General features: G+C 70.6%; 52 protein-coding genes and 3 pseudogenes (1 of these 55 only partly in view). 32 read left to right on the top strand and 23 right to left on the bottom strand.

Going from position 1 to position 56777, the window contains the following annotated elements:
* From alc to BLW82_RS08910, 4 genes and pseudogenes are all read left to right on the top strand, one after another.
* Positions 1-898 carry the 3' portion of an allantoicase gene (gene alc / locus BLW82_RS08920; protein WP_093498281.1) on the top strand. The gene continues 215 nt to the left of window position 1, outside the view, so the window shows 898 of its 1113 coding nt (coding positions 216-1113); its start codon lies beyond the left edge, outside the window; it ends in the stop codon at positions 896-898.
* Between the two features lie 108 nt (positions 899-1006).
* On the top strand, positions 1007-1813 hold the full coding sequence (locus BLW82_RS08915; protein WP_093498280.1) for an AIM24 family protein: 807 nt from the start codon (positions 1007-1009) through the stop codon (positions 1811-1813).
* A gap of 25 nt (positions 1814-1838) precedes the next feature.
* Positions 1839-1922, top strand: a pseudogene (locus BLW82_RS43160) (IS5/IS1182 family transposase); the annotation flags it as partial.
* Positions 1923-1947: 25 nt separating this feature from the next.
* Positions 1948-2772 (top strand): hypothetical protein, encoded by an 825-nt coding sequence (locus BLW82_RS08910; protein ID WP_093498279.1) that lies wholly within the window; start codon positions 1948-1950, stop codon positions 2770-2772.
* Positions 2773-3388: 616 nt separating this feature from the next.
* On the opposite strand, the gene BLW82_RS08900 is transcribed toward BLW82_RS08910, so the two are convergent.
* The 4 genes from BLW82_RS08900 to BLW82_RS08885 all read right to left on the bottom strand — a co-directional run bounded on the left by BLW82_RS08900 (position 3389) and on the right by BLW82_RS08885 (position 6380).
* Positions 3389-3718 carry a hypothetical protein gene (locus tag BLW82_RS08900; RefSeq protein WP_093498278.1) on the bottom strand — a complete coding sequence of 110 codons (330 nt, stop codon included), beginning with the start codon at positions 3716-3718 and terminating at the stop codon, positions 3389-3391.
* Between the two features lie 83 nt (positions 3719-3801).
* On the bottom strand, positions 3802-4710 hold the full coding sequence (locus tag BLW82_RS08895; protein ID WP_093498277.1) for a DMT family transporter: 909 nt from the start codon (positions 4708-4710) through the stop codon (positions 3802-3804).
* Between the two features lie 217 nt (positions 4711-4927).
* The gene (locus tag BLW82_RS08890; RefSeq protein ID WP_093498276.1) at positions 4928-6028 is read right to left on the bottom strand and encodes an NADH:flavin oxidoreductase/NADH oxidase; all 1101 of its coding nucleotides are present in this window, start codon (positions 6026-6028) and stop codon (positions 4928-4930) included.
* Between the two features lie 145 nt (positions 6029-6173).
* Positions 6174-6380, bottom strand: a complete 207-nt coding sequence (locus tag BLW82_RS08885) for a hypothetical protein (RefSeq protein ID WP_093498275.1) — start codon at positions 6378-6380, stop codon at positions 6174-6176.
* Positions 6381-6550: 170 nt separating this feature from the next.
* Between BLW82_RS08885 and BLW82_RS08880 the strand changes: the two genes are divergently transcribed.
* From BLW82_RS08880 to BLW82_RS08870, 3 genes are all read left to right on the top strand, one after another.
* A complete protein-coding gene (locus tag BLW82_RS08880) occupies positions 6551-7822 on the top strand; it encodes a sensor histidine kinase (protein ID WP_093498274.1) in 1272 nt (423 codons plus the stop codon).
* 52 nt (positions 7823-7874) lie between these two features.
* Positions 7875-8537, top strand: coding sequence for a response regulator (locus tag BLW82_RS08875; protein WP_093498273.1), 663 nt, complete (start codon positions 7875-7877; stop codon positions 8535-8537).
* Positions 8538-8611: 74 nt separating this feature from the next.
* Complete coding sequence (locus BLW82_RS08870) at positions 8612-9793, top strand: cytochrome P450 family protein (RefSeq protein ID WP_177232888.1); 1182 nt, start codon at positions 8612-8614, stop codon at positions 9791-9793.
* A 25-nt stretch (positions 9794-9818) separates the two neighbouring features.
* Here the strand turns inward: BLW82_RS08870 and BLW82_RS08865 are convergent, their stop codons facing one another.
* On the bottom strand, positions 9819-10829 hold the full coding sequence (locus tag BLW82_RS08865) for a Gfo/Idh/MocA family protein (RefSeq protein WP_093498272.1): 1011 nt from the start codon (positions 10827-10829) through the stop codon (positions 9819-9821).
* A 130-nt stretch (positions 10830-10959) separates the two neighbouring features.
* Between BLW82_RS08865 and BLW82_RS08860 the strand changes: the two genes are divergently transcribed.
* From BLW82_RS08860 to BLW82_RS08840, 5 genes are all read left to right on the top strand, one after another.
* Entirely contained in the window at positions 10960-11697 is a 738-nt protein-coding gene (locus tag BLW82_RS08860) for a GntR family transcriptional regulator (protein WP_093507941.1), read from the top strand.
* A gap of 218 nt (positions 11698-11915) precedes the next feature.
* Positions 11916-13061, top strand: coding sequence for an ROK family glucokinase (locus BLW82_RS08855; protein ID WP_093498271.1), 1146 nt, complete (start codon positions 11916-11918; stop codon positions 13059-13061).
* Positions 13058-13639: a sugar kinase gene (locus tag BLW82_RS08850; RefSeq protein ID WP_093498270.1), complete on the top strand. Its 582-nt coding sequence runs from the start codon at positions 13058-13060 to the stop codon at positions 13637-13639. Before BLW82_RS08855 ends, BLW82_RS08850 begins: the two co-directional genes overlap by 4 nt.
* Positions 13640-13742: 103 nt before the next feature.
* Positions 13743-16553: a DEAD/DEAH box helicase gene (locus BLW82_RS08845; RefSeq protein ID WP_093498269.1), complete on the top strand. Its 2811-nt coding sequence runs from the start codon at positions 13743-13745 to the stop codon at positions 16551-16553.
* Positions 16550-18652 (top strand): SWIM zinc finger family protein, encoded by a 2103-nt coding sequence (locus tag BLW82_RS08840; RefSeq protein WP_093498268.1) that lies wholly within the window; start codon positions 16550-16552, stop codon positions 18650-18652. The genes BLW82_RS08845 and BLW82_RS08840 overlap by 4 nt, the downstream gene beginning before the upstream one ends.
* Before the next feature lie 65 nt (positions 18653-18717).
* On the opposite strand, the gene BLW82_RS08835 is transcribed toward BLW82_RS08840, so the two are convergent.
* Both BLW82_RS08835 and BLW82_RS08830 read right to left on the bottom strand, forming a co-directional pair.
* A complete protein-coding gene (locus tag BLW82_RS08835; RefSeq protein WP_093498267.1) occupies positions 18718-19146 on the bottom strand; it encodes an OsmC family protein in 429 nt (142 codons plus the stop codon).
* A gap of 33 nt (positions 19147-19179) precedes the next feature.
* Complete coding sequence (locus BLW82_RS08830; RefSeq protein WP_093498266.1) at positions 19180-19914, bottom strand: hypothetical protein; 735 nt, start codon at positions 19912-19914, stop codon at positions 19180-19182.
* Between the two features lie 403 nt (positions 19915-20317).
* On the opposite strand from BLW82_RS08830, the gene BLW82_RS08825 reads away from it, so the two are divergent.
* Positions 20318-22147: a hydroxysqualene dehydroxylase gene (locus BLW82_RS08825; protein ID WP_093498265.1), complete on the top strand. Its 1830-nt coding sequence runs from the start codon at positions 20318-20320 to the stop codon at positions 22145-22147.
* 43 nt (positions 22148-22190) lie between these two features.
* Positions 22191-22361, top strand: a pseudogene (locus BLW82_RS45280) (LysR family transcriptional regulator); the annotation flags it as partial.
* Between the two features lie 163 nt (positions 22362-22524).
* Here BLW82_RS45280 and BLW82_RS08815 read toward each other — a convergent pair.
* Both BLW82_RS08815 and BLW82_RS08810 read right to left on the bottom strand, forming a co-directional pair.
* Entirely contained in the window at positions 22525-22848 is a 324-nt protein-coding gene (locus BLW82_RS08815) for a DUF3040 domain-containing protein (protein WP_093498264.1), read from the bottom strand.
* A gap of 202 nt (positions 22849-23050) precedes the next feature.
* The gene (locus BLW82_RS08810; protein ID WP_177232887.1) at positions 23051-23293 is read right to left on the bottom strand and encodes a DUF5133 domain-containing protein; all 243 of its coding nucleotides are present in this window, start codon (positions 23291-23293) and stop codon (positions 23051-23053) included.
* Between the two features lie 180 nt (positions 23294-23473).
* Between BLW82_RS08810 and BLW82_RS08805 the strand changes: the two genes are divergently transcribed.
* On the top strand, positions 23474-23701 hold the full coding sequence (locus BLW82_RS08805; RefSeq protein WP_093498262.1) for a hypervirulence associated TUDOR domain-containing protein: 228 nt from the start codon (positions 23474-23476) through the stop codon (positions 23699-23701).
* Positions 23702-23748: 47 nt separating this feature from the next.
* Here BLW82_RS08805 and BLW82_RS08800 read toward each other — a convergent pair whose 3' ends face one another.
* Both BLW82_RS08800 and BLW82_RS08795 read right to left on the bottom strand, forming a co-directional pair.
* Positions 23749-24108 (bottom strand): STAS domain-containing protein, encoded by a 360-nt coding sequence (locus BLW82_RS08800; RefSeq protein ID WP_093507940.1) that lies wholly within the window; start codon positions 24106-24108, stop codon positions 23749-23751.
* Positions 24109-24153: 45 nt separating this feature from the next.
* Positions 24154-24468 (bottom strand): annotated as a pseudogene (locus BLW82_RS08795) (MarR family transcriptional regulator); the annotation flags it as partial.
* Positions 24469-24587: 119 nt separating this feature from the next.
* Between BLW82_RS08795 and BLW82_RS08790 the strand changes: the two are divergent.
* Positions 24588-25277 carry an STAS domain-containing protein gene (locus BLW82_RS08790; protein ID WP_093498261.1) on the top strand — a complete coding sequence of 230 codons (690 nt, stop codon included), beginning with the start codon at positions 24588-24590 and terminating at the stop codon, positions 25275-25277.
* A 22-nt stretch (positions 25278-25299) separates the two neighbouring features.
* Here the strand turns inward: BLW82_RS08790 and BLW82_RS44335 are convergent, their stop codons facing one another.
* Positions 25300-25467, bottom strand: coding sequence for a hypothetical protein (locus BLW82_RS44335; protein WP_177232886.1), 168 nt, complete (start codon positions 25465-25467; stop codon positions 25300-25302).
* Positions 25468-25958: 491 nt separating this feature from the next.
* On the opposite strand from BLW82_RS44335, the gene BLW82_RS08785 reads away from it, so the two are divergent.
* From BLW82_RS08785 to BLW82_RS08775, 3 genes are all read left to right on the top strand, one after another.
* The gene (locus BLW82_RS08785; protein WP_256215718.1) at positions 25959-27017 is read left to right on the top strand and encodes a PP2C family protein-serine/threonine phosphatase; all 1059 of its coding nucleotides are present in this window, start codon (positions 25959-25961) and stop codon (positions 27015-27017) included.
* Between the two features lie 98 nt (positions 27018-27115).
* Positions 27116-28711 carry an ATP-binding SpoIIE family protein phosphatase gene (locus tag BLW82_RS08780; RefSeq protein ID WP_256215716.1) on the top strand — a complete coding sequence of 532 codons (1596 nt, stop codon included), beginning with the start codon at positions 27116-27118 and terminating at the stop codon, positions 28709-28711.
* Positions 28674-29537, top strand: coding sequence for an AraC family transcriptional regulator (locus tag BLW82_RS08775; RefSeq protein WP_093498259.1), 864 nt, complete (start codon positions 28674-28676; stop codon positions 29535-29537). The genes BLW82_RS08780 and BLW82_RS08775 overlap by 38 nt, the downstream gene beginning before the upstream one ends.
* 62 nt (positions 29538-29599) lie before the next feature.
* On the opposite strand, the gene BLW82_RS08770 is transcribed toward BLW82_RS08775, so the two are convergent.
* Complete coding sequence (locus tag BLW82_RS08770) at positions 29600-30001, bottom strand: STAS domain-containing protein (protein ID WP_093498258.1); 402 nt, start codon at positions 29999-30001, stop codon at positions 29600-29602.
* A gap of 347 nt (positions 30002-30348) precedes the next feature.
* On the opposite strand from BLW82_RS08770, the gene BLW82_RS08765 reads away from it, so the two are divergent.
* Entirely contained in the window at positions 30349-30753 is a 405-nt protein-coding gene (locus BLW82_RS08765) for a response regulator (RefSeq protein WP_093498257.1), read from the top strand.
* Here the strand turns inward: BLW82_RS08765 and BLW82_RS08760 are convergent.
* On the bottom strand, positions 30731-31384 hold the full coding sequence (locus BLW82_RS08760) for a response regulator (protein WP_093507938.1): 654 nt from the start codon (positions 31382-31384) through the stop codon (positions 30731-30733). The two genes, BLW82_RS08765 and BLW82_RS08760, sit on opposite strands and share 23 nt — an antisense overlap.
* A gap of 144 nt (positions 31385-31528) precedes the next feature.
* Between BLW82_RS08760 and BLW82_RS08755 the strand changes: the two genes are divergently transcribed.
* Positions 31529-33001, top strand: coding sequence for a HAMP domain-containing sensor histidine kinase (locus BLW82_RS08755; protein ID WP_093498256.1), 1473 nt, complete (start codon positions 31529-31531; stop codon positions 32999-33001).
* A gap of 145 nt (positions 33002-33146) precedes the next feature.
* Here the strand turns inward: BLW82_RS08755 and BLW82_RS08750 are convergent, their stop codons facing one another.
* Positions 33147-34580, bottom strand: coding sequence for an endo-1,4-beta-xylanase (locus BLW82_RS08750; protein ID WP_093498255.1), 1434 nt, complete (start codon positions 34578-34580; stop codon positions 33147-33149).
* A 934-nt stretch (positions 34581-35514) separates the two neighbouring features.
* On the opposite strand from BLW82_RS08750, the gene BLW82_RS08740 reads away from it, so the two are divergent.
* A complete protein-coding gene (locus BLW82_RS08740; protein WP_093498254.1) occupies positions 35515-36942 on the top strand; it encodes a non-reducing end alpha-L-arabinofuranosidase family hydrolase in 1428 nt (475 codons plus the stop codon).
* A 247-nt stretch (positions 36943-37189) separates the two neighbouring features.
* On the opposite strand, the gene BLW82_RS08735 is transcribed toward BLW82_RS08740, so the two are convergent.
* Positions 37190-38395: a multicopper oxidase family protein gene (locus tag BLW82_RS08735; RefSeq protein ID WP_093498253.1), complete on the bottom strand. Its 1206-nt coding sequence runs from the start codon at positions 38393-38395 to the stop codon at positions 37190-37192.
* Here BLW82_RS08735 and BLW82_RS08730 point away from each other — a divergent pair.
* Both BLW82_RS08730 and BLW82_RS08725 read left to right on the top strand, forming a co-directional pair.
* Positions 38388-39488: a sensor histidine kinase gene (locus BLW82_RS08730; RefSeq protein WP_093498252.1), complete on the top strand. Its 1101-nt coding sequence runs from the start codon at positions 38388-38390 to the stop codon at positions 39486-39488. The genes BLW82_RS08735 and BLW82_RS08730 overlap by 8 nt on opposite strands.
* Positions 39485-40186, top strand: a complete 702-nt coding sequence (locus BLW82_RS08725; protein ID WP_093498251.1) for a response regulator — start codon at positions 39485-39487, stop codon at positions 40184-40186. The genes BLW82_RS08730 and BLW82_RS08725 overlap by 4 nt, the downstream gene beginning before the upstream one ends.
* Before the next feature lie 388 nt (positions 40187-40574).
* Here the strand turns inward: BLW82_RS08725 and BLW82_RS08720 are convergent, their stop codons facing one another.
* The gene (locus tag BLW82_RS08720) at positions 40575-42266 is read right to left on the bottom strand and encodes an acetolactate synthase large subunit (RefSeq protein WP_093498250.1); all 1692 of its coding nucleotides are present in this window, start codon (positions 42264-42266) and stop codon (positions 40575-40577) included.
* Between the two features lie 204 nt (positions 42267-42470).
* Here BLW82_RS08720 and BLW82_RS08715 point away from each other — a divergent pair, with 204 nt between their 5' ends.
* Positions 42471-43208, top strand: a complete 738-nt coding sequence (locus BLW82_RS08715) for a flavodoxin family protein (protein WP_093498249.1) — start codon at positions 42471-42473, stop codon at positions 43206-43208.
* 399 nt (positions 43209-43607) lie between these two features.
* On the top strand, positions 43608-43856 hold the full coding sequence (locus BLW82_RS08710) for a hypothetical protein (protein ID WP_093498248.1): 249 nt from the start codon (positions 43608-43610) through the stop codon (positions 43854-43856).
* A 56-nt stretch (positions 43857-43912) separates the two neighbouring features.
* Here BLW82_RS08710 and BLW82_RS08705 read toward each other — a convergent pair whose 3' ends face one another.
* The 3 genes from BLW82_RS08705 to BLW82_RS08695 all read right to left on the bottom strand — a co-directional run bounded on the left by BLW82_RS08705 (position 43913) and on the right by BLW82_RS08695 (position 46628).
* Positions 43913-45604: a hypothetical protein gene (locus BLW82_RS08705; RefSeq protein WP_093498247.1), complete on the bottom strand. Its 1692-nt coding sequence runs from the start codon at positions 45602-45604 to the stop codon at positions 43913-43915.
* A gap of 211 nt (positions 45605-45815) precedes the next feature.
* Positions 45816-46034: a hypothetical protein gene (locus BLW82_RS08700; protein ID WP_093498246.1), complete on the bottom strand. Its 219-nt coding sequence runs from the start codon at positions 46032-46034 to the stop codon at positions 45816-45818.
* A gap of 195 nt (positions 46035-46229) precedes the next feature.
* Entirely contained in the window at positions 46230-46628 is a 399-nt protein-coding gene (locus tag BLW82_RS08695; RefSeq protein WP_093498245.1) for a TerD family protein, read from the bottom strand.
* A 155-nt stretch (positions 46629-46783) separates the two neighbouring features.
* On the opposite strand from BLW82_RS08695, the gene BLW82_RS08690 reads away from it, so the two are divergent.
* Positions 46784-47347: a TetR/AcrR family transcriptional regulator gene (locus tag BLW82_RS08690; RefSeq protein WP_093498244.1), complete on the top strand. Its 564-nt coding sequence runs from the start codon at positions 46784-46786 to the stop codon at positions 47345-47347.
* A gap of 73 nt (positions 47348-47420) precedes the next feature.
* Positions 47421-48323, top strand: coding sequence for an SDR family NAD(P)-dependent oxidoreductase (locus BLW82_RS08685; protein ID WP_093498243.1), 903 nt, complete (start codon positions 47421-47423; stop codon positions 48321-48323).
* 287 nt (positions 48324-48610) lie between these two features.
* On the opposite strand, the gene BLW82_RS08675 is transcribed toward BLW82_RS08685, so the two are convergent.
* Entirely contained in the window at positions 48611-49390 is a 780-nt protein-coding gene (locus tag BLW82_RS08675) for an SDR family NAD(P)-dependent oxidoreductase (protein WP_093498241.1), read from the bottom strand.
* Positions 49391-50213: 823 nt separating this feature from the next.
* Between BLW82_RS08675 and BLW82_RS45275 the strand changes: the two genes are divergently transcribed.
* Complete coding sequence (locus tag BLW82_RS45275) at positions 50214-50402, top strand: transposase (protein ID WP_256215715.1); 189 nt, start codon at positions 50214-50216, stop codon at positions 50400-50402.
* A gap of 945 nt (positions 50403-51347) precedes the next feature.
* Here the strand turns inward: BLW82_RS45275 and BLW82_RS08665 are convergent.
* On the bottom strand, positions 51348-51725 hold the full coding sequence (locus BLW82_RS08665) for an ANTAR domain-containing protein (RefSeq protein WP_256215714.1): 378 nt from the start codon (positions 51723-51725) through the stop codon (positions 51348-51350).
* Between the two features lie 867 nt (positions 51726-52592).
* On the opposite strand from BLW82_RS08665, the gene BLW82_RS08660 reads away from it, so the two are divergent.
* The gene (locus BLW82_RS08660) at positions 52593-54368 is read left to right on the top strand and encodes a SpoIIE family protein phosphatase (RefSeq protein WP_093498240.1); all 1776 of its coding nucleotides are present in this window, start codon (positions 52593-52595) and stop codon (positions 54366-54368) included.
* A gap of 37 nt (positions 54369-54405) precedes the next feature.
* Here BLW82_RS08660 and BLW82_RS08655 read toward each other — a convergent pair whose 3' ends face one another.
* The gene (locus tag BLW82_RS08655) at positions 54406-55086 is read right to left on the bottom strand and encodes a hypothetical protein (RefSeq protein ID WP_177232885.1); all 681 of its coding nucleotides are present in this window, start codon (positions 55084-55086) and stop codon (positions 54406-54408) included.
* A 639-nt stretch (positions 55087-55725) separates the two neighbouring features.
* Here BLW82_RS08655 and BLW82_RS08650 point away from each other — a divergent pair.
* Positions 55726-55998, top strand: a complete 273-nt coding sequence (locus BLW82_RS08650) for a hypothetical protein (protein ID WP_055707187.1) — start codon at positions 55726-55728, stop codon at positions 55996-55998.
* Positions 55999-56225: 227 nt separating this feature from the next.
* Positions 56226-56660, top strand: coding sequence for a DUF5994 family protein (locus tag BLW82_RS08645; protein ID WP_093507935.1), 435 nt, complete (start codon positions 56226-56228; stop codon positions 56658-56660).
* Positions 56661-56777: the final 117 nt, after the last annotated feature.

Raw genomic sequence — 56777 nt, 5'->3', positions numbered from 1 at the left:
CGGGCACAAGGGCAAGATCATGGACGGCTGGGAGACACGCCGCCGCCGCGGGGTCTCGGCCGGCCACCCCTGGCCCACCGCCGAGGACCACGACTGGGCCCTGGTCCGGCTCGGCGCCGCCGGCGTCGTCCGCGGGATCGTCGTCGACACGGCCCACTTCCGCGGCAACTACCCGCAGGCGGTGTCGGTCGAGGGCACGTCGGTCGCGGGCTCGCCGTCCCCGGAGGAACTGCTCGGCGACGACGTGAAGTGGACGACCCTCGTCCCCCGCACCCCCGTCGGCGGCCACGCGGCGAACGGCTTCGCCGTCTCCGTCGAACAGCGCTTCACCCACCTCCGCGTCAACCAGCACCCCGACGGCGGCATCGCGCGCCTGCGCGTGTACGGCGAGGTGGTGCCCGACCCCGAGTGGCTCACCGTGCTCGGCACCTTCGACGTGGCCGCCCTGGAGCACGGTGGCCGGGTGGAGGACGCCTCTGACCTCTTCTACTCGCCCGCGACCAACACCATCCAGCCCGGCCGCTCCCGCAAGATGGACGACGGCTGGGAGACGCGCCGCCGCCGCGACCAGGGCAACGACTGGATCCGCTACCGCCTGGTCGCCCAGTCCCAGATCCGGGCGATCGGGATCGACACGGCGTACCTGAAGGGCAACAGCGCGGGCTGGGCGTCCGTGTCGGTACGGGACGGCGAGGACGGCGAGTGGCGCGAGATCCTCCCGCGCACCCGCCTCCAGCCGGACACCGATCACCGCTTCGTCCTGGCCACCCCCGCCGTGGGCACGCACGCGCGCGTGGACATCTTCCCGGACGGCGGAATCTCCCGCCTGCGCCTGTTCGGCACACCGACGAAAGCGGGCGCGGCGGCCCTGACCGCAAGGCACCGCGAACTGTCCTGACCTCTCTGTGTCCCCGTCTCTCGGAAACCTCGGCTCTCATGGGCCGCCGGACCCGGTCTCAGCGGCGGACGGAGGGAACCGCCGGGCCGTCGGCTACGTTCTTCTCTCGTGACCCTTCAGCAAGAAATCGTCGGCAACGCCATGCAGATGGCCGTCGTCAACCTGCTCCCCGGCCAGACCGTGTACTGCGAGGCCGGCAAGTTCCTGTTCAAGACGACGAACGTGACCATGGAGACCCGGCTGAGCGGGCCCAACGGCGGCGGTCAGCAGCAGGGCGGCGGCGGTATGGGCGGCATGCTGCGCCAGGCCATGGGCACCGCCATGCAGGTCGGCCAGCGCATGCTCGCCGGTGAGTCGCTGGCGTTCCAGTACTTCAGCGCGCAGGGCGGGGAAGGCACCGTCGGCTTCGCCGGCGTACTGCCCGGCGAGATGCGCGCCCTGGAGCTCAACGGCACGCGCGCGTGGTTCGCCGAGAAGGACGCCTTCGTGGCGGCCGAGTCCACCGTCGAGTTCGGTATCGCCTTCCAGGGCGGCCGGACCGGCATGAGCGGCGGCGAGGGCTTCATCCTGGAGAAGTTCACCGGCCACGGCACGGTGATCATCGCCGGCGCGGGCAACTTCATCGACCTGAACCCCGCCGACTTCGGCGGCCGCATCGAGGTCGACACGGGCTGCGTCGTCGCCTTCGAGGAGGGCATCCAGTACGGCGTCCAGCGCGTCGGCGGCCTCAACCGCCAGGGCCTCATGAACGCGGTCTTCGGCGGCGAGGGCCTCTCCCTGGCCACCCTGGAGGGCAACGGCCGGGTGATCCTGCAGTCCCTCACCATCGAGAGCCTCGCCAACGCCCTCAAGAAGGCCCAGGGCGGCGACAAGCAGGGCCCGACCGGCGGACTGTTCTCCACACACACGGGGTGAGGGCGCACCGGAGACCGGCCGGACCAAGCTCCACCGTCTGGGCCTCGACGAAATCGGTGCCCGCGGCGAGCTGGACTGGTCGCACTGCGCGATCGACTCGGTGAACATGTACGGCTGAGCGATACCTTGCCGCCATGTGTATCTCGACAGGTGAGGCCGCGTTCTCCGGCACGATCGTGTACTGCGGAAGGCAGCACCACCCGGAGCATGGCCTGATCCACGTCCTGGGCTACCAGAACACCGCCGTCAATCTGGCGGACGGACCGAACGCCATGCTGCTGCACCTGCCCACCAGGCAGCTTTCCCCCAGGCACTTCCTTTCCGCCGGGCGTACCGGCGATGTCCTGCACCGCATGGTCGCCGCTGTGGAACCCGTCGCCGCCGGAGCCGACGACATCGCGTGGATGAGCGCGGAACCGCAGCCCGTCCAGGTCTTCGACCACGACGTCTACACGGTGCTCCTGGCCACCGACCCCACCGCAGTCCCCACCGCGCTGCGGCAAGTACCGCTGCACCGCCGCCCAGAACTCGACCCGGATCTCCTGCGCTTCTACGCCGCCCACTTTCCTGACCACACCATCGCCGTGTGCTGCTTCGACAACGCCGACGCGCAACGCGCCAAGCCCCTGCTGCTGTGGTACCCGCCCCTCGACCCCGACCAGCTGACCGTGCCAGCCCTGGACAGCCACACCGGAGCGGCACCGGACGTCGACGCCGCCGTGCCCGTGGACCACTGGGTCCTGCTCTCCACCGACGAAGCCCCTGCTGACTGGGGCGAACCCGTCGACTACCCCACGAACATGCGCCACAGCCTGCGCGCCTTTCTTCCCGCCGCCGTTGTGGGCCGCTACTACGGCGAAGGGCAGTCCCTACTCAACGGAGACTTCACCATCAGCCACCGGAGCCTTCTCGCCGGCGACCTTGACCGCATCGAGCGCCTGCAACCGACTCGCCGCTGACAAGGCAGGACGACCGGGCTGTCGCACATCGGCCGAACCCGACATCGCCGATTCAAGTTCAGTGTCTACTGGATCAGCCGGGGGTCACGATGAGGCGTCCAGCGTGATTCACGGCTACAAGATCTGGCGCATTCTCATGACCGATATGGTCGGTGCGGACGTCCCTCTGCCCGCCAACACCTGTGCAGGCGTCGAGCTCGCGGGTTTCAGTCCGTGGGTAAGCGTTGCTCTGTCACCGGAACAGGTGGCAGAACCGGCAACGCCATGCGTGTGGTGGCGGGCGTCAAGGCCGGCCGGATCAGCCGTGGGGGGCTTGACCCGACCGGACCCTGTTGTGCCTGACGTACCGTCGGTTCGACGCGATCAGGTCGAGCGTGTCGTACGCCTGCGACGGCAGGTCGCCGCAGCAGATACTGCCGACCGGGCCGGCAGCGGCGTCCGCCGTGACGGCGCGGACGGCGCCGCCCGCGACGAGGGCGGACGCTGGGCGCCCGCAACGCCGGTACGGGTGATTCGTGGGGGGAATCTCACGGGCCCATGATGACGCGCGTAGAGTATGGCATGTCAATGACAAGTTGAAGGAAAGTCCCGTCACGTCCCCTTCGTTTTCGCGAAGTTAACCTGGACCGCCGGTCAGCCGGCGCCGCCACCAGAGGTCGGAACGCCACTGCCGGTCGGCGGCGAACGGATCGGGCGGCGTGCGCTCGGCGGCGTACCCGGCGTCCAGGGCGCGCACCTGGCGTGCCAGCCGGGCGCGGGACCGGGGAGGCAGCTGCCGCAGGACCTCCGCGAGCACGTCGCGTGCGTGCCGTACGTCGTCGAAGGAGCAGCCGCGGCACGAACACTCCGCGTCCTGCGGATACCGGGGCCGTCGTCCGGGAGGCTGCGGAAACGCCCGGTACCGGCGCAGCGCGCGGTCGGTGGCGCCGGGGCGCCTACGCGGCATCGGCCTTTCGGTACGTGGACATGGGCACCGTCATGCCGGACTTCCGGTCCCGGGTGTCGGGGTGCCCGCACATGCCGTCCCGGCTACATCGCCGTCGCCGCCCGGCGTTCCGCCCGGTGAGGGTCCTCCTCCGCGTCACGGTCGACGCACTTCGCCAGACAACGGGTGCGGGAGAGGGTGACGACGCCGTACGAGAGGAGGGCGACCCCGAAAAGGCCTGGCAGGAGCCACATGCCGTGGCGGGGTGACTCCGCGTAGAGGGTGACTCCGAGACAGAAGCTGACCACGGCGTCGCCGAGGGTGAGCGCCGGCTGGGAGGCGATGAGGGGGCCTCCCTGCATGGCGTAGCCCAGCAGGATGATGGAGAACGAGCCGACGAGCGCGAAGCCGTAGGTCTGCCACGCGAGGAAGAACGCGGTGGCCCCCTGCCGGGACAGGATGTGCGTCGCGGACTTCACCAGGGCCGCCGTGAGCGCGTTGCCGACGGCGGCGGCCGCGGCCAGGCAGGCCGCGCGTGCCAGGCCGTGCGGGCGGCGCAGGCCGACGAGGACGAGCGCGGCGGTGACCGCGCCCATGACGGCGATCGTGGGCACCCACCAGAGGCCGGGGACCTGGGCGCGTCCGCCGGAGGGAGCGGCGGAGAAGAGGCTGATGGCCAGCCCCGCGAAGATCGCGGCGACGCACCACCACGCCTTCCGGGAGACCCGGACCCGGAACACGAGGCTGCCGAAGACGAGCGCGAGCGGCAGTTCGAGGATGAAGACCGGCTGGACGGCCGCCAGGGTCCCGAAGTTGAGCGCGAGTGCCTGGAACAGGGCCGAGCCGATCACTCCGAGGATTCCGCCGAGCCAGACGGGGTTGCGCAGCAGGTTCCCGACGAGGGCGAGCGGGGAGCGGGATTCGGGCGTGGCCGTGGCGGCGCGTCGCTGCAGGACCGTGCCCCACGCGTTGCTGGCGGCGGCGAGCACGGCGCAGGTGATCGCGACAATCATGTCGATCGCATCGCTTCCGGAGTGTCGGCCGCGTTCCGCGGGCGTGACGTCACGGCACCGGGGTGCCCCGGGGCCGGCGGTCCGGAAGCGGTTCGCGACGGGGAACGGCGAAAGTGTGAGCGGTGCGCTCACTTCAAGTGTCCGGCCGGAGCGCGGGACGGGCGAACGGTGACGTCTTCGTCGCCGTCGCCGCATCCGAACCGCCGGCGGGCCGGTGTCAGGCCCTGTGGTACTGGACGGGCGCGCCGACGCTGCCGCCGAGCTGGTCCGCGGCGTGCCGGGCCCAGTACGGGTTGCGCAGGAGTTCCCGGCCCAGCAGGACCGCGTCGGCGCTGCCGGAGGCGACGACCTTGTCGGCCTGCGCGGGCTCGGTGATCAGGCCCACGGCGGCGACGGGCATGCCGGTCTCGTTGCGGACGCGGTCCGCGAAGGGGACCTGGTAGCCGGGTCCGCTCGTGATCTTCGCGTCGGGGACGATGCCGCCGGTGGAGATGTCCATCAGGTCGACGCCGTGCGCCAGCAGCTCCCTGGCGAGGCGGACGGTGTCGTCGGCGGTCCAGCCCCTCCGGCCGTCCTCGGGGTTCTCCGACAGCCAGTCGGTCGCGGAGATGCGGAAGAACACCGGCAGCTCCTCGGGCCACACGGCGCGCACGGCGTCGACGACCTCCAGGGCGAAGCGGATCCGGCCCTCGAAGGAACCGCCGTACTCGTCGGTGCGCCGGTTGCTCTGCGGGGAGAGGAACTGGTGGATCAGGTAGCCGTGGGCGCCGTGGATCTCGGCGATCTGGAAACCGGCCGCGTGGGCGCGTACGGCGGCGTCGGCGAACTGCTGGACGATCTCGCGGATGCCGTCCGTGGTCAGCTCCTCGGGCACCGTCGACGTCTCGTCGAAGGCCACCGCGCTGGGACCCACCGGCGTCCAGCCGTGCGGCTCGTCCGGGGCGATCGGACGCCCGCGGTCGACCCAGGTGCGCTCGGTCGACGCCTTGCGCCCGGCGTGCGCCAGCTGGATCCCGGGCACCGTGCCCTGCGACTTCAGGAAGGCGGTGATGCGCCGGAAGGCGGCGACCTGCTCGTCGTTCCAGATGCCGAGGTCGTAGGGGGAGATCCGGCCCTCGGGGCTGACCGCCGCGGCCTCGGTGATGATCAGGCCGGTGCCGCCGGCCGCGCGCGCGGCGAGGTGGGAGAAGTGCCAGTCCGTCGGGACGCCGGCCGCCGCACCGTCCGGCTCCGCGCTGTACTGGCACATCGCCGCCATCCAGATGCGGTTGGGGATCGTCAGCGACTTGAGGTCGAAGGGGGTGAAGAGCGGGTTCAACACACGACTCCTTGGGAGGTCCATCGGTGGGTGCCGGACGGCCGGGCCGTCGGAGACGGTCCGCGCGTGGACACAGGAGTCATAATTGCATGCGCGGGTATTTTATTTCCGCCCACTACCGGCATGCGCATATATCCAGCGCGGCTCATTCGCCACCGGACCTCCGGCTCCCCGCGGCGGCGAACAGCGCGCACGCCAGCACGATCAGCGCGACGCTCGCGTAGACGCCGTAGGGGTCGAGGAAGCCGAGCCGCCGCACGAGTCCCACCCGCCCGTCGGTGACCTCGTGCAGCAACCCCAGCACACCCTGGGCCAGGGCGAGGAATCCGAGCAGTTCCAGCAACCGTTTCACGGTACGACCCTCGCCCCGCGTCCTCCGCCCGCACCATCGGCCGTGGGGCGGGCCGTGCCCGCCGGAAGACCCTCCGCACGCGCGCGCGGCGCACCGAAAGTCCACACGGGCCCAACTTTGGTCGACGATCCCGTGCACGAGTAGGTGCCACGGACCGGTCCTGCGTAGATTTGTCGACCGTGAGCGGTGACATCTCTATACGGACGTTCGAGGGGCGGCGGTGGCTGTTCCCCTCCGCCGTGATCCATGAACTCGACCCCGACGCCGGTCCGGCCGGCCGCCGGCCCCGGCGCACCGCGCGTGACTGGCTCGTCGACTTCAGCTGCTTCCTGCTGGCCGTCCTCCTCGGCGTGGCCGCCGCCAACACCATGCGCCAGGACCCCCACGTCCCGCACGGCCTCGCCGTCGCCGACCAGCTGATCGGCGGTCTGTCCTGCGCCGCGGTCTGGCTGCGCCGCCGCTGGCCGACCGGTCTGGCGATCGCCATGGTCCCGGTCAGCTTCGCCTCCGACACCGCGGGCGGCGCCTCCATGGTCGCGCTGTTCACGCTCGCCGTGCACCGCCCGTTCCGGCACGTCGCCTGGATCACCGCCGCCAACCTCGTGCTGGTCCCGCTCTTCTACTGGCTGCGCCCCGACCCCGACCTGCCGTACCTGGCCGTCGTCATCCTCGTCGTGCTGCTCACCCTCCTCGTGGTCAGCCTCGGCATGTTCGTGCGCTCCAAACGGCAGCTGATGGTCAGCCTGCGCGACCGGGCCCGGCGGGCCGAGACCGAGGCCGGGCTGCGCGCCGAGCGGGCCCAGCGGCTGGCCCGGGAGGCCATCGCCCGCGAGATGCACGACGTCCTCGCCCACCGGCTGACCCTGCTCAGCGTGCACGCCGGGGCGCTGGAGTTCCGGCCCGACGCGCCCCGGGAGGAGATCGCCCGGGCCGCCGGGGTCATCCGGGAGAGCGCCCACGAGGCCCTCCAGGACCTGCGCGAGATCATCGGCGTGCTGCGCGCCGCCGACGGCGACGAGGCGGGCGGCCGGCCGCAGCCGACGCTGGCCGCGCTGGACTCGCTGGTCGCCGAAGTACGGGGGGCCGGCATGAAGGTGGTGCTGGACAACCACGTCGGCGACCCGGCCGCGGTCCCCGCCTCCGTCGGCCGCACCGCCTACCGGATCGCCCAGGAGGGCCTCACCAACGCCCGCAAGCACGCCCCCGGCGCCGAGGTCACCGTCCGCGTCACCGGCGCCCCGGGCGACGGCCTGGACATCACCGTGCACAACCCCGCCCCCGCGACCGAGGCCCCGCACGTCCCCGGCTCCGGGCAGGGCCTGATCGGCCTCACCGAACGCGCCACGCTGGCCGGTGGACGGCTGGAGCACCGGGCCGTCGGCGACGGCGGCTTCGAGGTGCGCGCCTGGCTGCCCTGGGCCGCCGCCTCCCCGGCCGCGTGACGGCCGGGCGACCGGGCACCTGCCGCCGTACCCGCGTGATTACCTAGGAGCCATGACCGCGATCAGACTGCTGCTCGTCGACGACGATCCGCTGGTGCGGGCGGGTCTCGCCCTCATGATGGGCGGGGCCGGGGACATCGAGATCGTCGGGGAGGGCACCGACGGCGACGAGGTCGAGGCGCTCGTGGACCGCACCCGTCCGGACGTCGTGCTGATGGACATCCGGATGCGGTCCGTGGACGGACTCACCGCCACCGAGCGGCTGCGCGCGCGTGCCGACGCCCCCCAGGTCGTCGTCCTGACCACCTTCCACGCCGACGAACAGGTGTTGCACGCGCTGCGCGCGGGAGCCGCCGGGTTCGTCCTCAAGGACACCCCGCCCGCCGAGATCGTCGCCGCGGTACGCCGGGTCGCGTCCGGCGACCCCGTGCTGTCGCCCGCCGTCACCCGGCAGCTGATGGCGCACGCGGCCGGCACCCGCGCCGACACCCGGCAGGCACGCGCGCGTGACCGGCTCGCCGCACTCAACGACCGCGAGCGCGAGGTCGCCGTCGCCGTCGGCCGGGGCCTCGCCAACGCCGAGATCGCCACCGGCCTCTTCATGAGCGTCGCCACCGTCAAGACCCACGTCTCCCGCATCCTGGCCAAGCTCGGCCTCAACAACCGCGTCCAGATCGCCCTGCTGGCCTACGACGCGGGACTCCTGGAGGAGTAGGGCACCTGCGGGGCGGCCCGTGCGTTCTCCGGGTACGGGACGGCCTCGGGGACCTCCTGAAGGGGGAGCAGAGCATGCAGGTGACCGACCTCGGCGAGTACGGCGACGGTCTGCGCACGGACCCGCACACGGTGTACGCACGGCTGCGCGAACGCGGCCCGGTGCACCGGGTGCGCTGGCCCCTTCCCGACCAGTACCACGAGACCTGGCTGGTCGTGGGGTACGAGGAGGCGCGCGCGGCGCTCGCCGACCCCAGGCTGGCCAAGGACACCGAGAAGATCGGCTTCCGGTTCCTCGACGAGGAGCTGATCGGCAAGTACCTGCTGGTCGCCGACCCGCCCCAGCACACCAGGCTGCGCGGCCTGATCACGCGCGCGTTCACCGCCCGCCGGGTGGCCGGTCTCGAACCGAGGATCCAGGAGATCACCGACCGGCTGCTCGACGAGATGCTCCCGCGCGGCCGTGCCGACCTGCTCGACGCGTTCGCCTACCCACTGCCCATCACGGTGATCAGCGAACTGCTCGGCGTCCCGGAGCTGGACCGCGCGCGGTTCCGCAAGCTCTCCAACGAGGTGGTCGCCTCCAGCCGTCCTGGCAGCGAGTACGACGCCTTCGCCTCGCTCGCCGACTACCTGGCGGAGCTGATCGAGGACAAGCGGTGCGCCGGCCCGAGCGGCGACCTGCTCAGCGACCTGATCAGAACCACCGCCGAGGACGGTGACCGGCTCTCCGTCGCGGAGCTGCGCGGCATGGCCTTCGTCCTGCTGATCGCCGGCCACGAGACCACCGTCAACCTCATCGGCAACGGCGTCCTCGCCCTGCTCACCCACCCGGACCAACTGGCCGTCCTGCGCGCCGACATGAGCCTCCTGGACGGCGCGATCGAGGAGACCCTGCGCTGGGAGGGCCCGGTGGAGAACGCCACGTACCGGTACGCCGCCGAGCCCCTGGAGATCGCCGGCACCGCCATCGGCCGGGGCGACCCCGTGATGATCAGCCTCGCCGGCGCCGACCGCGACGGTGACCGCTATCCCGAGCCCGACCGCTTCGACATCCGCCGCGACCACCGCGGGCATCTCGCCTTCGGCCACGGCATCCACTACTGCCTGGGCGCGCCCCTGGCCCGCCTGGAGGGCCGGATCGCCCTGCGCGCCCTCCTGGAGCGTGCCCCGGACCTCGCCCTGGACGGCACGCACGGGCAGTGGCTGCCGGGCACCCTGATGAGAGGGGTGCGCAGCCTCCCCGTGCGCTGGTAGCCGCGGCCGGGGCGGCCGCCGCCGGTCAGGCCGGGCGGTCCGGGATCTCCGCGAGCGCCACCGGTCTGCGTTCGTGCCGGGAGATCTCGCAGGCCTCCGCGATCCGCAGCGCCTGCAGCGCCTCGCGCCCGTCGCAGGGGTTGGCCAGCTGCCCCCGCACCACGTCGACGAAGGCGCACAGCTCGGCCTCGTAGGCGGGCCCGAACCGCTCCAGGAAACCGGGCCACGGCTTGTCCGCGGGCGGCGGCCCGGTCGGTTCGGTCGAGGCCACCGGCGTACGGTCGTCCAGGCCGACCACCACGGTGTCCCGCTCGCCGGACAGCTCCATCCGCACGTCGTACCCGGCGCCGTTCAGCCGGGTCGCGGTCGCCGTGGCCAGCGTGCCGTCGGCCAGGGTGAGCACCGCCGCGCCGGTGTCGACGTCTCCGGCCTCACGGAACATCGCCGGCCCCGCGTCCGAGCCGGTCGCGTACACGTCCACGACCTCGCGGCCGGTCACCCAGCGCAGCACGTCGAAGTCGTGGATCAGCGTGTCCCGGAACAGCCCGCCGGACAGCGGCAGCCACTCCGGCGGGGGCGGGGACTGGTCGGAGGTCAGCGCCCGTACGGTGTGCAGCCGCCCGAGCCGCCCCGAGCGCACCGCCTCGCGCGCACCCACGTACCCCTTGTCGAAGCGCCGCTGGAAGCCCATCTGCAGCACCGTCCCGGCCTTCTCGACCTCCGCCAGCGCCTGCAGCGTGCCCGGCAGGTCGAGGGCGATCGGCTTCTCGCAGAAGACCGGCAGCCCGGAGCGGGCCGCCCGGCCGATCAGGTCGGCGTGGGCCGAGGTCGCGGCGGTGATCACCACGGCGTCCACGCCCCACTTGAAGATCTCGTCCGTCCCGGGCGCCGCCGTCTCCCCGAGCCGGTGCGCCAGATCCTGGGCCCGCTGGGGATCGACGTCCGTGAGGATCAGCGATCCGACCTCGCGATTACGGCTGAGCGTGTTCGCGTGAATGGTGCCGATGCGGCCCGTCCCGATGACCCCGATGCGCATGGGAACAAGGTGCTGGTGCACCCCGCGCGCTGTCAATCCGTATGTCCGGACAATCGAACTACACAACTTCCCGTCAACCCGTCACGGGGATACGCTCGGGCCCGTGCCGAAACCAGATGTGGACCCGACCGTGACGCTCGACCTCGGTGTGGACCGGAGCTCACCCGTCCCGTTGTACTTCCAGCTCGCCCAGCAGCTGGAAGCGGCGATCGAGCACGGCTCGCTCACCCCCGGCAGCCTGCTGGGCAACGAGATCGAGCTTGCCGCACGGCTCGGCCTGTCCCGCCCGACGGTCCGCCAGGCCATCCAGTCCCTCGTGGACAAGGGCCTGCTCGTCCGCCGCCGGGGCGTCGGCACCCAGGTCGTGCACAGCCAGGTCAAGCGCCCGCTGGAACTCAGCAGCCTCTACGACGACCTGGAGTCGGCCGGCCAGCGCCCCGCGACGAAGGTGCTGGTCAACACCGTCGTCCCGGCGTCCGCCGAGGTCGCGGCCGCGCTCGGGGTCGCCGAGGCCGCCGACGTGCACCGCATCGAACGGCTGCGGCTGGCACACGGCGAGCCCATGGCGTACCTGACCAACCACCTGCCCCCCGGCCTGCTCGACCTGGACACCGCCCAGCTGGAGGCGACCGGCCTGTACCGCCTCATGCGGGCCGCGGGGATCACCCTGCACAGCGCCCGCCAGTCCATCGGCGCGCGCGGCGCCACGGCCGCCGAGGCGGACCGGCTCACCGAGCCGGAGGGCGCCCCGCTGCTCACCATGCAGCGCACCACGTACGACGACACCGGCCGCGCCGTCGAGTTCGGCGACCACATCTACCGTCCGACCCGCTACTCCTTCGAGTTCCAGCTGCTGGTGCGGTCCTGAGGACGGCCTGCGTTCTGGTTCTAATGTCCGGACAAGGTGACCATGTCGAGGAAGAGGCGCCGCATCGCCCCTGAAAGGGGCGCGGAGCCGTGACATGCGCGGCTCGGCCGCGTGGGCGCGACCAGCCACGGACGACCCGCACTCGGCGACGGCGCCGCACCCTTTCCTTATCTCCCCCGAACGGCACCGTTTCCCGCGGTGAGGCACAATCAAGCCCGATGAGCACCTACCGCGACCTCACCGCCCCCATCGGCTCCCGTCGGGCCCCGGTCCTGCGCACCGTCGGCACCAGGGAGCGCCGGTCCCACCTGACGGCCCCCCGCGTGCCGACGGTCGGTATCGACATCGGCGGCACCAAGGTCATGGCGGGCGTCGTGGACGCCGACGGCAACATCCTGGAGAAGCTCCGCACGGAGACCCCGGACAAGTCCAAGAGCCCGAAGGTCGTCGAGGACACGATCGTCGAACTGGTCCTGGACCTGTCCGACCGGCACGACGTGCACGCCGTCGGCATCGGCGCGGCCGGCTGGGTCGACGCCGACCGCAACCGCGTGCTGTTCGCCCCCCACCTGTCCTGGCGGAACGAGCCGCTGCGCGACCGCCTCGCCGGCCGGCTCGCCGTGCCCGTCCTGGTCGACAACGACGCCAACGCCGCCGCCTGGGCCGAGTGGCGGTTCGGCGCCGGCCGCGGCGAGGACCACCTGGTCATGATCACGCTGGGCACCGGCATCGGCGGCGCGATCCTGGAGGACGGCCAGGTCAAGCGGGGCAAGTTCGGCGTCGCCGGCGAGTTCGGCCACATGCAGGTGGTGCCCGGTGGCCACCGCTGCCCGTGCGGCAACCGCGGCTGCTGGGAACAGTACAGCTCCGGCAACGCACTGGTCCGCGAGGCCAAGGAGCTGGCCGCCGCCGACTCCCCGGTGGCCTACGGGATCATCGAGCACGTCAAGGGCAACATCGGCGAGATCTCCGGCCCGATGATCACCGAGCTGGCCCGCGAGGGCGACGCGATGTGCGTGGAACTGCTCCAGGACATCGGCCAGTGGCTCGGTGTCGGCATCGCCAACCTCGCCGCCGCCCTCGACCCGTCCTGCTTCGTGATCGGCGGTGGGGTCAGCGCCGCCGACGACCTGCTGATCGGCCCCGCGCGGGACGCCTTCAAGCGCCAGCTGACCGGCCGCGGCTACCGCCCCGAGGCCCGGATCGCCCGCGCCCAGCTCGGCCCCGAGGCCGGCATGGTGGGCGCCGCCGACCTCGCCCGCCTGGTCGCCCGCAGGTTCCGGCGCGCCAAGCGACGCCGGGTCGAGAGGTACGAGCGCTACGAGCGGTTCGCGGAGGCCCGCCGTCCCCGGGACACCGCATGACCGCTTCGCTGCCCCGGCAGGCCGCGTCCCCGGAGGAACCGCGGCGCCCCCCCGAGACCCCGGGGCACAAGGCCAGGCGCCGGGCGCTGACGCTGCTGATCATCGTGCTGCTCATCGGGGTCCCGGCCGGCTATCTGGTGATCTCCGCCGCCCAGAGCCGCAACAGCGGCAAGGACAAGGAGTCCAAGTACTCGGCGACCGGCCTCTCCGAGGGCTGGCCGTCGAAGGTGCAGCGGCGCCTCTACCAGGTGCCGGTCCCGCACCCGGCCGACCGGATCGCGTACTACGAGACGAACAACTGGAAGACCAGCCGCCTCTACGTCCAGTTCCGCACCAACAGCGCCGGCCTGGACAGCTTCCTGGAGGGGATGGGCGTCAACCGGGACGCGCTGAAGAAGGACGACATCAGCATCAGCTCCCGCGACCAGAAGATCAGCGGCTGGAAGTTCACCGTCCCCGGGACCTGGTCGGGCCTGACACACAGGCAGAAGAACCCGGCGCCCACCCAGGACGTGGTCGTGAACACCGCCGACCCGGACTATCCGATGATCTACGTCGTCTCCCGCACCGTCCCGTAGCGGTGCCCGTGCCACCCGGCAGGCCGCCGGGGCCGATTGTCAGACCCCGCCCGTACAGTCGAAGACGTCTGATCCGACAGGCGGGCGGGAGGTGGCAGAACGTATGAGCGGCACGACGGCCGGGGCCGACGCGGAGGTACCGGTGCGCCTGGCGGCGGTCTACCTGCCCGCCGACCTCCCGCGCCAGGGCCGGATGGCCTTCTGGGACCCCGCCGGGGACCCACTGCCCGCCACCGCGACCGAGGAGCTCACGGTCGTACGGCCGCACGGCGCCACCGGGGTCCGCCGCCGGCAGGTGCCCGCGCTCACCCTGCCGCTCGCCACCGCCCTCCCGGTGCTCGTCCGGGCCCGCCGCGACCCGGCCGCCCACCCGGCCACCGCCTGCTGGGGCGCCGCGGCCCTGCACGCCCTTCGGCTCACCGCCCGCGGCCGGCTGCTGCCCGGCCTCACCCCGGCAGGACACGACGCCTGGCGGGCCGGCCCCCTGGACCCCGCCGACATCGCCCACCTGCGCGCGGTGGCCGCCGCCCTGCCCGCCGAGGGCCACGCCGTCCCGCTGCCCGGCCCCGGCCCGCTCCTGCTGCCCGGGCCGGAGGCGCTGGTCCGTTCCTTCCTGGACGCGGTCGCCGACACCCTGCCCCGCACCCCGGCCGCCCCGCACACCGCGGGCCGGCCCTTCGCCGCCCGCGAAGCCCAGCGGCTGCCCGACGCCCAGGAGTGGGCCGCGGAGGTCGCCGCCGGCATGGACGCGGGCGTGCGGATCTCGCTGCGCCTGGACCTGTCGGCCTACGACCTGTTCGACGACGGCGAGGGCGCGCGCCGCGCGGGAGCCGCGATCGTCCAGGTGCACAGCCTGGCCGACCCGACCCTGGTGACCGACGCGGCGGCGCTGTGGTCGGGGGCCTCCGGCGCCGCCTTCGGTCCCCGCGCGCGCGTGGACGCGGCGCTGGCCGTGCGCCGCGCGGCGCGGGTGTGGCCGCCGCTGGCCCGCCTGGCGGAACAGGACGTGCCGGACGTCCTCGCGCTCTCCGAGGAGGAGCTGGGGCAGCTGCTCGGGGTCGCGGCGACCAGGCTCGCGGCGGCCGGGGTCGCCGTGCACTGGCCCCGGGACCTGGCCCAGGACCTGACCGCGGCGGCCGTGGTCCGGCCCGCTCCCGGCTCGGCCACCGACGGCACCGGCTTCTTCGAGAGCGAGGAACTGCTCCAGTTCCGCTGGCAGTTGGCGCTCGGCGGCGACCCGCTCAGCGACGCCGAGATGGACGCCCTCGCCGAGGCACACCGCCCGGTCGTACGGCTGCGGGACCGCTGGGTGCTCGTCGACCCCGCCCTCGTCCGCAAGGCACGCAGGCGCGAATTGGGCGTGCTCGACCCGGTCGACGCGCTCTCCGTGGCGCTCACCGGCGAGGCCGAGGTGGACGGCGAGCGGGTCGAGGCGGTCCCCGTCGGCCTCCTCGCGGCTCTGCGCGACCGCCTCACCGCCGGTGTCCGGCCGGCCGAGCCGCCCGCCGGCCTGCACGCCACCCTGCGCGACTACCAGCTCCGCGGCCTGGCCTGGCTCGACCTGATGACCGGCCTGGGCCTCGGCGGCTGCCTCGCCGACGACATGGGCCTCGGCAAGACGATCACCGTCATCGCCCTGCACCTCAAGCGGGCCCGTACCGAGCCGACCCTGGTGGTCTGCCCGGCCTCGCTGCTCGGCAACTGGCAGCGGGAGATCGCCCGGTTCGCACCCGGCGTCCCGGTCCGCCGCTTCCACGGCCCCGACCGCACCCTCGACGGCCTCGACGGCGGCTTCGTCCTCACCACGTACGGCACCATGCGCGCCACCGCGACCCGGCTCGCCGAACAGCCCTGGGGCATGGTCGTCGCCGACGAGGCACAGCACGTCAAGAACCCCTACTCGGCCACCGCGAAAGCCCTGCGCACCATCCCCACCCCCGCGCGCGTGGCGCTCACCGGCACCCCCGTGGAGAACAACCTCTCCGAGCTGTGGGCCCTGCTCGACTGGACCACCCCCGGACTCCTCGGCCCGCTCAAGTCCTTCCGTGCCCGGCACGCGCGCGCCGTCGAGAACGGCGAGGACGAGGAAGCGGTGGCCCGGCTGGCCCGCCTGGTCCGCCCCTTCCTGCTGCGCCGCAAGAAGTCCGACCCCGGGATCGTGCCCGAACTCCCGCCCAAGACCGAGACCGACCATCCCGTCCCGCTCACCCGCGAACAGGCCGCGCTGTACGAGGCGGTGGTGCGCGAGTCGCTGCTCGCCATCGAGACGGCGGACGGCATCGCGCGCCGCGGCCTGGTGCTCAAGCTCCTCGGCGCCCTGAAACAGATCTGCGACCACCCGGGGCTGTATCTCAAGGAGGAGTCCCGCATCGAGGGCCTGGCCGCCCGCTCCGGCAAACTCGCCCTGCTGGACGAGCTGCTGGACACCGTGCTCGCCGAGGACGGGTCGGCACTCGTCTTCACGCAGTACGTCGGCATGGCCCGGCTGATCACCGCGCACCTCCAGGCCCGCGCGGTCCCGGTCGACCTGCTGCACGGCGGCACCCCGGTGCCGGAGCGGGAGCGCATGGTGGACCGCTTCCAGAGCGGCGCGACCCCGGTCCTCGTCCTCTCCCTCAAGGCCGCGGGCACCGGCCTCAACCTCACCCGGGCCGGCCATGTCGTCCACTTCGACCGCTGGTGGAACCCGGCGGTCGAGGAACAGGCCACCGACCGCGCCTACCGCATCGGCCAGACCCAGCCGGTCCAGGTGCACCGCCTGGTCACCGAGGGCACCGTCGAGGACCGCATCGCCGAGATGCTGCAGGCGAAGCGCGCCCTCGCCGACGCGATCCTCGGCTCCGGCGAGGCCGCCCTGACCGAGTTGACCGACCGTGAGCTGTCCGATCTGGTGTCGTTGCGGAGGACGTCATGAGCGGCGCGGGCGAGGAGCGGCCGGGGGACGCGGCACGCCGTGCGTTGCGGGCTGCGCGGGCACGCGAGACGGAGACCGGGGGCGACGGGGTGGCTCCGGGCGAGGGAGAGGAAGGGCGCGCGGACCGGGCCCGGAGGCCGGGGGACGCCGCGCGCTTGGCGCTGCGGGTGGCCGCCGCCGCGAAGGAGGCGGAGCGGCGGGACGCCGCACCCGAGGCCGAGGCAGCCGAAGACGCCGAGCGGGTCGAGCGGGCCCGGCAGGTCGAGGGGATCGAGCGGGTCGAGCGGGCCCGGCAGGTCGAGGGGGTCGAGCGGGTCGAGCGGGCCCGGCAGGTCGAGCGGGTCGAGCGGGCCCGGCAGGTCGAGGGGATCGAGCGGGTCGAGCGGGCCCGGCAGGTCGAGGGGATCGAGCGGGTCGAGCGGGCCCGGCAGGTCGAGCGGGCCGAGCGGATCGACCAGGCCGACACCGGCGGGTCTGCTGCCGCCCGGCCCGGCGGCCGTCCCGGTGACGTCGCGCGGGAGGCGCTGCGTGCGGCGCGCGCGGAGGCGAGGCGGGCCGAGGAGGCGGCAGCGGCGGCGGCTTCGGAACAGCCCCCGGCCCGCCCGGTACGACGGTCGCCCTCGCCCTCGCAGGCCGCGGCCGCCGGGTCCGCGGCCCCCGGTCGCACCGCCCGTGACCTGAAGCAGTTCCTGACGACCGCGTTCCGGATGCCGAGCGACCAGGCGGAGCCGGAAACCCCCGCGCCCGCGCCCGCGCGCGACTCCGTGGCCGTCACCGGCCCCCCGGAGCCGGATCCCCCGGCTCCTGCCCCCGCCGCCACCTCCCACCTCCCGCGCACCATGGCAACCCCCCACCGCGACAGCGAACTCCGCCGCACCTTCCCGTCCCTCCCGTCCCGTGCCGCTGCCCCCGCCGCCTCCGCCTTCGCCGAGACCTGGTGGGGCAACGCCTGGGTGCGGGCGCTGGAAGAGGGCGCACTGGACGTGAAGCGGCTCGGGCGCGGGCGGAGCTACGCCGAGCGCGGGCACGTGGACGCCATCACGGTGACCCCGGGCCTGGTCCTGGCCTACGTGCAGGGCAGCCGGCCCCGGCCGTACCGCGTGCAGCTGCGGCTGCGGACCTTCGGCGAGGACGAGTGGGAGCGGCTGCTGGAGACCGCCGCCGACCGGCCCGCCGACATCGCCGCGCTGCTCGACAAGGAGCTGCCGCAGACCCTCGCCGACAGCGGGGTTCCACTGCTGCCGGGGCCCGGTGAGCTCGAACCCCGCTGCAGCTGCCCGGACTTCGGTCACCCCTGCAAACACGCGGCCGCACTCTGCTACCAGACCGCGCGGCTGCTGGACGCCGACCCGTTCGTGCTGCTCCTGCTGCGCGGCCGTGGAGAGCGCGAGGTGCTGGACGCGCTGTCCCGGCGCAACGCCGCGCGCGCGGCCCGCGAGCGGCGGCCGGCCGCGCTGCCGGGCGTGCGGGCCACCGAGGCCCTCGTACCGCGTCAGCTCCCGCCGCTGCCGCCTCCGTTGCCGGCACCGGCGCATCCCGAGCAGCCGCCGGTGTATCCGGGGGTGCCCGGCGGCCCGGACCCGTTCGCGCTGGACCAGCTGGCCACCGACGCGGCGGCCCGCGCCCACGCCCTGCTCACCACCGGACACGACCCGGTCGGCGACCTGACCCTCTGGCAGGACGCGGTGCGGCTCGCCGCGGCCCGCCCGGGCTCCGGCCTGACCGCGTCCACCCGCGCCCTCTACGCCACCCTCGCGGACGCCGTCGGCCGTACCCCGGGCGACCTGGCCCGCGCGGTCGCCGCCTGGCGGCAGGGCGGCCCTGAGGGGCTGGCCGTACTGGAGGAGCCCTGGGACCCGCCGGCCGGCCGTTTCGACCGGGCCCGGCCACTGCTGCTCGCCGCCGACCTCCCGGCCTTCCGGCCGTGGCACAACCACCTCACCCACCCCGACGGCCGTCTCCAGCTCCGCTTCGGCCGCGACGGCCTCTGGTACGCGTACGAGTCGGAACCGGGCCACGACGACTGGTGGCCCAGAGGCACCCCCGACCTGGACCCGGTGGGCGCGCTGACCGGTCTGGGCACGGCGGACGACATCTGAGCGTCCCGTGGAGTCGAACGGCAACCCCATGACCGTCGGCCGGTGACAGTCCGCGGCGGCGGCCGTCACACCTCCTCGACCGAGACGGCGACCGGTGTCCCGGCCTCGATCGTGCGGCTGACCGTGCACAGCCGGTCGTGGGAGACGGCGACCGCCCGGGGCAGGATCGCGCGGGCGCGGTCGCCGGCCGCGCCCTCCGGGAAGGCGACGGAGAAGGTGACCGCCAGGTCCGTCATCCGGTTTCCGCCCTCGTCGCTCACCTTGTGGCCGCTGACCGTGACGGTGAACGCGGCCGGCTCCACGTGACGGCTCGTGGCCACGTCGACGTCCGCCGCCGTACAGCCTCCGATCGCGGCGAGCAGCAGTTCGACCGGGGTGAACGCGGCGCCGTCGTCGGTCCCGAAGTCGATCGTGCCGCCGCGGGTGTTCGTGGCGGTGAAACGGCCGGTGCCGGTGCGCTCGACCGTGACGAGGCGCAGGGAGTCTTCGTTCATGGAGCTCATGGGACGAACCTAAAGCACCGGCCGTCAGTGCAGGATGTTGACGGCCCGTGCCACCACCAGGACCACGGTCACCAGGGAGACCGAGGACTGCAGCATCATCAGCATCTTGGCCCAGTGCGACAACGGCATCACGTCGGTCGGGCTGAACGCGGTGGAGTTGGTGAAGGACAGGTACAGGTAGTCGAGAAAGCCCGGCTCCCAGTCCCGCGGTGCGGTCTCCGGACTCTGCATCTGCACGAAGAGCAAGTCCGGGTACTGGTGCAGGCCGAGGACCCGCGCCATCGGCCCGCCGCGGTCCCACTCCCAGTACCAGAGGGCGAACACAATGACGTTCGTCAGCCAGATGCCCCCGCCGGTCAGCAGTAGGGGCCCGGCCTCACGGCCCTCGGTGCCGTTCACGAGCCCCGCCACCAGGCGGACCGCCGCCCAGCCGTTGGCCAGGCTGATCACTCCCGTCAGCACCAGGCCCAGCAGCCGCAGCCACCGGGTGCGGGGCTCGACCCGCCGGGGGTTGCCGGCGACGACGCCTGCCAGCAGCGCCACCTCCAGGGACGGGAGGGCCCAGTACGGCTGGAAGGCGAGATGGTGCGGCAGCATCACCTGCAGGGCGATCGCCACCAGTATCACGGCGGTCACCGCCCACCGCGGCTCGCCCTGGGTGGCTCTGCGCCACGCGGGCACCACGTCGTGCGCGCCGTGCTCCAGCAGCCCCTCGATCCTGGCCAGCCGGTTCTCGGCGTCGGACATCCGGTCGTTCATGCTCCCGATTGTCCCGAGTCCCGCACCGATCCACCGACCGGCCCGGCCGTGGTGCCCGTGGCCGAGCTGCCGCCGGGGACCATCAGGCCGGAGACGGAGGAGAGCGCGCCGGCGCGGAGGCCGGGCCTGCCGGTTCCCGGCCGGGGGTGTGACAGAACATCAGGCGAGGGATGTGGCAAGGCGTCAGGCATGGGATGTGGCAGGGCGTCAGGCGAGGGACAGGGCGGGGCAGCGGGCGAGGGATGTGGCGGGCATCAGCCGGGCGTGCCCGGCGGGGACCATATGCGGCAAGTCCGGTGCCGGCACGCTCGCCATCGCCGTTTCTTGGCGTTTGTGAGGATGCTGTACGCGACGGTGAGGAGGGCTTCCGGCTGTCGGAGCCCCTCCCTACGCTCCGGTTCTCATGACAACAGAACACGCGCAGCAGTCTCAGGGGCACGGCGGGCACAGCCGCAGGCGTTTCCTGGCCGCGGGCGGGGGAGTGGTCGCCGGAGCGGCCGCCGGAACCGTCGGCGCCTTAGGGGCCGCCGGCAGCGCGGTCGCCGCCTCCGGCAAGCGTGTCGCCGTCCTCGGCGGCGGAGTCTCCGGCCTCAGCGCCGCTCACGAACTCGCCGAACGCGGCTACGAGGTCACCGTCTACGAGTACTACGACGCCCTCGGCGGCAAGGCCCGCTCGATGGACGTCCCCGGGACCGGAACGGACGGTCGCAAGCCGCTCCCCGGCGAGCACGGCTTCCGCTTCTTCCCAGGCTTCTACCGGAACCTGCCGGACACCATGCGCCGCATCCCCTTCCCCGGCAGCGCGAACGGCGTCCACGGCAACCTCCGCAACGGTACGGAGGAGTTGTTCGCACGCGACGCGGGCCGCCCGGACCTGCACTTCCCGCTCCGCCGGGTCACCACCCCGCCCGCCCCCGGCGACCTCACCCCGTCCTGGATCCGCGACCAGGTCCTGTCGGTACTGGACCTCGGCACCCACCTGCCCGCCCACGAGGCCGCCTACTTCGCCGACCGACTCCTGGTCCACCTCACCAGTTGCGACGCCCGCCGCGAGGACGAGTGGGAGAAGGTCGCCTGGTGGGACTTCATCCGGGCTGGCGAGATGAGCCGTGAGTACCAGGTGCTCCTCGGCATCGGCCAGACCCGCAACCTCGTCGCCACCCGCGCCGAGGTCGCCTCCACCCGCACCGTCGGCCGCGTCATCATCGAGGCCCTCATCCTGTGGGGCCTGCTCGGCCGCGGCATGGACGTCGACGCGGACGTCGACCGGGTGCTGAACGCCCCCACCAGCGAGGCCTGGATCGATCCCTGGGAGGCCCATCTGCGCTCCCTGGGCGTCGAGTTCGTACTCGGCACCGAGGTCCGGGAGATCGTGTACGACGGCGGCCGGGTGACCGGCGTACGGGTGGCGGACCGCGACGGCAGCAGGCCGCGCACCGTCACCGCCGACCACTACGTCTGCGCCCTCCCGGTCGAGCACGCGCGCGCGACCTGGGGTCCGGCCCTGCGCGCCGCCGACCCGCAGCTCGGGCGGTGCGACGCGCTGCGGACGGACTGGATGACCGGCGTGATGTTCTACCTGCGCACACCGACCCCGGTCGTGCACGGCCACATCAACTGCCTCGACTCGCCCTGGGCGGTCACCGGAATCGGCCAGACGCAGTTCTGGGACGTGCGGGACTTCGCGCGCGACTACGGAGACGGGCAGGCCCACGAGTGCCTGTCCACGATCATCTCCGAGTGGGACAAGCCCGGCATCCTGTACGGCAAGACCGCCCGTGAGTGCACCAAGGACGAGATCGTCGCCGAACTGTGGGCCCAGCTGAAGGACGGGCTGAACGACTCGGGCAAGACGACGCTCAGGGACGAGGACCGGCTCGGCTGGTTCATGGACCCGGCGGTGACCGGCCTCGGCGGGCCCGACCCGCACAACCGCGAACAGCTCCTCATCCACCCCACCGGCACGCTCTACCACCGCCCCTCGGCGAGGACCGCGGTGCCGAACCTCTTCCTCGCGGGCGACTACATCCGCACCGACGTGGACCTCGCGACCATGGAGGGCGCCAACGAGTCCGCCCGGCGCGCCGTCAACGCCCTTCTGGACGCCGACGGCTCGGACGCGGAACGGTGTCACGTCTGGGAGCTGTTCCGGCCACCGGAGCTGGAGCCCCTGAAACGCGTCGACGAGGTGCGCTACCGGCTGGGCCTGCCCAACACCTTCGACCTGGGCTAGAGCCAGGGCCAGGTCCTGTCGTTCTGGATCATTCCGGCGTCGCGGAATGGCGATCATCCCGGCGCTCTCGCCGGCCGGAGCACCGGCCTCGGTCCGCATCACCGATCTCGGCCCGGACCGCCCGACCCGCAAGGTCGGCTATGTCACCACCTCGGAACTGGCCGGGTCCGCCGTCGTGCGAGCTCAGGGGAGGGAGTTGCGGGCCACCGTCCCCGGGGCGTGCACCTGCCCGGCGTCGGCGCGTGAACGGCCGCCGGCGGGTCAGCGTGCGCCGCGCGAGCGTGAGAGCGGGCCGGCAGACCCGATACCGCGCCGCCGCCGGGCTCGCGCACCGGCGGTGATCGCCCGCGAGGGTCACGGGCGACCTCCGGACAGGGTCACGGCCAGGTCCTGGTCCGGTCGCCGGCGTCGTCGGCCGAACGTCGCAGCATCCGGAAGGCCAGCAGGACGGTGACGGGCCACAGCGCGGCAAAGGACCAGAGGGCAGCCGGGGCGGAGGTGAGTATCCCGGTCACCAGCAGAAGCAGCGAGGCACAGGTCAGCGCGGCGACCGACAGGGGCAGCCAGGCCGGCCGTGGGCCCGGGCGGCGCATCCGTCGCGCGAGGCGCCGATCCTGGCGGAGTCCTGCCTCGATACCCCAGAGGGCGAGGCGCTCGTGCGGCGACAGCGCGACGCCTTCGGGGTCGTTTCGGCTTTCCACGGCGAGTACCTCATTCGTCCGGCGCGGGGCACAGGGCTCCGCTCCGGCCGGTGCGGGACTCCTGAGTGCTGATGGCCCGACGAGTTCCCCCCTCGGGCAGACCGACGCCTTCCGGCGTCCGACCAGGTCCCTGGCCGGGCAGGGCGTGGGGAAGTGCGCGGTGCGGGGGGTACTGCGCCGGGCGGCGGCCGCGGAGCCCGGTTCAGGCCACCAGCGTCTGCCGGGTCTGGTCCCCGCTCGCCTCGCGCGGACGGTCCCCGAGGAGACGGTCCGCCGCCGCGAGGGCGTCCTCGACCTCGCATGTCCCCGTGATGACGCACAGCGTGTATGCGATGTCCTGGAGGGCGCGCCGCCTCGCTGCCGTGTCGGCTTCGAGCACCCGTGCACACGCTTCCGCATAGCGCGCCAGCAGCCCACGCAGCACCTGCGGACGGGGAGTGATCATGCGAAGAGGCTCCTTGTCGTCGGGCAACATGTTCTCCGGATGTCCGCCGGCGCACATTTCATGCACGCGTGCGGATCATCTCCGTCTCCGCTCACTTCCGCGGCCGGCGGCGCGGTGCGGCGGCGGCGCGGTGCGCGCACCCTGGGAGAAACGGCCGACCGTAGGTGGAGGAGTGCCGGTATGGCTCGGAGACGGGGTGCGGGCAAGGAGTTGAAAAAGGGCGACGAGGTGACCTGGGAGAGTCACGGCGGACAGGCCGAGGGCGAGGTGGAGAAGAAGATCACCGAGCGCACCGAGGCCGCGGGCCGCACGGTGGACGCGTCACCTGACGAACCGCAGTACCAGGTGCGCAGCGAGAAGTCCGGGCGGTCCGCGGTGCACAAGCCGTCCGCGCTGAAGAAGAAGTGAGCCGGGCACGTCGCCACCGCCCCTGTTCCGGGCCGTGACGGAACAGGTCACTCCGTGGCTTCCTCCAGGCCGGCCCGCACCTTGAGGGCTTTGTCGGCGCCGGTGAGTTCCAGCAGGCGCCGGAGCTGTGCCGACGGCGCGACCACGCGCAGGTCGGTCGCGTGGTGGACGCTGATGAGCAGGTTCAGGAAGGTCGAGTCGGCGAAGCTCACACCGCGGGCGTCGACCACCACCCGGGAGTACGTGTCGGCGGCTGCCCGCAGCGCGTCCGCCAGCGGTGCGATCGAGGCGGCGTCGTAGGCGCCGTGGGCCACGAACACCCGGGCACCGTGCGACTCGTACTGCGTCGTCCCGGGCGGCTCCGGCTGCGCACGCCCCGCACCGGCCGGCCGGTCGTCGTCGCTCACCGGCCCGGGGCTTGTGCCCTCGTCGTCTCTCGCGACCGCGCCCTTGCGGTCGGCCTCGTCCCTGACCAGCAGCGACAGCAGGGAGGCCACCGTGAGGCCCGCCTCGGCGGGATGGCGCAGCACCTTGCTCGGGTCGATCCGGTACTGGTTGGAGCGGCCGCTGCGGGTGTGGGAGAGGTAACCGTCCCGTTCCAGGTCCGAGATGATCTTCTGGACCGCACGCTCGGTGAGCCGGCAACGTGCTGCGATGTCACGGATCCGCGCGCTGTGATTGTCGGCGATGCTGGCCAGCACGCGCGCGTGACTCGTCACGAACGTCCAGCCCGTGTGCGGCTCGGGAACTCCGTCGACTGCCACCATGGCCAAATCGTACGACTGATTTTTCACGCAGGCAAAAACGCGAACTAAAGTTCACGTACACCTTGACGGGTCAGGGTGAGCGTACGAGGCTTGAGGGGGCATATGCAGAGGAGGGGATCATGCCGGAACCGTCCGAGGAAGTGCCGTTCGAGAGCGAGGGCGGCGGCCGTGTGGCCGTCAGCGTGAGCGGCGAGTTCTGTCTCGACAACAGCCACGAGCTCCGGCGCACCCTGCACGACGCCCTTGCGAGGACCGCCGAGGGCGTGGACCTGGATCTCGGCGGGATGACGTTCGCGGACTGCAGTGCGCTGAACGTACTGCTGGCCGCCCGGGCGCAGGCGGTCGCCGCGGGGAAGACGATCACCGTCACCGTCGTCAGCCCCGCCGTGGAGCGTCTGCTGACGTTGACGGACTCCTACGCCCTGTTCTCCGCCGCTCCCGACGGACCGGGCGCGTCCGGCGGCTCCGGTCAGCCCGCGGCGGACGACGGACGTCTCCGGACCGGGGTGGTCCACATCCGCCGTGCGACGCGCACCCGGCCGGACATCGACCTGGCACGCGGGGTCCTCATGGCCACGTTCGGTCTGAGCCGGGACGCGGCGCGGGAGGTGCTGGTCACGACCTCCAGGAAAACCGGCACCCCCCTGCACGACCTCGCCAGGGATGTGCTGACGACCGTGCACGGCGCTTCGTTGCCGGATCCCGTCCGGAGACAGCTCACCGCGGTCGTCGCCACGGCCCGCAGGACCGACGGCCGGCCGCACGGCGCCACCCGCGCGGAACGAGCGGCACGGCCGGCGTGCGCATGACGGCCGGTCCCGTCGGTGTCGGTCAGGCCGGAACCGGGCGGCCGTCGTGGAGACGGGTGCCCGCCTGCTCGACGCGGCGCAGGACGGGAACGGCGTCGATCTGACGCACCGCGTCGAGGGCGCCGACGTTGCTGGTGACGTAGGAGCAGAACCTCCACTGCGGCCGACGGTCGGCTCGGCCTGGCCGCACCCGTCCCATCCGTGCCCTGGCCCCCATCCGTGCCCTGGCCGCGTCCGGCCGGACGCGGCCGGTACGGCCGTCCGCCGCGGCCGCCGTTCGAATTTCGTAATGCCTGTGCGAGGCGTCTCCGCTTGACTCGGTCCTGCGCCTGACGCACATTGGAATCCGTATAGCGGAAATGAAATACCGCTATACGGCAAGAAAGCGTCAAGTAAAGAGTAAGGACAGGGACGATCTCCGCCGCGCGGCGCGGGCCCCACATGACCAGGCGCAGAACGTGACGCCTCTCCCCTGTCCCCAGCAGGTCGCGTCTCGAGCAGCCTGAGCCGGTGACCGGCGAATCACCCGCGTACGGACGGCGGCACGCCGAATCCCAGGCGCTCACGAGATCGACCGCAGGATCACCCATGAGAATCTTTGCTCGCGAGGTCTCAGTGCCCGGCCCTGACAGCCTCCTGCCCACAGGAGGCACCCGAGCGTATCTGGCGCTTCCTCTCCTGTTGATCGCTGCGATCACCCTCGCGGCGTCCTTCGCCCCCCTGGCCATTCATCTCTCACCGCTGCTCGTGGCGGCCCCCGCCTGCACCGCGGCGGTCACCCGGGTGCGATTCACGGTCGCCATGGCACTCACCGCCAGTGCGGCGGTGGTCATCGTCGACGGGCATGACGGTCTGATGCATTCGCCGCTGCTGCCCATACACATCGGCGCTCTGCTGGCGGTCTCGGCGTCCGCCGTCGCCGCTCGCGCGCTGCACGATCGCGACCTGAGGGAGCTCACCCAGGTGCGTGCCGTCTCCGAGGCGGCCCAGCGGGTTCTGCTGCGGCCCCTTCCGCACACAGCGGGTTCTCTGCGCATCGCGTCCATGTACCGGGCGGCGACCGCGCACGCCCTGGTGGGCGGCGACCTGTACGCCGCCGTCCGCTCCGGTCGTACGACCCGCCTTCTCATAGGCGACGTCCGCGGCAAGGGTCTGCCGGCCGTCGAGGACGCCTCCGCCCTGCTGGGTGCCTTCCGCGAGGCGGCCCATGAACACGAGACACTCCCGAAGCTGGCGGCCTCCCTGGAACGCAGCGTCCGCAGGCATCTGGCAGAGATGAGCGAGAGGGACCCCAACAGCGCCGAACGCTTCATCACCGCTCTGCTGGTCGAACTTCCCGACGCGGAAGAGACGGTCAGGGTCGTGAGCTGCGGACACCCTCCGCCGCTGCTCGGGCAGCGCGGCGGGGTGACGCGCCTGCGCGTGGACCGGCCCGCTCCGCCACTCGGACTGGCCGGAAGCACGGCAGAGGCATTCCCCCTCGACACGTTCGCGTTCTCTCCGGGCGACACCCTGTTGCTCTACACCGACGGCCTCGTCGAGGCCCGCGACGCCACCGGGACCTTCTACCCCGTCCTCGAGCGTGCCGCCACGTGGACCTGGTGCTGCCCGCACAGCCTGCTGCAACACATCAGCCGTGATCTCGACAGCTATGCGGGTCAACACCTGGACGACGACCTCGCCATGGTGGCCGTCCACTGCCCTGCCCACCTGCCCCGTTCCCCGCAGGCCGCCGCATGAGCCGGGTCGGAGGCATCCACGTCGGTGGGTTGTCCGGCGCAGACCACAGGGCCCTGCGCCTTGCACCAGAGGCCGACCATGAAGGGACAATGACAAAAATGGCTGCTGTACGACGTCTGCTGTGCCAGCCGAGCTCGCTGCTCGTCATCTATCTGAGCGCCATGTGTGCGGTCCAATTGGGCGTCTCCACCAGTGGCTCGGTCCGCTGGTCCGACTACTCGGTACTGGTCCCCGTCGTGGCCGCCGCTTTGCTCCCCGTTCGCCGGGCCCTCTTCATCGGAGGCGCAACCCTGGTGGCCAGTGTGGCCGTCTACGGCTTGACGATCCACGGTGTCTCCGAAGGAGGCCGTGCAGTCGTGATTTCCGCCGCGGCGCTGTCCTTCGGCCTGAGCCTTGTGATCTGCCGGACCCGCCTGCGACGGCAACGCCTCTGCGCCCCGGCGGAACATCCCCTGGTGAGCGACAGTCCGGCAATCGCCGCAGAGGCGAGGGACACGGCAGACGGTGCACCCGGTGACGCACCTTCGTTCTCGGTGACGCAGAACCAACCGTCCCCGCTGCCGCAGCCCGCGGCGGTGGAGCTTGCCGGTTCCGGGACGGCGGACAACAGCACAGCCGTGCCCAAAGCCCATTGGCTCGACGCCATACCACTGCCAGGCGCCCGGGTCGCGCTGGTCGCAGGGTCCGTCACCGACCACGGGAGTCACACGTCCGGAATGGCCGCCGAACTCCGCGCGGCGACACGCACACTGGCCGACATCGACCTGCAACCGGATGAACTCCTCACCCGCCTGGAGGGCGTACTGACCCGGCTGCGGCCGCAGCACGACGTGGGCGGGCACGACGAGAGCGCAGCCGGGACCACCGCCCATTGCCTGTATGCCGTCTACGACCCCGTCTCCGCGCGCTGCACCCTCGCCAGCGCCGGGTATCCCGCGCCGACCGTGATCGGGCCCGACGGCCTGGCCACCACCGTGGAGATTCCTGTCGGCCTGCCGCTCGGGCTTGCCCGATCGCCCGCGGAGGCCACCGAGATCGAGCTCCCCGAAGGCAGTGTGCTCCTGTTGTACGCGCACACCCCCGCGACACCCGAACTGCCGGCCTGGACCAGTGGGACCGCGCTGCCCGAGGCGGTTGCCGGATCTCAGTGCGGCCTGGACGCCCTCTGCCGCCGGGCCCTCGACGCCCTCGTATCCGGTAGGCGTCATGTCCGCGCCGACGTCCTCGCGGCCCGCACCCATGCCTTCGACGGCAGCCACGTCGGTGCCTGGGAGCTCTCAGCCGATCTCGCGGCCGTCTCGCAGGCGCGTAAGCACATCTCAGGGAAGCTCGCCGCATGGGGACTTGAGGAGGCCGCGCCCGCCATGGAACTCGTCGCGAGCGAGCTCGTCACCAACGCGATCCGCCATGCTCACCCTCCTGTCCGACTGCGCCTGATCCGCCACGGCGCCGGATTGACCTGCGAGGTCTCCGACGGCAGCAGTACCTCCCCGCATCTGCGGCGCGCCCGCACCTTCGACGAGAGCGGCCGGGGGCTGTTCATCGTCGCTCAGCTCACCAGGCGCTGGGGTACACGCCACCATTCCCACGGCAAGACCATCTGGGCGGAAGAAGAACTTCCGGCACCGGGAACCTCGACGCGTTCGGAGACTGAGGATGGAGCTTCTGCAGGAGCTGCACACGCTGATCCTTGAACACGTGGGGGACGGCGGCCGCAGAGCCACGGTTGTCGACGGCGTCGCCGTTGCGGTCGTGAACGAGCCGACCTCCCCGGTCGTCGCTCCCGTGCCCGGGCCCACCCTGGCACTCGTGGCTCAGGGCTCCATGCGCACGGTGTTCAACGGCGAACCGTACGAGTACGGTGCCGGGAAGTACGTGATCGCCTCGCTCGACCTGTCGTCGACCAGCCAGGTCATCCAGGCGGACCGTGACGAACCGCTCGCGATCTTCATCATGGACCTACGGCCGCAGGCCATCGCGTCCTTGCTGCTCGAGACGGACGAGGCGGGGCCGCCCCAGGCCGAGAGGGAATTCTTCGTCACGGACGCCACGCCAAAGCTGCTCGAGCCCGTCGTACGACTGCTGCGAGCCGCCCGCTGCCCCGACGACCTGCGAGTTCTCGGCCCGGCATACCAACGCGAGATCCTCTGGCGGCTGATCACCGGAAGCCAAGGCGGCGTCATACGGCAGATCGGCCTGGCCGACAGCAGCATCGCCCACATCGCCCGGGCCATCGGCTGGATCCGCCAGCACTATCACGAACCGCTGAGCGTCGGCGACCTCGCACGCGTGTCCGGTATGAGTACGTCCTCGTTCCACCGGCACTTCCGCGCGGCGACGTCGGCCACACCGATCCAGTTTCAGAAGACGATACGTCTGCAAACCGCTCGTACACTTCTGCGGGCCCGCACGGGCAGCGTCACGGCGATCGCTCACCGCGTCGGCTACGAAAGCCCGTCCCAGTTCCACCGGGACTACCGCAGAATGTTCGGGAGTTCCCCAGGGCGCGATACACAATGATCTGGCTTTCATTTTTCTTCCGCCGGGCCGCTACCGCGGCCCGGCGGTGACGAGAGACTCGGTCAGCGTTCCTCCGCCAGCGACCGGCAGCGGTGGTCGCAGAGACGCGGCGCCGGGGGGTATGCGGGAGGATGGTGAGCCGGGTCGGCGCCGCCGGTCGGAGACGCGCCATGAGGAAACAGCTGGTTGAAGCGCAGCACTTTGACGACCATCGGGTGATCGGCTAGCAGCGTCAGCCGGCCCCCCGCCTCATGGATGAGGCGGGCGGCGGCGGTCAGGGGACGTGCTCCTGCGCAGTCCAGGAAGGTGACCTGCCTCAGGTCGATGACGACCTCGGGGCGGGCGCCGCCGCTCACGGCGGTGAAGATCGCTTCGGTGTGGGCAGCGGTGGCGACGTCCAATTCACCGGCGGCAGTCACCACAATGGGCCGATTTCCGACGAACACGGTACAGACGGCTGGCACGTACTTTCTCCTCTACGAGTGGGAATTGACGAACACGTCAAAGCTATGGAAAAAGCCGAGCCGCGTCATGGCGGTCAGCATCCATCCACTCCTTCCTGCCAGCATTACCAGACAGGAAGCCGCCACTATCGTGCACGCACGTAGCAGGATCGTTCTTCCCTCTCCCGCGTTCCCTGTGATGGAATTGACGGACGGGTAGCCGGAAGCGCGGCTGCTCACCCGAGAGTTCACTTCCAGGCATCTCCCGGCGGGTGGATGTTGCCCGTGGCTCATGTTCACCGGCCCGGCGGTCCGCGGAGTTCGCGACTGCTCGAAGAGCGGACACCCTAAGGGAGTTTGGATACCTGATGCGTTGCCTCATCGTCGATGACTGTCCCGACTTCCTCCGCGCCGCTCAGTGTCTGCTCACGGGCCAGGGCATAGAAGTCGTGGGTATGGCGTCCGACAGCGCTCAGGCATTGCGGCAGGCCGAGCAACTCAAGCCGGACGTGGCGTTGGTCGACATCGATCTCGGCGGCGAATGCGGACTGGAGCTGGTCGGCCGAATGCGGCTCGAGACCGGCCCGCCCCCGCCGCTGGTCATTTTGGTTTCCGTCCACGCCGAGGAAGAATACACAGGCATGATCGAGGAGAGTGCCGCAGCCGGTTTCCTGGCGAAAACTGCCCTGTCGGGAAATGCCATTCGCGCCCTGCTCGCCGAAGCGAACGAGGATCACCGTGAGAGTTCGATCATCTGGCCTCCAGAAAGGTGATGACCGCCCGCACACGACGGTGGTCGTCCTCGGTCTCCGGAAGGTTCAGCTTCGCCAGGATATTGCGTACATGCTTCTCCACCGTTCCTTCGGTGACCCACAACCGGCGGGCGATGCCGGCATTGGAGCGGCCCTCGGCCATCAACGCGAGCACCTCGCGTTCCCGCGTACTGAGTGCGGCCAGCGGATCCTCCCTACGGCGGGCGGACACCAGTTCCTGCACCAGGGCGGGATCCAGCGCCGACCCGCCCCTGGCGATCCGCTGCATCGCTTCCAGGAAATCCTGGACGTCACTTACACGGCTCTTGAGCAGGTAACCGATGCTGTGCCCGCGGTCCAGGAGTTCCAACGCGCTCTCCACCTCGACATACGCCGAGAGGACCAAAATGCCCATGTCAGGGAATTCCTGCCGGATGGTGCGCGCCGCGTCCAGACCTTCGGTCGCCTGTCCGGGCGGCATCCGGATGTCCAGTATCACCAGGTCCGGCGTGACTCTCCGTACCAGGTCGAGCAACTGGACGGCGTCGGCGGCCTTCCCCAGCACCGTGCAGCCCGCACGCTGCAGCAGGCTGGCCAGACCCTCGCGAAGGAGGACGTCGTCCTCGGCGAGGACGATGCGCAGGTGCGTCATGGCCGGTCCGCCCTCGCTCGGCCGGCCGCCGACGCCGGACCCCGAGCTTCCTGACCTCATGTCCAACATTGTCCTTGAGCCTCGTCCAGCGAGCACGCTGTAGGAGCTTCACGCAGAACCTGTCTCACCGACAGGGAGGTACCCGTGCATCTGCTCGCCTCTCGAACCCGGAGAACTGGCGGGGTCAGAGGCGTCGTACGCCGTTTGATCGTCGCCAGCAGCCTCCTCGTGCTCCCCATCGGCATAGCCTTCGCCATCCTGTTGCACTCGGCTGTCGACCTGCGCGCCGTCCACCAGCTTGCACAGAACTCAGAAGAGGTGCGCATAGTGGCGAACCAGGAAGAGCAACAGGTGCTCGCCTTCGATACGGACTTGCACGGCTATGCCCTGACCGGACAGCCGCAGTACGTCAAGCGCTGGCAGAATTCCGTGGCCGCCTTCCCCAAGGAGGCCGACAAGCTGAAGAGTCTGACCGCACACAGCCCTGGAGAGCTGGCCCGAGCGGAGTGGATCCAGAACATGTGCAGCGCATACATCAAGGATTCCTCCACGTCTTTGGCGAACGCCACGGGGCACGGGCTTTCCCCGAGAGAGCGGTCCGTCCTGAACGGAGAGGACAACCGCCGTTTCCAGGTGATTCTGGACGGGCTTCACGACCTCGTGGCCGGCGAGCAGACCATGGCCAAGGAAAGGGAGGCACATGCCGCGACGCCCACCGACCAGGCTGTCGCCGCCACCATCGCCGGTCTGACGGGATTTGTGGTGACCACCATCGGAGTCGCAGGCTACGTCATCAGGGCCATCGTGCGTCCCGTACGCCGGACTGCCGCCATGGCCGACCAGCTCGCCAACGGGGACCTGACCGCCCGCACACCGGAGACGGCGATCGGCGAGATCGGGCTCCTGGAGCGCAGCTTCAATCGCATGGCCGACTCGCTGGAGCAGGGTCATGCGGAACTGTCCACCTCTCGGGCCAGGATCCTCGCGGCCACCGACCGGGCGCGGCGCAGCATCGAACGTGATCTGCACGACGGCACCCAGCAGCGGCTGGTGGCCCTTCTGCTGGAAATGCAGGTGGCCCAGAGCACGGTCCCCGCGGAACAACAGGAACTGCGGGCCAGGATCTCCCGGGCCGCCGACTCCCTGAAAGGGGTACTGGACGACCTGCACGAGCTCTCCCGCGGCATTCATCCGGCGGTCCTCACCCATGGAGGTCTGGCCGCCGCGCTCAGGGCTCTGGCCCGTCGCTCACCGGTGCCGGTGGAACTCGACGTGGACGTTCCACGAGGGCTGCCCGAGCCCGTCGAGGTGGCGGCCTACTACGTCGTCTCCGAAGCGCTGACCAACACCTCGAAGCATGCCCACGCCTCCTGCGTCCACGTCTGTGCGAGGACCGGCCAAGGCGTCCTGCGCCTGTCCGTTCGCGACGACGGTGTCGGAGGCGCCGACACGGGGACCGGCTCGGGGCTGGTCGGCCTCACCGACCGGGTAAGGGCCCTCGGCGGGATGTTCGACCTGCACAGCCCCAAGGGGAGAGGTACCACTCTGCGAGCGCATCTTCCCCTGGTGGCGCCGGCCACCGTTGCGGGGGAACGCAACCGGGCCCCGCTGTCGTAGACCGGAACCACCGCATCAGTTCGTCGCGAGGTCGCCGCCACCACGGCGGCGACCCGGGACCATCGACGATGTCTCCTTGCGGAGGGGCGGGGAAAGCCGCACCGTGGGCTGTCACGGCTTCCCCCTTAGTTTGTGGCAGGCCCCCTCAGGTACGGGTCCAGCGCTGGTTGTTGCCGTTCGAGCAGGAGTAGAGCTGGATCAGGGTGCCGTTGGCGGTGCCGCCTGAGACGGCGTCGAGGCAGAGCCCGGACTGGACGCCGACGATGGATCCGTCGGAGTTCAGGCGCCATTTCTGGTTGTCGCCGCCCCAGCAGCTGTAGATCTGGACTTTGGAGCCGTTGCCCGTGCCGGCGGCGTCAAGGCATTTGTTGCCGTAGACCCTGAGCTCGCCGGCGTCGGTGTACGTCCACTGCTGGTTGGTGCCGCTGTGGCAGTCCCACAGCTGGAGCTGTGTGCCGTCGGTGGTGCCGGCTCCGGGCACGTCCAGGCAACGGCCCGAACCGACGCCCTTGATCTGTCCGCCATCTGCAGGGGGCGTCGTGGAGCCGCCGCCGTTGAGTGCGTTGAGGACGGCGGTGTAGGCAGGCTTCTTGCTGCCGTCGCCGTTGAACAGCAGCGGCGTGTCCCCCGATCGCCAGGAGTCGGTGTCGCGCACACCCCAGATGGTGATGCCGAGGCAGCGCGGGACGGCCAGGCAGTCGTTGGTCACGTTGGCGTAGGTCGAGGCCGAGGCGCCCTGTATGTCGAGTTCGGTGATGGCCACGTCGACGCCGAGAGCGGCGAAATTCTGCAGGGTGGTGCGGAAGTTGCTGTTGTATGGGCTGCCGCTGTTGAAGTGCGACTGGAACCCGACACAGTCGATCGGCACGCCGCGCTGCTTGAAGTCCCGGACCATGGAGTACACGGCCTGGGTCTTGGCCCAGGTCCAGTTCTCGATGTTGTAGTCGTTGTAGCAGAGCTTGGCCGCCGGGTCGGCGGCGCGCGCGGTGCGGAAGGCGACCTCGATCCAGTCGTTGCCCGTGCGTTGCAGGTTGGAGTCCCGCCGACCTCCCGAATTGCCGTCGGCGAAGGCCTCGTTCACGACGTCCCACTGGGCGATCTTGCCCTTGTAGTGGCCCATGACGCCGTTGATGTGGTCGATCATCGCCTGGCGCAGTGAGCCGCCGCTGAGGCTCTGCATCCAGCCGGGCTGCTGGGCGTACCAGGCCAGTGTGTGGCCACGCACCGACTTGCCGTTCTGCACCGCCCAGTTGTAGACGCGGTCGCCGGCGCTGAAGTCGAACTGGCCCCGCTGTGGTTCGGTGGCGTCGATCTTCATCTCGTTCTCGGCCGTCACCATGGTGAACTCACGGCTTGCGATCGTCGTGTACGCCGAGTCGCCCAGCCTGCCGGAGGCGATGGCGGTGCCGAAGTAGCGGCCGCTCTGTGCCGCTGCGGCGCCGAGCGTGTTCTCGGCGGCGTGTGCGGTCGGCGGTGCGGCCAGCGCGGTGACCGTACCGAGGACGCCGACGACCAGCGCCGGCAGCAGGCCGCGGATCATCCGGCGGGTAACGGATCTGGGAAGGGCATACGAGCCCATGACTGTGCCTCCGAGGTAGAAATCGCTGTCGACTGAAGCGCAGGGGATTGCGTCGTCCGGTCCCGTCGCCGGGGCGGGTCGGAGCCCGGGCAGCACGGAGTCACCGGACACCGCGGTCGTGGGGACCGGGAGGACGCCAACCGGCACGGGCGAAGCCGCACCCGGTCGGCCGTCGGGCGACGTACGGCGCGCGTGTTCCACGTGTCGACACAGGCATGGGACTCCATCGCGGCTCAGCCGGGGGACCGTCACACGGCGTCGCATGCCTCTTCGACTGCGCGAAGAGCCAGGAGCGCTGGTGCGAACCTCACCGGAACGAAACGGGGTGGCGCAGGTGACGTGGTGCGCGGGTCTGCCGTGCGGTTGGCCGCTGATCTGACGTGCGGCATGGATTGCCCTGGCCGACACAGCCCGGAATCTCGAACCAGGGCCGGTTTCTCAGACACGGATGATTGAGGCGTGACCGTGGATCGTCAATACTCTCCGCCGAAGAAATTTCCGATTGCCGAACGAAACTTTCGCTTATCGGGCAATGGACGATGGCCCCGGGTGTCGGCGTCGGTGGCGTGCGAAATTTCGATGTCATGGACGGTAGAGGCAGGTTCGACCGAGCGTCCGCATCATCCGCACATTACTCGGTTCCGGGGTCAAGCCGGGCCTGCGAGCCGACCAGTCGACGCTGTGGAGCGCGCTCGTCGGATGCGATGGCGCGAATGTTTCGGAGTTGTCGGCGATACCTGCGAGAGCTATTGACGCCGTTCACCGGTTCCTTATTATTCAGGCTGCTCGACGCTTCGACCCTTGTTCGACATGACGAACATCCTGAACCGCCCCATCGCACGGCAGGGCCATGTGTGTGCAATGGAAGCAGATGTCATGCACCTGCCATACACCCGCCACTTGCCGCCGCCTACTCAAGGTCTCGGGAGTACCCATGCGCAGAGGAAGTTCCAGCCGCAGGCATCCGGCAGTGGTGCTCGCCGCCGTGGCTGCGGCCCTGGCGGCGCTGGCGGCGATGCTCGTCGCCGCCGCCCCGGCTCAGGCGGTTTCCAGCGGCGCCTTGCGCGGTGTTGGTTCCGGTCGGTGTCTCGACGTGCCGGGCGCCGGCCAGACCGACGGCACGTATCTGCAGATCTACGACTGCTGGGGCGGGACCAACCAGCAGTGGACGTTGACGGACAGCAATCAGCTCACCGTGTACGGCAACAAGTGCCTGGACGTTCCCGGCCACGCCACCGCGGCCGGTACCCGGGTGCAGATCTGGACCTGCTCCGGCGGCGCGAACCAGCAGTGGCGGGTGAACTCCGACGGCACGGTCGTCGGCGTGGAGTCCGGGCTGTGCCTGGAGGTTACGGGCTCCGGTACGGCCAACGGCACGGCGGCGCAGATCTGGACGTGCAACGGGGGCAGCAACCAGAAGTGGACCGGCCTGTCCGGAACGACCGCGCCGGGGGACGGCACGTGTGCTCTGCCGTCGACGTACCGGTGGACGTCGACGGGCGCGTTGGCGCAGCCGGCGAACGGGTGGGTCTCGCTGAAGGACTTCACCGACGTGACGTACAACGGCAAGCACCTCGTCTACGCGTCGAACGTGTCGGGATCGTCGTACGGCTCGATGATGTTCCGCCCCTTCACGAACTGGTCGGACATGGCGTCGGCGGGCCAGACCGGGATGAGCCAGGCCGCGGTGGCGCCCACGCTGTTCTACTTCGCGCCCAAGAACATCTGGGTGCTGGCGTACCAGTGGGGTGCGTGGCCCTTCATCTACCGCACGTCGAGCGACCCCACCAACCCCAATGGCTGGTCCGCGCCGCAGCCGTTGTTCACGGGCAGCATCCCGGGCGCCGCCCCGATCGACCAGACCCTGATCGCCGACGGCCAGAACATGTACCTCTTCTTCGCCGGTGACAACGGCAACATCTACCGGGCGAGCATGCCGATCGGGAACTTCCCGGGCACCTTCGGCTCGTCGTACACGACGGTCATGAGCGACACGGTGAAGAACCTGTTCGAGGCGCCGCAGGTCTACAAGGTCCAGGGCCAGAACCAGTACCTCATGATCGTCGAGGCACGGGGGGCGAACGAGCAGCGCTACTTCCGCTCGTTCACCGCCACCAGTCTGAACGGTTCCTGGACCCCGCAGGCGGCCACTGAGGGCAACCCCTTCGCCGGCAAGGCCAACAGCGGCGCCAGTTGGACCAACGACATCAGCCACGGTGACCTGGTCCGCAACAACCCCGACCAGACCATGACCATCGACCCCTGCAACCTGCAGTTCCTCTACCAGGGCAAGTCCCCCACCGCGAGCGGCCCCTACGACCAACTGCCCTGGCGGCCGGCTGTCCTCACCCTGCAGCGCTGAACCGGCCCGCGTACCTCGCCGACGGCCGGCCTCACCCAGACGGGGCCGGCCGTCGCCTTTGCCGCATCGCGATTTCCCGGTGACCGGGGGACGCGAGCGCTCCCCGATCGGAACGTACGTCGGCTCTCACCGCATCCTCACGCCCCCGAGGCCGTCTCTCGTGGAAACAACCTGTGGTTGATACCCCTCTCGTGGGGAGGGAGACGGGCGCTGAAGCGGCAGGAAAGGGCGCCGGCATCGGTGGTGGTCAGGTGATGCGGAAGGTAGCCATCATTGCCATGTCCTCGTGTTCGAGGTTGTGGCAGTGGAAGACGAAGCGGCCCTTGAGGTCGCTGAACCGGATGGCGAGCAGGACTTTTTCGCCCTTGTTGACGAAGACGGTGTCCTTCCAGCCCTGGTCGTAGGGTCCAGGGGCTCTGCCGTCGCGGGCCATGACCTGGAAGGTCGCGTTGTGGATGTGGAACGGGTGGTGGAAGTCCGAGAGGATCGTCCACAGTTCGGTGCTGCCCGCGGGTACGTCGGCCTGTGAGACGGACGGGTCGAAGGCCTGTTTGTTGATCAGCCATTGGCCCTGATGGCCCCGGGTGAACTTCATGGTGCGCTGGGTCATGGAGCCGGTGGTGGTGATGGCGGCGGTCTTCGACAAGGTGGACGGGATGCTGCTGCCGTCCTCGGTCGCGCGTGCGACGAGGAACCGCATGACGGCGGCGGTGGAGTTGGATCCGAGCCGGTTGGCCAGGGTGATCTCGTCGCCGACCTTGTGTCGGCTGAAGTCGATGACCACGTCGAAGCGCTCGGCCGGGGCGATCACGACCGTGTCCTGGGGGAGTGGTGCCGGCAGCAGTCCGTGGTCGGTCCCGATCTGGGTGAACCGCTGGGTCGTGCCCTGGAGTGCGAGCTGATAGGTGCGGGCGTTGGACGCGTTCAGGATTCTGAAGCGGTAGCGGGCGGTGTCGACTTTCATCACGGGCCACGGAGCTCCGTTGACGAGGATCACGTCTCCCATGACGCCGTTGACCGAGGGCTTGTCGACCCCGGGGGTCGTGCGCATGGTGGGGTCCAGCGCCGGGTACAGGAAGGAGCCGTTTGCGGCGAAGGCGCGGTCGGCGATCATCAGAGGGACGTCGCGGGCGCCTCGCGGAAGTGGCAGGGCCTGTTCCTCGGTGCCGTGCGCCAGGTGGAACCCGGCCAGACCGCGGTAGACGCTGGCGCCGGTGAAGGCCATGCGGTGGTCGTGGTACCACAGCGTTCCGGCCTGGGGTTGCGGCGGATAGGCGTAGTCGCGCCGGATCGTGCTGACGTGGGCGTCGGGGTCGTTCATGGCGGGCATGCCCGGCATGGCGGGCATGGTGGGGAAGGTGCCGTAGGACTCCGCCGGCAGAACGAAGTCGGTCGGGTAGCCGTCGCTGTCGTAGGGGGCCGTACCGCCGTGGAGGTGGACGACGGTGGGCACGGGCAACCCCTCTCGTCAGGCCCTGCGGGCCATAGCCGGGCATACCGTCACTCCTGCCCCTGTCTGGGCCTATCTGCTGGTGGCCGGGGCGGGGCTGGGGCTGGTCTGGAGGCGCCGCCGTCCGCGGGCCGTGCTGGTTGCCTCGCTCGCCGGTGTGCTCGCCTTCAACGCTCTCGGCTATGTCGGTAACGCGGCACTGGTCATACCGCCCATCGCGCTCTACGCCGTGGCCCTGACGGTACCGGTGCGCCAGTCGGTCGCCCTGGGGGCCGTCACACTCCTCACGCTGGGCACGATCACCGTCGTCAGCCCCTTCAACAGCTTCGGGGGCAGCGACACAGCGCTGTGCGCGCTCGTCGTCGTGGCCGTGCTCGGCGGGATAGCGAGCGCAAACCGCCGTGACTACCTCGCCGCGCTCCGAGCCCGCTCGGAGCTGGTCGCGCGCACCCAGGAAGAGGAGATCCGCCGCACCGTCGACGCCGAGCGACTGCGCATCGCCCGCGAGCTCCACGACGTGGTCGCCCACACGATGTCGACCATCAACGTGCAGGCCGGCGTCGCCTCTTATGTCACCAGCGACCTGCCCCCTACCGCGGCCGAGGCGCTGCGGGCCATCAAGACCGCCAGCAAGGACGGCCTGCGCGAGCTGAGAGCGATACTGGCCGTCCTCCGTCAGGCCGACGACCCCGAATCGAATCAGCCCCAGCCGGGACTGGCCCGCCTCGACACCCTGGTCGCCGGGGTCAGCGCGGCCGGGCTGCCGACCAGAGTCGTCTCCACCGGCCACCCCCGCCCCCTGGCGCCCGCCGTCGATCTGGCTGCCTACCGCATCGTCCAGGAATCACTGACCAACGCGATTCGTCACGCCGGACCGGCCACCGCCATCGTCCGCATCTCCTACCACCGCAGCGATGTGCGTCTGTGCATCACGGACACCGGGCGAGGGTCCTCGGCCGTCTCCCCGTCCGCCGGACACGGCCTGATCGGCATGCGTGAGCGGGCGGCAGCGGCTGGAGGGTCGCTCAGCGCCGGTCCGGCCGGTAACGGCGGGTTCGAAGTCAATGTCCTCCTCCCCCTGGAGCCCGGGTCGTGATCCGCGTCCTGCTGGCAGACGACCAGGCACTCATCCGCGCCGGCTTTCGCGCGCTGCTCGAACACACCGACGACATTGCCGTCGTCGGAGAAGCGACCAACGGTGAGCAGGCTGTCAGCCTGGCCGTGACCACCCGCGCCGACGTCGTCCTCATGGACATCCGCATGCCGGAAGTCGACGGACTGGAAGCCACCCGGCGCATCGCCGACAACGAGGATCTGGCTGGAGTGCGCGTACTGATCCTGACCACCTTCGAGTCCGACCACTACGTCTACGAGGCAATCCGCTCAGGCGCCTCCGGTTTCGTCGTCAAGGACACCGAGCCCGAAGAGCTGATCCAGGCCGTGCGGATCGTCGCCCGTGGCGACGCCCTGTTGTCCCCCGGCATCACCCGTCGGCTCATCGCCGACATCGCCGCCAAAGGCCACCCGGAGTCCCACGCGGCGGACTACCGGATCGACCGGCTCACGGAACGAGAGCGTGAAGTCCTGGCCCTGGTCGGCCGCGGCCGGTCCAACGACGAGATCGCCGGCGTCCTCTTCCTCAGTCCGCTCACCGTCAAGACCCACGTCAGCCGCGTCATGACCAAACTCGCCGCACGAGACCGGGCCCAACTCGTGGTCATCGCCTACGAGACCGGACTGGTGACCGTCGGGGGACCGGAGGCTCACGGTCAGGGACCGACTGGCTCGGCGTGAGGGCAACCGGCGGCACATGAGGCTCACCGCGTTTGAACCGCTCCGGGACGGATGGCAGCCGGGCTGTCGCCCAGGGGTAGGACGCCCCTCCCTGGTCAAGGACCGGGTTGCGGTCTCCTTCGCGTCCGGTGAGGCATTCATCGAGAGCCCAGGTGGAGCGTTGGGGGTCTGCCGCCCGTTCCAGGAGTGGCGAGCTGGGCGTGATGTCGGTCAGGGTCACCAGGCGTTCGATCTCCTGGCACCGACGACCGTGGTCGGAGCAGCGGGGACGGCCAGGCCGACGTGGGGCAGGTCGGCGTTGGCGACGGGGAACGGCTGCGGTGGCATCTGCCGCACCGGTGTCGGGGGGGACGAATTCGCGCTCCGCTGCAGGGCGGCGGACCGGGTGTCAGAACGGGCCGTGGAGGCTTCCCAGTCTGTCGGTCAGGCGCAGGTTCTCGGAGTAGTCGACGGGGCAGGCGATCACGGAGACCGTGTCGTCGTCGAGGGCGCGGCGTAGTACGGGCAGCAGTTGGCCGGCGGACTCGACGGCGTAGCCGCGTGCGCCGAAGCTTTCGGCGTAGGCGACCAGGTCCGGGTTGGTGAACCGGGTGTGGCTGTGGCGGCCGAGTTCGAGTTCCATCTTCCAGGTGATCAGGCCGTATTCCTGGTCCACCAGGACGAGGACGACCAGCGGGATGCGCTCACGGACGGCGGTCTCCAGCTCCTGGGAGTTCATCAGGAAGGAGCCGTCGCCCATCATCGCCAGGACGCGCCGGTCCGGCCGGGCGAGCTTGGCGGCGATGGCGCCCGGCAGCGCGAACCCCATGGTGGACAGGCCGTTGGAGACCAGGCAGGTGTCCGGTTCGTAGGTCGGGTACAGACGGGACATCCACATCTTCCCGGCCCCGGTGTCGGCGAGGACGATGTCGTGGCGATCCAGGGCGGTGCGGACATCGGTGACCACGCGCTGCGGCACGACGGGGAACGCATCGTTGTCGCGTCCGTACTGGAGTTCCTCGTCGAGCAGGGTACGGATCTTCTCGCTGCTGCCCGAGTCGTAGGTGAGCCCTTCGGGCAGTGCCGCCACGAGTGCGTCCAGCGCCTGTGACGGGTCCCCTTCGACGCCCACGGCAACCGGGTAGTGGGCGTCCACCTCGGCGGGGAAACGGTGCAGGTGAACGATTCGTTTGTCGCCGTTCGGGTTGATCTTGGCGGGGTCGAACTCCTGGATCTCGTAGCCCACGCAGACCAGCGCGTCGGCCGCGTCGAAACCGAAGTTGCCGTAGTCGTGGCGCATGAAGCCGACCGCACCGAGGGCGTTCGGGTGGTCGTCGGGAAAGACTCCCTTGCCGTGGAACGTGGTCGCTACCGGGATGTTCAGCCGTTCGGCGAACCGTACCAGGGCGGCCGAGGCCCGGGCCCTGGCTGCGCCGTGGCCGGCCAGTACGACGGGGTGGCGGGCTGCGGCAAGCACCTCGGCTGCCCGCGCGATCTGGGTGGGGGAGGGTGCGTCGGCGCGGACCGTGTCGACCTGCAGGGGGGAGAGGGGCTCTGCGGGACGTTCGGCCTCGATGTCCTCCGGCACGGCCAGGAACACAGCACCGGGGCGTTCACTCTGCGCGGTCTTGAACGCCTTGCGGGTCATCTCCGGCACCGCGTCGGGACACGCGACGCAGGCGGCCCACTGGGTGACCGGGGCGAACATCGACACCAGATCGATGACCTGGTGCGACTCCTTGTGGATACGCCGCAGCGACCCCTGCGCAGCCAGGGCCACCAACGGCGCGCTGTTGGTCATGGCGTCCGCGGTGCCGAGCAGCAGATTGATCGCACCGGGTCCCAGCGTGGCCGAGCACACCCCGGCCCGGCCGGTCAGCCGCCCGTAGATCTCCGCCATGAACGAGGCGGCCTGCTCGTGGCGCACCAGGATGTACCGGATCCCGGAGCCGTTCAACGCGTCGACGAAGCGGATGTTCTCCTCGCCGGGGATCCCGAAGACGTACTCCACGCCCTCGGCCCGCAGACAACGCACCAACAGGTGCGCGACGTCCTCCACCACCGCCGTGTTCCGCGGCTCGATCCCGCCTTCTGTGCCCATGAGCCGAACGTAGGCACGCCCGCCTGCCCCGGCCACTCATTCGCCGCCGACCGAGGCGGCGGTGTGGACTCCGGCGCCTCAAGCATGCCGGGGCCATTCGGCGGCGCTGTGGTGGCGGTTGCCGAGGACGGCCCGCAGGCTGGAGCCGGATGTGGACGCGCGCCGCGGATCATCGTGCTGCGCAAAGGGCCCTGGGAGGACTGTGTGACCGATTCGCCCCCCGCCACCGACGCACCGCCGGCTCACTACGACGACCTGCGCGCTCTGGTGATCAACTGCACCCTGAAGCGCTCGCCGGAGACCAGCAATACCCAGGGGCTGATCGACCGCAGCACCGCCATCATGGACGCTCAGGGCGTGCACGTCGACGTCGTCCGGGCCGTGGACCACGACATCGCCACCGGCGTGTGGCCCGACATGCGGGAGCACGGCTGGGAGACGGACGCCTGGCCGGACCTCTACCAGCAGGTCCTTGCGTCCGACATCCTCGTCCTGGCAGGACCCATCTGGCTCGGCGACAACAGCTCCGTGACGAAACAGGTGATCGAACGCCTCTACGCCTGCTCCAGCCTGCTCAACGATGCAGGTCAGTACGCCTACTACGGCCGCGTCGGCGGCTGCCTGATCACCGGGAACGAGGACGGCGTCAAGCACTGCGCCATGAACGTCCTCTACAGCCTGCAGCACCTGGGTTACACCATCCCTCCCCAGGCGGACGCCGGTTGGATCGGCGAGGCGGGCCCCGGCCCCTCGTACCTCGACCCCGGCTCGGGCGGCCCGGAGAACGACTTCACCAACCGCAACACCACCTTCATGACCTGGAACCTGCTGCATCTGGCCCGGGCACTGAAGGACCTCGGCGGCATCCCCGCCTACGGCAACCAGCGCACCGCCTGGGACGCAGGCTGCCGCCGCGACTACGAGAACCCCGAACACCGGTAGGCGCCTTCAGGGTCCAGGTCACGACGACCGGGAGGCTGAGGAAGTCGTTGCCGCGGTAGCCGCGTTCGTCGACGAGTCCCGCGTCCAGCGCGCGCCGATCCGTCGGTCGGTGTCCGCGAAGGTCAAGCGGAGTTCGGGGATGGTGACCGGCCTGTCGTCGTCACCGCCGTCGGCCGGCAGTTGGGCGGCGCCCGCGGCCCGGGAAACGTGCGTCGATTGAGCTCGAGCATCGTGCGGGTTGCCGCTCGGCTGTCTCCGCTTTGCAGCAGGCAGTGTGCCGAGAGCCGGTCGACTGCCCCGGCCTGCGCTCAGGACGTGCGGTTGGCGAAGCTCGACGGTGAAACGGTGGGGAAAGCCGGTGCCGTTGATGAGCCGAACCGGTACCGGTACAACTGGCGTGTGACAGAGCCTTTTGTTCCGCGCGGGACGGACGACCGACGAGCCTCCACGGCGGGACGGTGGACCAAGCAGTCGGCAGGCGCCACCTTCGCTGCCCTTGCGGGATTTCTCATCACTCGCGACGTCACCTTCGGGCTCTACGTGCGGACGCTGCCGGGCCGGGCGTACACGGCCACGGTCCTCACGGGTTTCGCCGTGTCAGCCGTCGTCTACCGCCTCGCTCGCCTGTGGCTCAGGCGACTGCCCTAGCCACACCCACGACATCGTGATCCCCGGTGGCTCCCGCGCGTCACCACGGGCGACGGCTAGCGGACGTCGACGTAGTCGGTGACCCTGGCGCTTCTGAGGTAGTGGTCTCCGGTCTGGCGGCTGACCGCGAGGGCCCAGGTGCCGTCCTGTTTGGCGGTCACCAGGCCCTCGAGGTGGCCCTTCTTGTCGGTGTCCAGCTCGCAGACGTAGTGGTAGGTGCTGGAGCCGCGGGGTTTGAAGTAGAGGCTGGGGGAGCCGCCGTAGAGCGGTTTCCAGGTGGTGCCCTTCTTGTACTGGAGGGTGCCGCCGAACCTGATCGACTGTCCCTTGCGGACCGGGTCGGGGGAGGCGTGGAAGCCGGTGATGCGGGTGGCGTAGCGGTAGAGGTGGACGGGTTTGGTGGTGCTGGTGCCCAGGTCGGGGTTGCCGTCGAAGCGGGCTCGCCAGTAGGCGTCGGTGTTCGGCGCGTTGAGTGTGCGGGCGAACCACTCCTGGAAGAGGGGTTTGTTGTAGCGGATCGGGAGGGGAACGGTGGTGGCGTTCTTCCAGCCGGTCTTGCCGTCCTTGGAGTACTGCAGGGTGACGGTGGGCTTGGCGGGCCATTTCGCGCGCCAGTCTTCGAAGTAGACGTAGCCGTAGGTCGGCATGGACCCGTCGTCTTTGAGGGACGCGGTCAGGTCGATGTGGGTGGTGTAGGCGACGTGGAGGCTGAAGGGTTCGGTGGCGATCTGCTGGAAGGGCATGTTGTCGGTGCCCGCCACGAGTTCGGCGGTCGGGGCGGCGTTGTACGAGGAGACGGGCAGTGTGTAGGCGCCCTTGCTGTCGGTGGTGGTCTCGCCGACCAGGAATTTGGGAAGGCCGTCCGTGTCGAGGCCGTAGAGGGTGATCGCGGTGTGCGGCAGCGGTTGCCAGCCGGAGGTGGTCTCAATCTCCGCGTGGCCGGTGACGGTGCCGGTGGCGCCCTGTTTCAGGTTCAGGGCGTGGGTGCTTGCCGTGAAGCGGACCGGTGCCTGGGTGGTGTGCAGCCACGGGGTGGGGTATGTCGACAGGTCGATCGCTCCCGGGTAGCTGCTGGAGGCCAGGGGCGCGGCGGACACCCGGAACGACTGCTCGGTGGGGACGTAGGCGGCGGTGAATCGGCCGTCGGGGCCGGCGGTCGCGGTCACGGCCGTCCGGCTGAGTCCGGTGTCGGCGACGACGTCGACGGGCGTGCCGGCGGCGGGAGTCGGGGTGTCGGGGGTGCGGGGATCCCGGGCGACGGCGGTGCCGCTGACGGAGACCTGCTGGTGGAGGTAGTCCGGCACACTCGGGGAGGTGGTGAGACCGTTGATCGTGAGGATGGTCCGGTACTTCAGGGGGTCGGGGGAGAGGGCGCCGGTGACGGTGGCGCCGGAGGCGTCCTGGAGGTCGACGGTGACCCGGTAGTCACCGAGGTCCGCCAGGTGGACCGGCGCCCGCCAGGTACCGGACATCGCGTCCTGTCCGGAGTACTGGGTGAAGTCCTCGGTCGATCCGGCCTCTTGGGTTCCGTCCGGTGCGTCCAGCGGATAGAAGTGGGCCGTGATACGGGTGATCGGGCTGTCGGAGTGCGCCGTCACGAAGACCAGACCCGGCTCGTTCCAGCCGTTGGCGTCGACCAGGACGGGGCCGCCGCTCGTGCCGTCCGCCCAGGCCGGGGTGAGGCCCGTGAACAGGCTGGCGGTCAGTGCGGTCGCCGTGGCCGCCGCCAGGAAGGTGCTGCGTCTCATGATGGTCCCCCCAGAGGATCGGTCGACACCGCAAGCGAGAGCGCAAGCATCGGACTGCGGTCCCTCGGCGCTCTTGGATCGGTCAAGTGATCGAGAACTGTAGTGGTGTGCTCTGACGGTTCGGTACGCAGGTCTGCTGCGCGATCGCCCGCGGACTTGGCAGGCGCTCGGCCGAGGCGATTCGGTCGAGCGCCTGAACGTCCCCCAGTGGTCAGTCGAGTTGGCTGATGGCGGGGTTGGCACCGGTAGCGGCGGCCTCGGCGGGAGGCGGGACGGTGTTGTAGACGTGGACGTCGCTGATGCCTGCGTTGGCGTACTCGCCGTAGGCGCCGGAGGAGAGTTCGCGGCCGATCTGGAGGGAGCCGATCGCGTTCCAGGGAGTGTAGGCCCAGTCCCTGGCGGCGGTGAGCTTGCCGTCGACGTAGAGCAATCTGTCCGGCGGGGCCGACGGTCGGCCGGTGAGACCGTGACGGTCACCTCGAGCACTCCGCGATCCTCCCTGAAGACCGTTACCGCCGCCTGTGACCGGCTCCCCGCCGGAGCTGTCCGGATGTCCGCCCGGACTACCGGCCCCTTCTCGCTGTCTTCTCGGAACCTGCTTCCCGTGTAGGGAGTTGACGGCTGGCTATGTGATGTTGACGCCGTGGGCTCGGGCGAGTCCGTCGAGGCCGTCGGCCCGGCCTTGGCCGTCGGCGCGGAGTTTCCAGACCTGTTGGCCGTTGATGGTGTGTCGGTAGAGCTCGGCGATGGTCATGGCGCGGATGCCGGGGTCGGCGGGTGGCTGGAAGGTCCAGGCGGCTCCGGTGACGCAGTCCATGTACAGATGTGCGTGGGTGAGGGCGCCGCAGGTCAGGCCGGTGTCGACGTCCATGTTGACGGCGATGGTGACGCGCTGGATGTGGGCGGGCAGGGCGGCAAGGTGGAGGGCTGCGCGTTCGACGGTGTGCGGGCCCTCGCTCATGCGGCGGCCGGTGTGGCGCTGCAGGGCCCGTCCTTGCGTGTACTCGGCGTTGGCGTGCTCCACGCGGATCTGGCTGGAGGATTGTGCTCGGCGTTCACGCCGCCAGGCGTCGACCGAAGCTCAAGCGGGTGGCGGCGTTGATATCTGATGTGGTGTGCGTCCGGGAAAAATGACCCTCTACGTTTGACTGACTAGCCACTCTCCTACAGACTGTCCTCATGCCCAGGCCGAGGAGTGACGACAAGCGTGCGGCGATCATGGCCGCCGCAACGCGAATCATCGCTGCTCAGGGCCTGGGGGCGGCGACGGCGGCGATCGCGAAGGAGGCCGGCGTCTCGAACGGGTCGCTGTTCACCTACTTCGACACCAAAGCGGATCTGCTGAACCAGCTCTACCTGGAGCTGAAGGGCGAGATGGGGGCAGCTGCACTCGGCGGCCTGCCCGCGGCCGATGCCCGCACCCAGATGCTGCACATGTGGTCACGGTGGATGGACTGGGCAACGGCCAATCCCCTCAAGCGCCGCACTCTGGCCCACCTCCAGGTCTCCGACGAGGTCACGGCGTCCACCCATGAGTCGGCCAACCGGGCCATGACAGGCATCGCGGAGATCCTGGAGCGCAGCAGGGCGAACGGCCCGATGCGCGATACCCCGGCGGCCTTGGTGTTCGCGCTGTCCAATGCCCTGGCCGAGGCCACCATCGACTACATCATCGGCGACCCGGACCGCGCCGACGAGCACAAGCAGTCCGGTTTCGACGCACTCTGGCGCATGATCGGCTGACCCGCCCCGGGCCGCTTCCTCGCACTCTCGCACACCCATTAATGACTGATCAGTCAGACATCTAAGGAGCATCATGCCCGACAAGGTCTACGTCATCACCGGCCCCACCTCAGGCTTCGGCCGCCGCACCGCCCTCGAACTGGCCAAGCACGGCACCGTCGTGCTGGTCGGGCGCAACGCCACGAAGCTCGACGACGTGCGCGGCAGCATCGAAGCCGGCGGCGGAAAGGCCCTGTCCGTCCTCTGCGACCTCTCGGACGTGACGAGCGTGCGACGCGCCGTCGCTCAGATCACCGAGCTCGGCCTTCCGATCACTGGCGTGCTCAACAACGCGGGGATCTTCCCCAACCGTCCCGGCACGAACGCCCTCGGCTGGGACATCGCCTACGCGACCAACCACATCGGGCCTTTCGTGTTCACCGAGGCGCTCGTACCTCACCTCGAAGACGGCACGCAGGTGGTGTTCATCGTCTCGGCCGTGGAGGATCCGGAGCGCAAGGCAGCCACCATGTCCGGTTTCCGCGGCGCCCGGTACATCTCCGCCGAGGCGAGTGCCCGTGGCGAGTGGAAGCCCGGCGGTTCGAAACTGCCCGGCGGAGACGCCTACGCCACGTCCAAGCAGTGCAACCTGGCAACGGTACTCGCCTTCGCCCGCGAAACACCCCGGCTGCGGTTCAACGCCATCGAGCCCGGCTTCGCCCCCGGCACGAATCTCGGCCGTGATGCCGGGCTGTTCCTGCGTCTGTTGTCGAAGTACGTGCTCTCGCCACTGGCCCCGCTCATCAAGTACTGGACCAACCCGGGCACCGCTGCGCGCATGATCACCCGGATACTCACCGACGAATCGGACACCACCGGCGTCTACTACGACGAGAAGGGACAGCCCATGCGGGGTTCCGCACAGGTGCACGACCCGGAGTTCAACGCGCGGGTAGTCGCCGAGACCCGTGCGCTACTGGAGACGGTGCACGTCTGAGGAAGGACCTCCGGCCACGACCGGCGGACCCGGAGTCCGAGTCGACGCGGTGAGCCTCGGGCGAACGGCCCTGTCGGCGCGCCGGCCGCACGGCCTCAGGCCGAGCAGCGAGAGCAGGAGCCCCGCGCCCTCACCACCCCGCCACCTCTGGGCGCCCGCCTCGACGCCGCCGACGCTCCGGCAGGGCTTCGCGAGGCTGTCGTCGACTTTGTCACCGGCGCCCTGCCCGGACACGTCGAGCCCCTGATGGGTGCCCAGCTGGACGCGCTGGCCCACCCCAGCCGTACTCAGTGAGCGTCTGGTTCTTGCTTGCCCGTTTCATTTGGCTGACGGCTGTCCCACTCCCGCAGCCATTGTTCGAACTCGGCGGCGACGAGGCGCTCGTCATGCACGCCGGCTGCGTCGTCGGAGGCCAGCCAGACGATCGGCGGGCCCATCACCGCGGGACTCAGGAACCCGTGGTCCTCGGAGGCGACGTCCTGGGGCAGCATCCCGGTGACCGTCGCGCCGCCGGGCAGCAGCAGGTTGACGGTGACGCCCGTGCCCCGCAGGTCGGCCGCCATGATGCGGGACAGCGCCTCGCTGCCGGCACGCGACGGCCCGTAGGGAACGAAGCCGGCGCGTCGCATGGTCGAGTGGTTCATCGAGATGTTGACGATGCGGCCACCGCCGGATGCCAGCATCCGTGGCGTGATCTCGCGGGCGACCAGGAAGTAGCCGGTCAGGTTGGTGTCGATCACCGCACGGAAGGCGTCGGACGGTACCTCCCAGAAGCCCTGAGGCTGTGTCATGAAGCGCGGGTTGACCGTGCGCATGCCGATGCCGGCGTTGTTCACCAGCATGTCGATGCCGCCGAGCCGCGACCACACTCGGTCGACGGCCCTGGCCACCGAGGACTCGTCGCGCACGTCCATTTCGACGCCGGTCGCCCCCGGCAGTCCCGCCGCGACGGACTCCGCACGCTCGCCGGACCGCCCGGTCAGGGCGACGGAGGCTCCCGTCGCGGCCAGGGCGGAGGCCATGGCAAGTCCGAGTCCGCTCGTCCCGCCGGTCACCAGTACGTTCATCGGATCACCTCTGTCCTGAGAACCGGCCTGGCCGGGTAAACGGTCGCGCTCACCGCCGCGTTCACGGTTCCCGTTCGCGACCGTGGTCCTCGGTGGCAGGGCGTACGCGTGGGCGGAAATCCGTGATCGGAACTCTAGGGATTGGAGCACACTCGAAGTCAAGCCGCGGCGGCTGTCGTGGCCCGTCCGGGTGACATGCCCGAGGTCGTACCGGTGTCGCCGCTCGGGGCCGTCCGGGTGACGTGGCCTGCGTGCGCCTCAGCACGGCCCCGTCGTTCCGTACCCCCAGCACACGCTGGTGCACGCCCTCGGGTTTGCTGCGAGGGCATCCCTTACCCCGGTACGCGGACGCTCGCAAAGCCGAGCCCGCATGGCCGCCGCGCCGCAGACCTGGCCGGCGAAGCGCCAGGCGACGAGGACATGGCGCGACGTTCCGGGTCGGTGCATCACACCATGTCCACGAGGCGGGCGGATGTGACGCGGCGAGGGGCTTCGCGAGCGTTCGCCTCGGAAGGTGGCGTCGCTCGCCGCACATGGTGCACCTGCGCCGGGCTCGTCGACGACAGCCTGAACCACGAGGCCGACGAAGGGGCGGTGCTCCATGCCACCGACGTCACCCTGCGTCTCCTGGCCCGGCGCATCAGGCAGCTCGGCGACGAGGTCCAGGACTTGGAAGGCCGCCTACCCGGCTGATGGAGCGCCACACTCCGCAGCTGCTCGACATCGAGGTGGTGGGCATCGATCCGGACACCGCCGTCACTTTGCTGATCACGATCGGGGACAACCCGGAACGCCTGGGCAGTGAGGCGTCCTTCGTGGCGCTGTGCGGGTCAGCCCAGTCGGGCGTTCCTCGGGCAGTCGGCAGTACCGTCGCCCGAACCGGGGCGGCGACCGGCAGGCGAACCCGGCCCTGCACCGGGTCTTGCAGACCCGCCTGCGCGTTGACCCGCGTACCCAGGAGCACTACCAGCGCCGCAGCAAGGAGGGCAAAACCCGGCGCGAGATTGCCTGAAGCTCGAGCGCCACCTGGCCAGGGAGGTCTTCCACCTGGTCAGACCTGTGCAGTCGCAACCCCCGTCATAGGGGCTGTGTGATACACGGGTGATACGGCGAAGCCCCACCGAGGTCCGTCCCTGGCGGGAGCTCTGCGCGGATGCGTGAGACGGCGAAGCCGCACCGGAGCACTCCGATGCGGCTTTTCCGTGGGATCGAGCGCGATGGCTCGCACGCTGCGGTCGGTGCCTCGTGCGGTCCGTGTGCCTGTGGCTCTCCCGGGTGCTTGATTTGCAGACGCACCCACTCACTCGTCCGTGCGAGGGGTGCCATCCTCTCCCAGCAGCAACGGAGATCGTCGACTTCCGCCTGCCCGCGGGAGGCCGACCCGGTTCTCCGGGACAGCGGGGAGGCAGTGCCGCAGCGTGTGGGCGGCCCGGGGATCGTGCTGCGGTTGCCCGCTGCCCCGGCCGACAGCCCCGTCACGGTGCTCCGGCTGTCGGGCGTGCGGGCATCGTGGCGTTCTTCGAGCTGTCCAGGGGGCGTCTGTGACCGGCGTGTCTTGGGCACGCTGCGTCGACCGCCGGTCGGGATGGTGCGTTGCTGGTACCGGGCCGGCCGGGTGTGTCTCGAACGGGGGCTACGCGACCAGGCGTCGTCACCGCTGTGACCGTCCGCGCGGTCCGGGCCTGGCCGGTGGCGAGGGTGCCACAGGCGCTCGCGACGAGCTGATGAACGGACTCGTGGCAGGGGCCCGCGACGACATCGCCCTGCTCGCCCTGCGACTGCCACAGTCGGACGAGGGCGTCTCGCCCTGAGGCCGAATGCTCGCCGTACGCGATGTAAGTCTGGGGTGGGACGTTTTGGTCAGGTGGGTTCGGGGACGCGTTGGGCGGAGGTCGTGTCGCGTGCGGGTTCGGAAGTGAGCTGGCATTCCATTCGTCCGCCCGCCCTGCCGTCCGGCTCAGATCGCGGGCGGCAGAGCTGTGCTGCGTACAGATGACCGTGCTCTGGCCAGTGCCTTGTTGAGAGCGGTGCGGATCTCGTCCGGCAGCTGTTCGCCGTGTACCCAGTCCACGATCAGTTCGGATACCTGCCGCAGTTTCGTATTGGTGTGCTGTGAGATCTCTCGCAACACTTGGAATCCTTGCTCGGGATGCAGGCCACCAACGGTGATGACCACGCCGATCGCTTGGTCGACCACGGTGTGGGAGACGACGGCCTCCTGCAGCTGACTGATTTCCGTCTGCAACTCGCTGATCTTGTTCAGGGGCGGTGTCCGTCCCGGAACCAAGTGCTCCTCGAGCCGCGTGAGGGTGCCGTTTCGAGAGTTCTCCATCATGATCACATCCCAGACCGCGGGTGTCCCGCCCGGGTCGCCGATGCCGTACGGATTGCGAGTACGACAATTCGACTATTACCCCGGGTTGCTGTCTTCGTGCGGATCGCGGGATGTTCCGTTCGTGGTCGCGGGTGCCCGCGGGCGTGCATGATCCAGGCGAAGGGCTGCTCGACCAGCAGACGCCGGGGCAGACGACCGTGCTTTCGGAGCGCATGAACCGCAGCCGGAAGAAGACGTCTTGACCGCGTCGTCTCAGAGCGTCCCGCCTCCCGGGGGCCTGCGCACGACCGGTCGCGGCTTTGTCCACGAAGGGGAGTGCCTGACGGACTGCAAGGATCCTGCGGGAGCGGATCACGGCTCACATGACCATACGATCGAGCGCCTGCCGTACATCGCGGCAGGGCATTCGGGTGTGGGGGACTCGGGAGGGGGGACCCAGGAGATGGGCCGCGTTCAGCAGCGTATCCATGGGGCTGGCTCGACTCAGGCTCCTCCGGTTCAGCCAACGAGCCGGGGGAGCCGCTGACAGGATCGCAGTGGTGACGACCGACGACGATGCCCATGGCGTCGCCGATGGTGTGGCGGGTGGCGAGGGCCAGTTCCCTCTGGATGTGGGTGGGCGTTCGAGACGGCGACCCCGCATGGGAGGCCGGCCGCAGACTTCTCGTCTCGGCGGGCACCCGTGCACGGTTGCGGTCGAGCGCTTCGCGTTCCACGGGCTGACGAAGCCGGTCGGGCGAGGGCGGCGACCCACTCGCGGGTGCGGGGTACTCGAAGAGGAACCCATCGGGGTGCCGACGTCTCTGTGACCCGCCGGCCCGGGGGCCGCGCACCGCGGTGGGTCCGTGCGGAAAGGACGGCGGCGACGTGGCGGAGGGCCTGAAGTCCGGCGCAGGGCACGAGCGGCGGCTGTCCGCGGAGGAGCCGGCTCTGTGGCAGCAGGTGGTCGAGCAGCTGGGCACGGCCCTTGCCGTGATCGACCCGGCCGGGCGGATCGTCGCTGTAAACCCGGCTGCCGAGCGGCTTCTGCAGCGCGCAGCAGGGTCGGTGTACGGGCGGGATCTGCACGACCTGTGCCATCGCGACCCGGGAGGTGGCCTCGTCCCGCGGGAGCGCTGCCCGCTGCTGTGGGCACTGGCCGAGAGGCGTGCGGCACGCGGGGACGACGACAGGTGCCTGCGTGGTGACGGACGGCTGGTCCCGATCTCCTGGTCGGCCACCCCCCTGGCGGACGACGTCTCCGGCGTCTGCCAGGGCATGGTCGTGTTGATCGTCGAGACCGCGGCGGACCGCCGTGCCGGTAGGGAACGAGCGGAACGCGCCGAGCGGTCGGAACGGGTGGAACAGGCGGAACGAGCGGCTCATACGAGCGCTCTGGAGAGCCTCGCCGAGCGGCTGACACTCGTCGCGGAGATCACCGACGTGCTCGGTCAGACCCTGGAGGTGGACGAGGCCCTCGCCCGGTTGAGCCGCGTCCTTGTCCCCCGCCTCGCCGACTGGGCCGCGGTGGACCTGCGGGTCGGCTCCCGTCAGGTGCACCGAGTGGCCGTGACCGGTCCGGAGGGCCGTGCAGCCGGGCAGGAGGACTGGCGCGGCCATCTGCCCCCGGTCGGGGAGGCGACCTACTCGCCCCTGGTCCAGGTACTGAACGAAGGCACGCCCGTCCTGCAGGAGCGGGTGGACCTGTACGCACCGCCCGACTCACCGCTGGCCGCTGTCCACGACGCGTTCCTCGGAGCAACCGGCGCGGCATCCGCCATCACGGTGCCGCTCGGCAGCAGACGGCAGGTCACTGGTGCCCTGACGCTGGTGCGCACCGACTCGGCACGGCCCTTCGACACCGGCGATCTCGACGTGGTCGGCGACATCGGCCGCCGGGTCGGTGTGGTCATCGACAACGCGCTCCGGTTCGGCCGGCAGCGCGCGGTCGCCGAAGCCATGCAGCGCAACCTCCTTCCCCCGCTGCCCGCGCACGGCCGGTTCCAGCTGGCCGCCCGGTACCAGCCCGCTCCGCCCGGCTCCCAGGTCGGTGGTGACTGGTACGACGCCTTCGCGCTGAGGGACGGCACGCTCGTCCTCGTCATCGGCGACGTCGTCGGGCACGATCTGACCGCCGCGGCCGGCATGGCGCAGTTGCACGGCATCCTGCGCTCCCTCGCCTGGGACCATGCCGAGCCGACCGGTGCCGTCGTGGACCGCCTCGACGACGCCATGCACGCCATCACCATCGTGCGGATGGCCACCCTCGTCCTCGCCCGGGTGGAAGGTCCGGACACCGGCCCCTGGACGCTGCACTGGACCAGTGCGGGGCACCCGCCGCCCTTGCTGCTGACCCCCGACGGGAGCGCGCAGTACCTCGAAGCCGGGCAGGGACTCATCCTCGGAACCGACCCGTGTGCCGGCGATCCGCGCCCGAGTGCCGCCCACGCGCTGCCGCCGCGGTCCACGCTCCTGCTCTACACCGACGGCCTGATCGAAGTCCCCGGCAGCGACTTGACCAGAGGGCTCAGCCGACTGCGTCGCCACGCTCTCGCCCTCGCCCACGAACCTCTGGACATCTTGTGCGACCAGCTGGCGGCCCGGACGCCCCTGGGCAGCACGGACGACGTCGCCCTTCTCGCCCTGCGCCTGCCCGTGCCCTGACCGGGCCGAGGCGTGATCCATGACGGGGCGCGGCTGTTCACGTCCCCGGAGCAAGCGCCAGAATGCGGAACGGACCGGGCGACACGGACTGAAGGCCGTCGTCTCCGGCGTACCGCCAGCCCCAGGACCGCATTGTCTCGACGGTCCTGCCGTCCCGGACGTCCACCAGTGCGGCGCCGAGCGCGGCGCCGTGGTCGGCGAGCAGTCGCCGCTGCAGGCGCCGGGCCAGGTTCCAGACGTGGTCCCGGTACTCCCGGCGCACGCGAGGCGGGACGACGATCCCGGAGACGACGAAGAGCCGCCCGGAGGCGGCGCGGCGGAGCAGACCTCCACGGACGTGCCCGTCGAAGCCCGCCCACCATGGACCCGAGCCGCCTGTGGGGAAGCCATAGGCGTAACCGGTCAGGGCGGTGGTCTCCGCGATCAGCAGCGAGAACCCCGGCCGTCGTGCGTCGGCCGTGAGATGGCCCAGGAAGGGGCCACGTGCCTGGTTCCACGCCCACGGGTCACCACCGGAGGTTTCCGCGTACAGGTCGCCCAGCTCCTGCAGACGGTCCGCGACCTGACCACGCGTCAGCCGATGGATCCGATCTGCAATCTGGGGCGAGGACGTGCGCTCCCTCTGCGGCGGGCCCGGTGCGCGGGTACGCGGCCTGCCCCGTGCCGGCCGGAGAGCGGGGATGGCCAGGGTCGTCGGGGGGAGCACCTGCGCGGTCATTGCCAACCCTGCCTTCGGGCACGGACGAACCCCGCCCCGGCGTCGTCGATCCCCGAGAACGGCACCGGTGCCTGAGGCGGTGCGCGGCGTGCCCTCGGTGTGTCCACCGTACTCCCGGCCGGTCCCGCCCCGGCGACCCGGCGGTCGCCGGCACCGGGAACGGCGCCGACCGTGCACGTGCGGTCGCTGTCCTGCGGCCCAGGCCGGCTCGCGTGGTCACCGGGCTCGGCCGGGCGAATGGCAGGCGGCCGGCCGCCCGGCCGGTCATAAGACGCACGGCCACCCGTACCCGGCATACCCTGCAGAGGGGGCTGCCGTGGAAACGCGACGCAGGCCCCCACACCGTCGCTCGCTTGCGTCGGGCAGCGACCCGAATCGTGGTCCGTACGGTTTCGTACTCGTCTCGCGTCCGGGGCTCCGTGTGGAGCAGCTGCCCCGCCGGTCGCGAAGGAGGGACCCGGCTTCATGTCACCCTCGACACCGCGCACGCCGTGGAACCCGCATGCTCCGGCTCGCGACCAGCAAATCGACAGAGTCCGCGCACGCTCACGCCGACGAGGTCTGACCCGGATCCGCGAGGCCACGAGGATCCGCCGGCGTGTCCGTCGCCCGCGGCCGTGACCCCGGAGAACGACAGCCATGACAAGACTCCGCGAACGCAAGAACAACCGGGAGGCGGTCCTGCGATCCCTCTACGGGGCCGTCGAACGCAATCGCCCCGAGGTCAGCGGATCGGTACTCCGCGCCGAGCTGGGCCTGCCCGACGAGGACCTCTCCGCCGCCTGCGCCTATCTGGCAGACGAGGGACTGATCAGCGTGGACTGGACGTCGCACCGGACCCCCGCGGCCGTCTCGCTGACACATGAGGGCATCTGCCTGATGGAGGAGCTGGAGGAAGAACAAGGGGAATAGGGCAGGGCAGAGAAGACGGAGCCGGACGGCTGGCCCGGCCGCTTCTCCGGGGCTCAGGTGTAGCCTGACGGTACCGAGAGCTTTTCGTGTAGCGCTTCCGGCGGTGCCGTTCCCGGCGAGGGACGAAACGGGCAGTCGTCCTACGGCTCCCGGGACGGGACCGGACCATGGAACCCAGCAGTACGCCGGCCGATGACGCGCCCGGTGCAGACGCGCACACGTACCGCATGCCCCTGCCCCGCCTGACCCTGACCCCGGACGTCAGCCACGGCCCGCTGGACGGTGCCTGGTGGCCGCGCTGCGACGCGCTGGAACTCGAACTTCCCTCGCTCGTCGACTTGTTGGAGCCGGAGCCGGAGGCCGTTATACGGGTCACCGTGGACCCCGCCGGGTGGCCCGACACCCCGCACACAGTCATGGCCCCAGGCCGGGTGATCGCCGTGGAACCGACCGGCCCCGGAAGCGACGCGCACATCATCACCCTGGACTGCGGCACCGTGGGACGCTGGGTGCTCCTGGTCGTCCCGCCCGAGGAGCCCCCCGGAACAGCCGTCCGGCTGCTGGCCGCCGCTGCAGACCCGGAGAACCCACTGACCGCCGCGAGCATGCTGGCGCTCGCCGATGCGGGTCGCCCGGTGGGCGCGGCCGGGGAGGCGGAATGAAGCGCGGGGCCCCTTGGGAGCCCGCGGCAGGGACGACCGGCCGGCCTCGACCACCATCCTCGCGTGAGCCGTTGCCCACTCTGAACGACACTTGTGCGCTCTTCGAGGAGTGCCGCA

Source organism: Streptomyces sp. Ag109_O5-10 (assembly GCF_900105755.1).
Taxonomy (GTDB): domain Bacteria; phylum Actinomycetota; class Actinomycetes; order Streptomycetales; family Streptomycetaceae; genus Streptomyces.
The sequence above is the reverse complement of the archived record's forward strand: the minus strand, read 5'-3'. Positions and strand labels throughout refer to the sequence as shown.

Bases quoted from the DNA above. Each gene is read 5' to 3' on its own strand.
- BLW82_RS08910 (WP_093498279.1), top strand. From the start codon at position 1,948: ATGTGTATCTCGACAGGTGAGGCCGCGTTCTCCGGCACGATCGTGTAC.
- BLW82_RS08900 (WP_093498278.1), bottom strand. From the start codon at position 3,718: ATGCCGCGTAGGCGCCCCGGCGCCACCGACCGCGCGCTGCGCCGGTAC.
- BLW82_RS08895 (WP_093498277.1), bottom strand. From the start codon at position 4,710: ATGATTGTCGCGATCACCTGCGCCGTGCTCGCCGCCGCCAGCAACGCG.
- BLW82_RS08875 (WP_093498273.1), top strand. From the start codon at position 7,875: ATGACCGCGATCAGACTGCTGCTCGTCGACGACGATCCGCTGGTGCGG.
- BLW82_RS08870 (WP_177232888.1), top strand. From the start codon at position 8,612: ATGCAGGTGACCGACCTCGGCGAGTACGGCGACGGTCTGCGCACGGAC.
- BLW82_RS08865 (WP_093498272.1), bottom strand. From the start codon at position 10,829: ATGCGCATCGGGGTCATCGGGACGGGCCGCATCGGCACCATTCACGCG.
- BLW82_RS08855 (WP_093498271.1), top strand. From the start codon at position 11,916: ATGAGCACCTACCGCGACCTCACCGCCCCCATCGGCTCCCGTCGGGCC.
- BLW82_RS08850 (WP_093498270.1), top strand. From the start codon at position 13,058: ATGACCGCTTCGCTGCCCCGGCAGGCCGCGTCCCCGGAGGAACCGCGG.
- BLW82_RS08845 (WP_093498269.1), top strand. From the start codon at position 13,743: ATGAGCGGCACGACGGCCGGGGCCGACGCGGAGGTACCGGTGCGCCTG.
- BLW82_RS08840 (WP_093498268.1), top strand. From the start codon at position 16,550: ATGAGCGGCGCGGGCGAGGAGCGGCCGGGGGACGCGGCACGCCGTGCG.
- BLW82_RS08835 (WP_093498267.1), bottom strand. From the start codon at position 19,146: ATGAACGAAGACTCCCTGCGCCTCGTCACGGTCGAGCGCACCGGCACC.
- BLW82_RS08830 (WP_093498266.1), bottom strand. From the start codon at position 19,914: ATGAACGACCGGATGTCCGACGCCGAGAACCGGCTGGCCAGGATCGAG.
- BLW82_RS08825 (WP_093498265.1), top strand. From the start codon at position 20,318: ATGACAACAGAACACGCGCAGCAGTCTCAGGGGCACGGCGGGCACAGC.
- BLW82_RS08810 (WP_177232887.1), bottom strand. From the start codon at position 23,293: ATGATCACTCCCCGTCCGCAGGTGCTGCGTGGGCTGCTGGCGCGCTAT.
- BLW82_RS08805 (WP_093498262.1), top strand. From the start codon at position 23,474: ATGGCTCGGAGACGGGGTGCGGGCAAGGAGTTGAAAAAGGGCGACGAG.
- BLW82_RS08790 (WP_093498261.1), top strand. From the start codon at position 24,588: ATGCCGGAACCGTCCGAGGAAGTGCCGTTCGAGAGCGAGGGCGGCGGC.
- BLW82_RS08780 (WP_256215716.1), top strand. From the start codon at position 27,116: ATGGCTGCTGTACGACGTCTGCTGTGCCAGCCGAGCTCGCTGCTCGTC.
- BLW82_RS08775 (WP_093498259.1), top strand. From the start codon at position 28,674: ATGGAGCTTCTGCAGGAGCTGCACACGCTGATCCTTGAACACGTGGGG.
- BLW82_RS08765 (WP_093498257.1), top strand. From the start codon at position 30,349: ATGCGTTGCCTCATCGTCGATGACTGTCCCGACTTCCTCCGCGCCGCT.
- BLW82_RS08760 (WP_093507938.1), bottom strand. From the start codon at position 31,384: ATGACGCACCTGCGCATCGTCCTCGCCGAGGACGACGTCCTCCTTCGC.
- BLW82_RS08750 (WP_093498255.1), bottom strand. From the start codon at position 34,580: ATGGGCTCGTATGCCCTTCCCAGATCCGTTACCCGCCGGATGATCCGC.
- BLW82_RS08740 (WP_093498254.1), top strand. From the start codon at position 35,515: ATGCGCAGAGGAAGTTCCAGCCGCAGGCATCCGGCAGTGGTGCTCGCC.
- BLW82_RS08720 (WP_093498250.1), bottom strand. From the start codon at position 42,266: ATGGGCACAGAAGGCGGGATCGAGCCGCGGAACACGGCGGTGGTGGAG.
- BLW82_RS08705 (WP_093498247.1), bottom strand. From the start codon at position 45,604: ATGAGACGCAGCACCTTCCTGGCGGCGGCCACGGCGACCGCACTGACC.
- BLW82_RS08690 (WP_093498244.1), top strand. From the start codon at position 46,784: ATGCCCAGGCCGAGGAGTGACGACAAGCGTGCGGCGATCATGGCCGCC.
- BLW82_RS08685 (WP_093498243.1), top strand. From the start codon at position 47,421: ATGCCCGACAAGGTCTACGTCATCACCGGCCCCACCTCAGGCTTCGGC.
- BLW82_RS08675 (WP_093498241.1), bottom strand. From the start codon at position 49,390: ATGAACGTACTGGTGACCGGCGGGACGAGCGGACTCGGACTTGCCATG.
- BLW82_RS08665 (WP_256215714.1), bottom strand. From the start codon at position 51,725: ATGATGGAGAACTCTCGAAACGGCACCCTCACGCGGCTCGAGGAGCAC.
- BLW82_RS08655 (WP_177232885.1), bottom strand. From the start codon at position 55,086: ATGACCGCGCAGGTGCTCCCCCCGACGACCCTGGCCATCCCCGCTCTC.
- BLW82_RS08650 (WP_055707187.1), top strand. From the start codon at position 55,726: ATGACAAGACTCCGCGAACGCAAGAACAACCGGGAGGCGGTCCTGCGA.
- BLW82_RS08645 (WP_093507935.1), top strand. From the start codon at position 56,226: ATGCCCCTGCCCCGCCTGACCCTGACCCCGGACGTCAGCCACGGCCCG.